Raw genomic sequence first — 57671 nt, 5'->3', positions numbered from 1 at the left:
CCTTAGGTGAGGCAGCTAGCATTTGTGGTGGTTTGGCTTTAAGGGTGATTTCACGGACTTCAACATTGCATTGGGCTAATAAGAGTCCCAAACGTGCTCGCATAGCATAGGGGCAACGGCGGAAGGTGTATAAGACGGCTAGCGTCATTCGGATTTCCTCTACTGTGCGGCGCCATGCGTGGAAGTTGATGCGACTAAAGCTGACGTCAGCATGTTTATGCATGCTTATTGACGACGCGAGTATGCCAATGCAAATGTTGTGTGCCAATCATGCAATATTCAAAGGGCGCAGATGGTAACGCTTTCATACTGGGATTTCTGTTTAATTTGCCATCATAGAATGATTTTTCTCACCACTGTGCGTAAAGAATTAAAGACCCTGTATTTTATCTGTGTTTATCTTGCTGTGACTCAGGTAGAATTCCGCGCTATTTTTGGGATCTGCAGCCAGTCTACAGATGATTGATTTGTTTATGCACTGGAAATTAAGTTCCAGCCAGCAAAGAGGGTGTTATGGCTAAAGTTGTCGTATGTGCGTTATATAAATTCGTGTCGTTACCGCATTTTGAATCTATCCGAGCGCCATTGCTCGCTATGATGGAACAGGCCGAGATCAAAGGCACTCTGCTCCTCGCAAGTGAAGGGATCAATGGCACAGTTGCGGGCACTCAAGAAGCGATTGAAGCGTTATTAGTGTGGCTTAATAGCCAAAATGGCCTAGATAATATCGTTCACAAGTTATCATTTGACGATGAAATGCCGTTCTACCGCACTAAAGTCAAACTGAAAAACGAAATCGTGACTATGGGCGTTGAAGGTATTGACCCACTTAAAGTGGTTGGCACCTATGTGAAGCCTCAAGATTGGAATGCGCTGATTTCTGATCCGGACGTGATTTTAGTCGACACCCGTAACGACTATGAAGTGCAAATCGGCACTTTCAAAAATGCTATTAATCCTGTGACTGAAACCTTCAGAGAATTCCCTGAATATGTGAAGCAGAATCTTGATCCTGCTAAACATAAGAAGGTCGCCATGTTCTGTACTGGCGGTATTCGCTGTGAGAAATCAACTGCTTATTTAAAAGAGCAAGGCTTTGACGAGGTCTATCATCTCGAAGGTGGTATTCTTAAATATCTCGAAGAAGTGAAAGAGGAAGAAAGCCTGTGGGAAGGCGAGTGCTTTGTATTTGATAACCGCGTTGCAGTGAACCATGACTTGAAGAAAGGCCAATACGATCAATGTAATGCTTGTCGTATGCCAATCACCGAAGCTGAAAAACAGAGCCCTGCCTATGTGCAAGGTGTCAGTTGCCCACATTGTATCGATAAAATTTCTGACGAGCAGCGTAAACGTTTCGTTGAGCGTGAGCGCCAAGTTAATCTGGCAAAAGCCCGTAACGAAGCGCATATCGGTAGCGATGTAAATCAAGTGATTGAAGCGCGCCGTGAGAAAAAAGAAGCGCAGCGTCGACTCGCCGCCGAGAAAAATAACGCGAAAAAATCGCAAGCGCTTTAACTTTATATGCCATTAGATGAGTAGTGAGTTAGTCATGAGTTCGCACTGAGCTCATTTCGTACTTAGGCAGCTCGCACTCTGGCCCGACTCGTTCGGGCCATTTTTTTATGCCGATTTTAGTTTTAGCGTGAATGTGCTTTTAGGCCATTATTTAACTCATTATTTATCATAGCGCTATGCCGAAAACCTTAAATTTATGATAACTTTCAGTCGCTAGTATTAAAAACGTTAGTATTAACAACGCTAGCATTTCAAAAAAGTCGAGTGCTATATACGAAGGGAGCGATTCAGTGCAAGGTAGGCAAAGCGCATGAGCATTTGGAAAGAGCTATACGATATTTTCGATAAGGAACGCAGTCGCTGGCAGCAATCGAGCGCCAGTAAGCAGGCGATTGCCTTTGAGTTAAAAGCCAATTTGGGTTTTCTGGCCGATGCCTTAAGCAGCGGTTTATCGCAAAGCGCGATCGCCAGCGGTTTAGAATGCAGTATTTTTGAGGCAAAACTGAAAGAGGGCGCAGCACTCACTGCGTTAAATCGCCGTAAAGTGACACTGAAATTTATTGGTGAATTTGCCGAGTTTAATAAATATGTCGGTAAAGAGAACGACGCTTTAGTCGAGAATGCTTACGCTAGAATCAAATCGCTGCAGAAGTTAGTCGCGGCTGAGCCCAATAAAAATCATGATCTTAAGATTAAATCCCTGTTTCGCTTTTTAGTCTTTTTAGTGGCGCACCTTGAGGAGCAGCCATTGAGTCGCACATCAGCGAAAAAAGCCTAAGGCTGATGAGTGGCATTGGCTAGCTTGTTATTTGAGAGACAAAAAAGGCGCCTGTGGCGCCTTTTCTATGTTTGCGAACGTCATTGCTCAGTGTTTATAGCGCAGTCTTTAAAAGACGTGTTCAAGAGCCATCTTTAGACTCACTCTTTAAAAGCCGCCATTGAATTTAGCGCTTAGGTGGTTCAGTTTTGCTTTGATCTGCTTTATTGGGTTCTGAGTCCGCTGAACTTGGTTTGCTTGAAGCCGCATGGTCATCATTGTCTGCTGCCGAAGGCTTGGCAGTATCTGACTTTATCTGCTTATCTTTACCATGTTGACCGAACTGCGGCAGTTTGAACTTAGCACTGTACTTCAACGCAGCAAGATTGCTGGCGATGACACCGACGATCAAAATAATAATGATCCAGACTTCTAAGGTCGACATACTCAGCTCCTGTTTCGAATTGACTCGCGCACACCTAACGGGCGATTAATCAACCGCTAAACGTTGCTCACATTTACGAATGTCTTCTGGCGTATCAACTTCAATAGAATCAAAGGCGCTAATGGCGATTTTGATCTTATGGCCGTACTCTAATGCACGTAATTGCTCGAGTTTTTCCAGATCTTCTAGACGACCTAATGGTAGGGCGGCGAAGGCCTGTACGAATTTGCGTGTATAAGCATACACACCTAAGTGTTTATAAACGGGGTAATCTTGAGTATCGCGGCCAAAAGGAATACGCGAACGAGAGAAATACAAGGCGTAGTTGTTGTTATCGAACACCATCTTCACATGCATAGGATCGTCAAGCTCGGCTTTATTGACGATTTCAAAGCCTAAGGTGGCCATTTCAAACTCACCAGGGTGACGCTCGAAGAGGCTGATGACTTGCTCGATAGAGGTTGGGTCAATAAGAGGTTGATCGCCCTGTAGGTTGATCACTAAGTCGTCATCTTTTAGTCCCAGTTGGTTTATTGCATCATTGATACGATCTGTACCCGAGGCTGCATCTGGGCTGGTCATGACTACTTTGCCGCCAAAACTTTCAACGGCCGCTTTAATGCGATCATCATCGGTAGCGACGTAAATATTGGTGAGGCCTTTGGCTAACGACGCGCGTTCATACACGTGTTGGATCATTGGCTTGCCGTTAATCGGGGCTAAGGGTTTGCCCGGGAAGCGGCTTGAACCGTAACGAGCCGGGATTAACAGAGTCACATTCATCAAATTATCCTACTTTTATCAAAGATATACAGTGTAGATATACAATGCATATAGACAAAAGGGCTCACAATTGAGCCCTTTTAACATGTGTTAGAGCTTAGATACGACGGAACAGGGCAGTCAACATTTCATCTGTGACTTTCTCTTCCCAACCCGCGCCGTAAACGTTAGCCCATAGTGGACCCATGCTCTTAGTCACGGCAACCATTTTCGCTATGGTTTCGTCTGGCAGATCTTTACAGATGTTCTTCGGCAGCGTGATGTTATGTTTCTTCATCATCAGACGGAACTCTTCAACGCCTTCTGGATAGAATTCTTCTAACACATCAAAGGCGATACAGTTGCCGATACCGTGATGGTAACCCAGGATATAGGACAGACCGTAAGAAACCGCATGACAGGCACCCACTTGGCTATACGCTATGCTCATTCCGCCCATGAAAGACGCCATCATTAGCTTGTCGTCTTTTTCTACGTGGTCGTCTAAGTACACTTGGCGACATAAATCCATGGCTTTTTCAGCGTAGGATTTAGAGAACTCGTTTAAGAAGGTACCTTGTAAAGATTCAACACAGTGGATATAGCAATCCATACCTGTATAGAACCATTGGTCCGTTTCCACGCCTTCGATTAACTCAGAATCCATGATGATTTGATCGAATACTGTGTAATCTGAGTTCAGGCCTAGCTTACGCACTGGACCACATAATACGGCGGTGCGTGACGCTTCTGCACCAGTACCAGAAATCGTTGGGATACCAATGTGGTGTACCGCGGGGTTCTTGATCAAGTCCCAACCTTGGTACATGGCAGAGCCACCTGGGTTTGTCAGCATCAGCGATACCGCTTTAGCCACGTCCATGGTTGAACCGCCACCTAAACCGACGACGCTCACTGGCAGTTTGCTATTGAAAGCTTGAACTTGTTCAGTCAGGGCATCGATTTGAATTGTGCTTGGCTCTTCATCAACGTTAACCCAAATTACCATGTCTTGTGCTTTAGCTGGAATGCGGCCCTCAAGGGCTTTGCCTTGATGCACGTCATCGACTAAAAACACCACGAAGTCGTCGGCGGTTTTACGTTCAGCAGCTAACACTTCATCCAATTGGACGAATGAGCCACGGCCGAAGATCATTTTTTCAACTACTTTAAAATTCTTAAAACTCATTGCAACAAACTCCCGTAGAATTATTGGGCAAATGCTTTCTTGATGTTTTCGATACGCTCGGCGATCTGAGCATCGGTCCAAGACAACTTGATGAGCATAGAAATCGTGCGGCTCATAATGGCATCGGATTTAGGCACAGAAACTTGAGTATAGTCAGGTCTGTCGGCGATTAATGTGATTGGCAACGCAGCAGATGCCTTAAGCTCCTGAATGTGTTTCCAGTTTTTCAAATAATGCCAGTTGTTTACATACCAGTAGAAGCAGCCATCAACGCCGTTTTCAGCCAGTTTTTTGCTGATTTCTTGCGTGCGCGCTTCGGTTGGCAACATAAAGGTTAAGAAGCCAGCCGAGTCGCCTTCGGGATCAGGGATTTGGCGGAAGGTGACTTCTGGGATAGCGGCCATTGCATCTTTAATGGTCTTTTTGTTTTTACGTTGAATATCGATAATGGTATCGAGTTTACGTAACTGCGCTAACCCTAAGGCGGCATTCATTTCCGAAATACGGAAGTTCAAGCCAATGATAGGGTGTGACTCTGCGCCGCGGTCTTTACCAATATGGTCATGGCCGTGATCTGAGAACATGTGCGCATTGTTGTAGATTTCTGTGTTGTTAGTGATCACAGCGCCACCTTCACCACAGGTGATGGTTTTGACTGAATCGAATGAGTAACAACCCACATCACCGATAGTACCTAGGGCTTGGCCCTTGTAGCTGCCACCGATGGCTTGGCAAGCATCTTCTAAAATCAGTAAGTTATGTTTTTTACAGACGGCTTTGATCTCGTCCATCTTCGCCATAGAACCGCACATGTGCACTAAGTTGATGGCTTTAGTGCGTGGGGTAATCGCGGCTTCGATACCTTCTGGAGATAAACACAATGTCTCATCGATTTCGGCAAAAATCGGAATAGCGCCTGCCATAAAAATCGCTTCAACTGAGGCTACAAAGGTAAAAGGTGGCACGATAACTTCATCGCCAGCACCAATGCCTGCAGCCATCATGGCCGTTTGCAGCGCAGCAGTACCGCTTGATAAAAGGTGAGCATGCTTCACGTTCATCTTCTCGCACAGTAGTTGCTCCATATCGCGCGTCTTCCAGCGATCATTACGCATATGGTCGAAGTTGTAACGGAAGGTAAAACCGTTTTCCATAACGTCAGCGACTTCCTGCTTCTCTTCAGGACCAAATAATTCAAAACCGGGCATGGAAGGTATCTCCTTAGAATTTGTGGCGCATAGGTCGCCTGCAATTAACTGGCGGATTATAACTGGCGTAATAGACCCTTGCGATGTTTTATTGCTGAAAATTGTCATGGAAAAAGAAAAACCTGCACAGGGGCAGGTTTTATCTGAGCATAGATGACACTCAGCTAAGGGTTAAAAGCCTACATTCAGGCCGTTAGCGTGGATTGGCTAAGCCATGTTCACGGTCAACTGTGACATCTAAATCTGTCAGTAAACCGTTATCAATGCCGTAAATCCAGCCGTGTACCGCCACTTCTTGGCCGCGATCCCAAGCTTCTTGCACTATGGTTGAACTGGTCACATTAGCAACCTGCTCAATCACGTTTAGCTCGCACAGGCGATCAAAACGTTTGGCTTCGTCCATCTGTTGTAATTCTTCCTGATAAATACGATAGATATCACGTAAATGCCCGAGCCAGTTATCGATGAGTCCTAAGCGTTGCTGACCCATGGCCGCGCGCACACCACCACAGCCGTAGTGACCCACCACCATAATATGCTTCACCTTGAGCACATCGACGGCGTATTGCAGTACAGATAAGCAGTTAAGATCGGTATGGATCACCATGTTGGCGATATTACGGTGAACAAAGACTTCACCGGGCATAAGATCAATGATTTGGTTTGAGGGTACGCGACTATCTGAGCAGCCAATCCACAGGTATTCAGGATGTTGCTGTTTCGCTAATTGTTCAAAAAAATCAGGATTTTCTTGGCGTATACGTCCGGCCCAGCGGCGGTTATTGTCGAATAAAGGTTTGAGTAGTTTCATTTTAACCTATTGTTTTATTGACATATAAAATGTCTTCTCATGCTCTAATTCATGCAAGCAGCACATTTTTAGCAAGAGTATACCAGCAAATTTTGATCTGCTGGTCTATCCAATTAAGGTTTGAATCAGGATATTGAAAAATCGAGATTATTTTTTCTTAATAGTACTGCAAATGGATAAGCCCTCTCTGAGGGGGCAAGCACTATTTGATAGTGTGTTTGTTGCTTATATCGCGTTAATGCTGAGTGGAAACCTTGTCCGCCACAGGTTAAGGCGGACAAGGATGATGCTGTATGGGTTAGAACTTACTGATCACTTTCACGCTGTCGTTTACTTCGCTGACGTCAACAAATCCGATCATATTGGGATTGGCGGCAATCAATGCGAGCATTTCAGCGCTGGAGTCGACGACTTTGGGCGGTTGACCTTGGCCTGAAAAGACCAGTTTTGACCAATAGGCTTTTAACTGACTCTCGGTTTTATTAAGGATCTGTTTAACAAAGGCATCACGTGCGGGCGTGCCTTCAGGTTGATCGAGTGCGACGACAGTGCCACCACTGGGGAAAGACTTGAGTTTGCCTAAATAGATCCGTGAAATATCCGCAGCGCTAATTTCTGACGTATTAGAAGGGTGCACCACGACGGCAATTTCGGCTTGAACACAGGCACTGCCAAGTAGAAGCGCACTGGCGACTAAGGTTTTTATCATCAACCGAGAACTTATTAATAGTTTCATGCTTAACTCCTTAAAAAACTAAGTCTATTGCCATACTCAGCAACTGTTCATCGGAGGACGGTTTGTCGTTACTGTAGTTGGTGTACTCTAGTTTCAGTGCGGCAGAAGGATGGAAATCCCAGCGGGTGCCTATGATGTAGTAGGCGCTGTCTTCCTGTTGTGCTTCAAGCGCCGCTTGTGTTCCAAAAACAAGCGGTGCGAGTGCAGCTTGGTTTGCCGGTGGCAGACCATTGTAAACAGGTAACATAGCGTCATAGGCATCGTATTGGGGCTCACCTTTATCAATACCGTAGGTTAAGTGGAAGGTGAAATCGTGATAGCGGATCCCGCCGGAAACAAAGGCTGAATCTTGAATATTAAAGCTACTGGGATCGACATCAATTCGTGTATATTCGGCCAAAATAAACCATTTTTCAGCATCATATTTAATGTTAGCGCCAATGAGTAACGCGCTGTCATTAATCGGTAAAAGATCATCAACTACTTGCTGAGTAAAGAGTCCGGTTTGAGAAATTGCATTACCTAAGCCAAGCAGTGCGGGTAATTCGTAGGAGAAATCGGTAACTATGCCAATATTTAAACCGTACTCAAACCCTGAGGTTACAAAGTTAAAGTTCATTATGTGGCCCTCGGCGGAGAAGGGCGCAGGAGGCGTTGATGAACCGGTAGGTGAGTAGTCAGAAACTGAAGTGGTAATGTATTTATAGGTCAAACCTACTTCGGTATCGCCCCATAAATCGGCATAAACTAAGCCTACACCTTCACCTGAATTAAATGGCAGTGAGTAAACTCCGCGGGGCGGAGTGATCCAATGATAGGCATAGCCTACATCAATATAATCGGAGTATTTATAGAGATTAAAACGTTGGCGACCCGCCATAAGCATAAGTTTGTCGCTGATGTCATAGGAGATATAAGCCCATTCGAATTCAGCGCTATAATCGTTACTGCCTCTGGATAGCACTTGTGCAGTAGCTCTTAAGCCACTACCAAGATCGGCGGTAAATTGTAAGGCAACTTTGGAATCATTATTAAAATCGAGTTCTTTATCGTAACCATAATAGCTTTTATCGTCACTTAGACTTGAGCCCGCGACAATAGAGGCAAATCCATTTATTTGAACATCGGCATAAAGAGACGGTATATAAAGTGTGCTGAATACGCAGAGGGCAACTGTACTTTTTCTCATGGCAGAATACCTTGTTGAGGGAATACAGTATAAAGGTAGTTGATAATTAGTAGATTTCACCTTTGTGCAACATTTTTAAGCCGCTTGGAACAAAAACAAGGTCTTTACTTGTTAATAGAGGTTTCACAGGTGAGTTTAATGAAACGAGGCGTGCTCAATAACTGACTTTAATAAAGTAAAGCCTAATGTATTTATCTATAAAATAGGAATTAAGTATGGGTGAGCAATATTGATATAAGCACATCTTAGTAACATGTGCTAAGTAGAAATACTCATCTTCAAGATGCGAGTTTTCGCACCTTGAAGCGTAGATTTAGCGATTGATTAATAATGTTTAGCCAGAAAATCGGCTAAATGTTGGTTAATAAATTCCGCTTGTTCGAGAGTTGATATGTGTCCTGCCGCAGGAATATGCACAAGTTGGCTGCCGTCAATGGCATCACTCATCAGGTAACTTTCCAATACGCTGCGGGCCTTATCTTCCACGCCAGCCATGATGAGGCAGGGCAGCGTCAATTGCTCGGCGTATTCCATGGTATCGCGACGACCAAAAATCATTCGTCCAAGTTTAACTATCGTGGGGATTTGCTCCGCTGTGATACTGGCAAGGGACTGTTCAAAGCCCGTAACCAGTTCGGGAGTGTTATTCGCGGCATCATTGGCGAAGAATAAAGGTGAAATTGCACCGATCAGCGGCGCAGGGATCGCCTTAGCGGCGGTAATCATATCCAGCATGCCATCATATTTCGCACGGGTGACTTCGGGTTCGAAACCGATAAAACTGTTGAGCATAACGAGGGTTTTAACTCTTGTTGGTGCTTTCAGTACCAATTCTGCGCCCCACATAGCACCGACAGATTGTCCGACAACACTAAAGTGAGTTATCTCAAGAGCATCCATTAGCTCAAGCATTTGATCGGCAATATCGAATAGCGTTTTGCAGTTATTGGGCAGTAAATCTGACTGACCATGGCCCCAAAGTTCAGGCACTATGCAGCGATACTGGGCGCTTAAGGTGGCAATTTGAGGCGCCCACATAGCGCTATCCCATAAATAACTGTGCCCAAACAACAATACAGGGCCTGAGCCGACATCAAGGTAACTTAATTTTCGATCGGCAATAACAAGCTGCTGACGGTGTAAAGAAAAATCCATAAAACCTACTTAATCAAATATATCATTGTGTTAAACCGCATTTTGGCGCCCATTTTGACGATATAGCGCTATGCTTAACCTGTCTTGACTGATCTTTGCGAGTATTTCGTTATTAGGGCTGAGCGATACGCAGCACGTATTCATCTATTAGACTGTCTAATCGGGCGAGTACTGCATCTTTTAGCAACATATCACTGTTTTCTAACAGGATTGCCAGCTCGGCACGATCGAATTGTGGCAACAATAACTGTGCTACAGGGAAATAGCTGATGTGCCAAGGCTCAGGACTTACCGCACTTTGTCTCAGCTGAAACGGGAAGTAAAAGCCAAAATCATGGGCATTTTCTACCAGCCAAGCATGTAATTTAGCGCAGGGACCACCCTGAACATATTCAGCTTCAACAAGGCGCAGGGCTTTAACATCAATTTGAGCCGCATCGAACACATCGAGATCGGTACCCCAATGGTGACGTGAAGCGCCGGGCAACGCCGACCAGAGCAAAATCAAGTCAACTATGGCATCGTCACTTAAGCCCTGAATATTGACCGGTAACTCATTGGCATCCAATACCGCGCGTTTACCGCTAGCCTTGGCATTCCAAATTGCCAGTTGCCGTTCAAAGGGACGATGAGCCGAGCAAATAGCGAGTTTTATGCCCGCATCTTCAGCTTTTGCCGCCATAGACTTAAAGGCGATAGCTGTGTTCTCCTCTAACCCAAAGCTATGATAACCAAGGTGATACGGGCTTAAATAATCCACCAATTCAGGGGCGCTTAAGCCGTAAAGCTTTGCGGTTTCGGGACGGATCTTCAGATGTGCTAACACAGTAATTGTTCCAAAATGACTTCATAACACAGGGCTAACTGCTCAAGGTCGTCCACTTTAACGCATTCATTCACTTTATGAATGGTGGCGTTGACAGGGCCAAGCTCTAACACTTTGGCGCCCGTTGGCGCGATAAAGCGACCGTCTGATGTGCCGCCTGTGGTTTGCGGATCGGTTTCATAACCTGTGACTTGGCGGATCGCGATACGGGTTGCATCTAATAATGGGCCATCACCGGTTAAAAATGGTAGGCCATTGAAAATCCAGCTGATATCGCAATCTAGCTCATAGGCTTTCAATAGAGTTTCAACTCGCTCAATCAAGATTTCGGCGGTCACTTCGGTGGAGTAACGGAAGTTAAACATCACTTCCAGTGCGCCAGGGATCACATTTGATGCACCTGTGCCGCCATTAATATTGGCGATTTGGAAGCTGGTGGGTGGGAAAAACTCATTGCCATTATCCCAGTGCATTTGACTTAGCTCGGCCAAGAAAGGCGCGGCTTTGTGGATTGGATTATCGGCAAGGTGTGGATAGGCCACGTGGCCTTGAATGCCTTTCACGGTTAAGTTGCCAGTTAAGCTGCCGCGGCGACCATTTTTGACCACATCGCCCAGCTTTAGGGTCGATGAAGGCTCGCCGACTAATGCCCAGGTGATCTTCTCATTGCGTGCTTCTAAGGTATCAATGACTCGCGTCGTGCCGTTGATGAATGGACCTTCTTCATCGCTGGTGACCAAAAAGGCGATAGAGCCATGATGATCGGGGTGTTTAGCCACATACCGTTCGGTGGCAATGATCATAGCCGCCAGTGAGCCTTTCATGTCCGCTGCGCCTCGGCCATATAAGTAGCCATCAATGATGGTGGGCACAAAAGGTGGCGTGTGCCAGCGGCTCACATCGCCCGTTGGTACAACGTCTGTGTGACCCGCAAAACAAAAAACGGGGCCTTCATTACCACGGCGAGCCCACATATTGGTGGTGTCTTCAAATACCATAGGTTCGATATTAAAGCCGATGGCGCTGAGTCTTTCTGCCATTAAGGTTTGGCAGCCTTCATCAAGCGGTGTCACCGAAGGGCGGGCGATCAGCGCTTTTGTCAGTTCCGTAACGGGATAATCGTCGGCTGGCATCATAGTGAAAATACTCTTTTATAGGCGGTTTCATCAAAGCCAATCAGCACTTGTTCACCGACGACTAAGACGGGGCGTTTGATCAGTGTCGGTTGCGCCAGCATAAGTTGAATGGCTTTGGCTTGATCGATATCGGTTTTATCTGCGTCACTGAGCGCACGAAAGCTCGTGCTGCGCTTATTGAATACGGTTTCCCAGCCTGAGGTGTTACACCATAATTCGAGGTCTTCTTGACGTAGGCCGTCATCTCTAAAATCATGGAAATGAACTGGAAGTTGATGATTTTCAATCCATTTACGTGCTTTACGCACTGTATCGCAATTCTTAATACCGTAGAGGGTCAAAATGATGCTCCAGTGTGGATGGACGCTTGGCTTGCAAGCATTGATTTTACTGGCATTGTGGCATTGTGCGCGGCATGTCACAAGTGGGATGTGTTGCCGATATCTGGTGATTAATAAAACGTTAATTTTCTAGAGATAATAATCGCTGGTGACTTGCTTTGGTTTAATTTTCTAACACTTGTTTAACTTAAGTGCCTTGTATATATTGTTTTTTCATTAAAATCAGTTTGATTTAAGCATTGAGGTCAATGCGCTTTTAAAGGATTAAGATGCACAGCGATGTTTCATTGCAGCGATTTAAGCAATTTCCACGCTTGATGTGGATATTTTTGTTTGGGTCTTTTATCACCCGTGGCAGTTATTACATGGTGTGGCCATTCTTAGCCGTTATTTTATATGAGAAATTTGCGCTAAGTGCCACTGAGGTCGGCATGGTCTTGTCCAGCGCCGCGATTATTTCGGTATTTACGAGCTTTGTTGGTAGCTCATTGTCCGACAGAATCGGTCGTCATAAGCTGATGTACCTGACGGGCATCCTCTATATCATCTCGTTTTCGTTATTGGCTGAAGCCAATTCTGTCGAGGGGTATGTGGTCGTGATGACCCTGTGCTCTATGGCCACTTCACTGTGGCGACCGCTGACATCCGCCGCTATTGGCGACATTATTGCCGATCCTAAGACACGCGAATTGGCGATGCAGTCGCTGTATTTTATCGTCAACGTTGGCTGCGCCGTTGGCCCTATGCTGGGGGTATGGCTTGGTCTTACGGGCAAGCAATCCAGTTTCTACCTTACTGCAGTGGCCTTTGCCGTATTGTTGGCCTTGTTATATTGGGGATTTAACCATCAAACCCGTCAGGAACTTGCTATGGCGGCTGGCGCCTCATCGAGTGACAATTTAAGTGGCGATACGAGTGGCAGTGAAAGTGACTTTGTAAATGACATGACAAGTGATGGTGTTAATCGTGGTGTGAATAGCTTATCGACTGATGTAGAGGCAAGCACGAAAAAAGCGGCAGTCGTGAGCCGTAAGCAAATTATCGCCATTCTATTGCAAGATAAACTGCTGCAATGTTTAATTTTTGCCAATATTTTGTGTATGTTCATTTATGCCCAAATGGACAGTTCGTTGATCCAATATCTTACTCGCGCAGGTGCGCCTGATTTGCTGACGTTAATTTCTGGCATGATTTTCACCAATGCAATGGTGATTATCTCCACCCAATTTTTGCTATTGAAACTCATGGCCCGTTTTCCGCTCGTCAAACGGATTCAAATCGGATTGCTATTACTGATCAGCTCACAAATCTGGCTGGCGTTTAATCCACTGGATCTATTTTGGGGCTGGATTGGTGCGATTGTGGTGATGAGTGTCGCCGAGACTATTTTGTTCCCCACTATGAATGTGCATATCGACCGCTTAGCCCCTGATCATCTTCGCGGCGCCTACTTTGGGGCTGCTTCATTCTATGACTTAGGATTTGCGCTCGCGCCCCTTGGAGGTGGCATCATATTGGATCATTTTGGCGGTCAGTGGCTGTTTTTGACAGGCGCTTTACTCTCGGTATTGGTGATTTATCTGTACAGTATTTTAGATAAATTGCCGCGCCCCGATTTTGCCATGTTCAAAGTAGATTAGTTTACTAGAGTCATGTAGCCGTTATTCGCAGGGAACGTGATGCTTAGCGTGAGAATGGTCGAAATAGATTCTCTCAAGCCTGTGTATCGGTGCAGCTTGGCGAATTCAAATACCGTGTATAGGCTTGGTTTTCAAAACTTAAAAGGCTGGCTCATGATGGTGAGTCAGCCTTTTATTATTCAGAAAACAACCGATAAACGATTTATTCGAAATGGCTAAATTAGAGCTGTACCGTAAAGATCACGTCTTTGCCTGCGGTGACACTGCCTTGGGCTTTGTCGAGGTATTTGACATCTTCCATGTTCGCCAAAACGACAGGAGTGAGTAGGCTGTCGACTTGGTCTTTTAGATAATCAATATCGAATGACAGGATCGGATCGCCGACTTTCACTTCTTGACCTTCCTGGGCTAAACGTTTAAACCCTTTGCCTCTCAGCTCGACTGTACCTACACCAAAGTGAACAAATAGCTCTAAACCTTGGGGAGACTCAATGCTGAATGCATGATTTGTCTCAAAAATTTTACCTATGGTGCCGTCGATAGGCGCCAGAATTAATTCGCCTTTGGGAGCGATAGCGATGCCATCACCGACAATCTTTTCAGCAAAAACCACGTCGGGGACTTTTTCAATGGCGACGATATCGCCGGAAACGGGGGCATACACCATGATACCGCCAGCTAATTGAGTCTGGCCCGATACCAAGCGCCTTATTCGGCTTAAAAATCCCATAATCTAGAGCCTCTTTTGCTTGTTTTTGTCATTGTTTTTGTTCTGTAATGCAGCATAACGAATAAATGTCTCTATTTATAGCTTGTTATACACTGCTGTAAGCTTGCAATTCTATCTTGTTGTAATGCCGTGTGAGCTAATGCCGAAAATTGTGTGATGCTGCCTTGGCAAATGGCCGCTTTCACTTCTAATAGTGAGCTTAAGTTAACACTGAGTTCGTCCAACCCCATGCCGATTAACAGTGGCGCAATTTGCGGTGAACTGGCGAGTTCACCGCACAGAGAAACTTTAACATTAGCGGCCTTAGCTTGGGTTATTGTCATGTTAATTAAGGCTAAAATGGCAGGCGAAAGGGATGGATAGTCACGGGTAAGCTGCGGGTTTGTCCTATCGGCTGCCATTGCATATTGGGTTAAATCGTTGGTGCCAATGCTGACAAAATCAAGTCTTGGCAGCATAGCGTTGAGGTTGAATACCGCAGCAGGGGTTTCGACAACGATACCGTAGCTAAGTTCGCCATAGCCTTTCTCTTCTTCTTCCAAGGCATCTTGGCACTGGGCAATGAGTGCAAACACCTCGTCCAATTCTTCGACTTGATTGACCATAGGGAACATCAAACGGATCGGGCCATGGTTAGCGGCACGCAGAATGGCCCTCAATTGGGTTTTAAATAATTCTGGGTGCGCCAATGTGTAGCGAATGCCGCGAAGACCCAAGGCGGGATTATCTTCAATTTCTTGGCATAAACAGGGTAGTTCTTTGTCTGCACCGATATCTAAGGTACGTATGGTAAAGGTTTTACCGCCTAGGGCGTGCAATGCATCGCAATATAAGCTGTATTGGGCTTTTTCATCGGGCAGGGTGGCGACGTTCATCAACATAAATTCGGTGCGAAACAAACCTATTCCATCGGCGCCGACATCGCTGACATGGGTGATGTCGTTGAGATTACCCACGTTTGCCATGAGTCCCACGGTATGACCGTCTTGGGTTTGCGCTGGGACATCCTTGTAAGTTTGAAGTGCTGCGCGCCTTGCTTGTTCATGGTGAAAGGTGACTGTGAGTCTTGCCTGTTGGTCTGGATTGGGATTGACACAAAGTTCACCCGCGAGTGCATCGAGCACTAAGGGCGTACCGTTAGGAATAGAGTCTGCGTCGAACTGACAACTTAAGATGGCAGGAATGCCGGCTGCTCTGGCTAAAATGGCTGTATGGCTCGTTAAACCGCCCGTTTTCAGTACAATACCGCAGAGGTTTTCCCGCGGCAGTAAGGCAAATTCGGCGGGGGTCAAATCCTGCGCTAATAAGATAGTGGGCCTATCGAGTTTTTCGAGTCCTTGAGCTAAATGGCCGTTTATTGCCGCGACGACTCTTTGGCCTAAACAGCGCACATCTAGGGCTCTATTGGCTAAATAGGGATCATCTAAGGATTGTAATTCATTGGCCTGATGGGCAAAAATACGTTCAACCGCCACACTTGCCGACAATTGTAAGGTGCGAATGGCATCGTTCACTTGCTCGATTAATTCATCGTCTTCTAATAACAATAAATCGGCTTCGATTAACTGATAATTTTCGGAGTCGCTGTCGAGTGCAGCTTGGCTGTGGGTCAGTTGTACCTGTAGTTCTTGCAAGGCTTTGGCAAATTTACCCTGTTGTTGAGGGATTTTAGACAGGGGAATAGGGCGATAATCGAGGTGGTGTTCGGTGTGGAGTAGGTGAAGTGCCTGTCCAAAGGCAATTCCCGATGACACTATAATCCCCGTTATTGACATATCCCTTCCTAAATTAACCACTGAACTGAGTGTCCGTTAGCGATAGCGAGTCTAGTTGAGTGACGCTAAGCTTGTAAAGCGTTTGTATGTAAAGCATTGGCATGTCAAGACGGTCGAGACGAGTTTTTTGCGTGTCGGTTAAACCTGCAGATAAACGCATTTTAGCGTAAGAAAAGGCCTAGCTTAGGGTTATGAGCAGCTCAGAGACTTTCTCAACCGCGGCCTGTGCCTGTTCACCTTCGGCAAACACTCTTACCGTGACGCCAGAATATAACCCTAAGGTTTGTAGCTTAAACAGACTCTTAGCACTGGCTTGCTTACCATTACACTCGACCATGACATCACAGTCAAAGGTTTTGGCTTCTTTAACAAGTAAGGCTGCTGGACGGGTGTGAATGCCATGTTTGGCGGTAATGGTGACTGTTTTTTCGTACATAGTAGATGAGCTCATATTTAAAGGGGTATTACACTTCGTCTTTCGATTCTATGATGTGATAGCCCTGTTTTTTCAAGGCGGCGATCGCACTTTTGAGGCGATTATTTTTTACTAAAATGTAATCGGTATCAAAGGTCGAAATCGCAAAAATACTGATTTGTTCGTCCGCTAAGGTGCCAGACACTTTAGATAAAATGCCTGTCATCGAAAATCCCAGTGGCCCGAGTACTTCAAAGCAACACCAACCCGGTTCTTGCTCTAGGCTGTCGAGTTCCATTTCACTGGAAACGACTAAAGATAAACCTTCTTGGGTCTTACCAATGAAATACATGTCCTGTGCAAAAACCTCACTGGGCAATACGGCATTCGGGCTAAAGCTATGAATTGTGTACTGTTCAGGGTGAACGGCTAAGGTCATTCGCATGGCAGTGTCTCGGTTGGATTTTTAAGGCTAAAGCATACCGCATATCAAACGTTAGCGTGACAGAGAATTTGTGGTTAATGGGATTTTTTCGTTGAAATTCATTGTTGGTGAGATAGCGGTTCACAAGCGTTACCAGAAGGTTTACCCAAAGAAAAGGGCGCCCTATGGCGCCCCAATCGACAAGTCATGCCGTTCTCATACACTTTAGTTAGATTTTAAACTGGCCTAAGGTGCGGGACATGTCTTGGCTAATGTCTTGCAGTGACTGAGCTGCATGGCTATTACTTTCGTTAGCTTTTACTGAGACTTCGGTTAATTCCGAAATATTACAAATATTTCGATTAATTTCTTCGGTCACCAGTGATTGCTCTTCAGTGGCGCTGGCTAATTGTGTGTTCATGTCACTGATATGGGCAATCAATTGCAGAATCGCCGCCATGGCTTTACCCGCTTCGTGGGCTTGGGCCTGCAGCTCATCGGATTGCAGTTGAGTTTGATTGTTGCTCTTCATCACTGAGCCAACACCGGATTGGATCTCGCTAATGATTTTTTGGATCTCATTGGTCGAGTCTTGGGTGCGAGTAGCAAGGGCGCGGACTTCATCGGCAACCACGGCAAAACCACGGCCGTGGGTCCCTGCTCGAGCAGCTTCAATGGCGGCATTGAGGGCGAGCAAGTTGGTCTGCTCGGCAATGCTGCGGATCACATCGAGAATGCTACCGATTTGCTGTGAGGCGACGCCCAGCTTTTGGGTGATGACTTCAGAGGCTTTTAATTCTGCCACCAGTTTTTCTGTGTTGCTGACTGTGTTGTCGATCACGACTTGGCTTTGCTGCGCTTGTTCTTTTACGCTGTTCGCCGCATCGGCCGCTTGTTGGGTGTTGCTCGCCATTTCATGGGTAGTCGACAGCATTTGATTGACGGCTGTGGCGACGCTGCCTGTTTCTCTGTGGATATGTTCAGCACTCTGATTGGACTCTTCAACTGCAATCAAAAGCTGTTTTGCATCTTTATCTAATGCTTGGCCTAAAGGTTGTAAATGGCCGACCATGTCGCCAATTTTTTGGGCGAACATGTTGAAGGCGCGGGCGAGATGGGCAATCTCATCTTTACCTTGAGCATTAATGCGCTGACTTAAGTCGCCTTCGCCTTGGGCAATATCTTCAAGGGCATCAATAGCATCATTTAATGGTGAGGTGATGGAATGGTTAAGCACAAGGAAGAAGGCAAAAATCGGCACTGAAATCAAAAACATGATAATCAGATAGTCGATAATGACTGACTTTAAGCTTGCTTTGACATCGCTAAGATAGGCGCCTGTGATGACTGTCCAACCCCATTGTGGGTAGTAACGGGCTTCTGCGAGCTTATCTTCGATGGCACGTGTCATAGGATCGGCGATAGGGTATTCGAGGGTTGTTTTCGATTTAGCACGCGCTAATGGCAGCATAGTGGCTAAGGGATTTGTGCCATTAGGTAACTTGAAGGTTAATGCTGAGGTGCCAATAAGATTTGCGCTATCCCCGTGGGCGAGGATTTGATTATTATCATCAATAACAATGAAGTAGCCTGAACCTGAATAGCGAGTTTGATTGATTAAATCCGCGGCGATTTGTTTAGCTTCTGCTTCGCTAAACTTACCTTTGAGCGCATCCTGACGGTGCACATCTATCACACTTAACATGCTGGCGAGCTGACCGTCTATCTGCAACCATTTCTGCTCAATTAAATTGCTGTACTGCTCTTTAATTGAAAAACTGGCAAAACACACAGTTCCTATCGCGGCCATAAGGAGCATCATCATTAAGCGTTGCAAAATGGTAAACCGGCGCAAAAACGTGATCATTTGGATTCCTTAAGGACTTATTATTGTGCATCAATATACCTGCGAATCAATCTCAATTGAATCGTCTGTGACATAAATTAAGTAAAAGCCGTTATAAAATATGAGTTTCTTTGATCTAAAGCAGGGAATAGTGATAGGGAACTTTAATCTGTTGCATTATGGGGCATGTTCTTATTAAGTTATGCCGTTTTATAAGTCGTTTCATGTTGAAGGTTTTATCTGATCTATTAAATATCAATAAGTTAGCATTATGTTAATTTTGCCATCTTGCTATATTAGGCTAATCAATTGTTTTAATTTTGATTTTTTACGCTTTTACGCGCAAGATTAATTCATTATTCAGTTTGAGAATCGATTATGACCACAAATACTATCGTAACGTCGGATGATATTTTACTGAAGTTATGCCACTCAGTCGCCCACGTCCTTTCTAGCACCAGTGCCAGCAATGTTACCCATGCGGGTATGGTACAAAGTATTGCGCGTACTCGTCTTAAACCTGATCTCGGTTGTTTCTCGATTTTTGATGGTGGTTTTTCAGGCCTAGTGGTGATCAACTTTTCAGCCTCTGCAGCGATTGAAATCTACCGTCGCTACATGCTGAACATGGGCATGCCTGAGTCTGAGCTCGCGTTTTCACATACTTCAGATGAAGTGAGTAATGTGATGGGCGAACTGATGAACCAAATTCTAGGGGATTTTATTAATAAAATTTCTAAAGAATTGCAAACATCCATCAGCCAAAGCCAACCAAAAATGTTAACGATTAATAAAGAGTTAACTATATCAATCGACGCTAACTTAGACGATGCAGTTGCCCGTAGAGTGTCGTTTAGGACAGAGAATAACCATATTTTCTACCTCGAGTTTGCCATGGACAAAACCGAATTCATTCGCTTAGATGAATTTGTCTACGATGAAGAATTCGATCCCGATAGTCTGTTAGAGCAGCACAGTTCGATTGGGGGAAATAACGACTCAAATTCGAATGTTTCGCCTTGGGTTAAGATGGCCGATAAACCCGCCATTGCGACTCGTGCCATTGATAATGAAGCCGATGATTTGCTCGATCAGCTCGGCATTTAACCAGAGTCTCTAATGTAAGACGGATGTTAACGCATTCGTCTATACAAGTGGGTGGAACTGTTTTAGTATCGACGCAAAATAATAACTAAGGTTAAATCCTCTTTATGGCATCGAAAGCGACCTCGATTGATATTGCTTATCGTGCTGGCGTATCCCAGTCAACGGTTTCCCGTGCCCTTAGAAACAGCCCGTTAGTCAATTTAGAAACTCGCCAACGTATTCAAACCATTGCCAAAGAGCTGAATTATAAGGTCGATAAAAATGCCAGCAATCTTCGCACCCAAAATAGCCATACCTTAGCGCTGTTATTGTGTGAAGACCCCACCAACGATGACTCGTTAATCAATCCTTTTTTCCTGTCTATGCTTGGCTCCATTACTCGAGCAACGGCGCAGCAAGGTTATGATTTATTGGTTTCTTTTCAGCAATTGTCCAGCGACTGGCACGCCGATTATGAAGACAGTAATAAAGCTGACGGCATTATTCTGCTCGGTTACGGTGACTACATGGACTACGAGCAAAAGTTGGAGCGATTGCTCGCGCAGAATACTCATTTTGTGATCTGGGGTGCTGAGCATAACAATAAGTCAGTGCTATCGATTGGTTGTGATAATCATCAAGGCGGCTTGATTGCAACAGAGCACTTGATTTCCCTTGGTCGTAAAGCTTTTGCCTTTTTAGGCGATGCCTCAAGCCACAGCCCTGAGTTTAGGGACAGATATTTAGGCCATGTGAAGGCGCTGCAAATGGCGAATATTGCTGTCGATCGCACTAAGCAAGTGTCGGCAATTAGCACTGAAAGTGCTGGCTACGATGCGGCTATGGCATTGATGGCCAAAGGCGCACAGTTTGATGCTATTTTTGCGGCTAGCGATCTGATTGCCATTGGTGCTATTCGTGCGTTGAAAGAGAAGGGCATTTCAGTCCCAGAACAAGTTGCAGTGGTGGGATATGATGATATTCCGGTGGCGAGTTTTGCCAATCCGCCATTAACGACCATTAAGCAGAATACCCAATTAGCTGGTGAAATTTTAGTCGACAGTGTACTCAAACTTATCCGCGGACAAGAGGTGAGTGCGCAGCTTATTCCGACGACCTTAGTGGTTCGCAGTTCCTGCGGCATTGATAGCGCGCCGCTTAAGCCGTTATAGATGGGCCGTTATTGCTAGGAGCTTGCTGTTTTTTGCTGGCAAGTCGTTGAGCACTTAATTTGCTTATTGAAAAATCGCCGATAATCCTTGGATTTATCGGATTTATCGGATTTTTGCTTTTTGGGATCACTTAACCGCATATTGACGTAAAAACTTCGGCACATCTGCTTTGGTTTTCTTGGCGATTTTTTGCAGTAACTCGAAGGTGGGAGCATTGAGACCGAACTCTTGCTGAAGGTCTGCCAGCATTGCCAGCCACAAATGGCCAGTCATCTCAGCATCGGCTAAGGCGCGGTGAAAGGTGCCATCGCTTGGTAACTGTTTATAGCGCACTAAAGTACCTAACTGATGATTCGGTGCCGCTGGATATAACCGTCTCGCCACCAGCAAGGAACAGCCAAATTGTCCAAGATAACGATGGCGAATTTGAGCAAATTCCGCGTCTAAAAAGCGCTGATCAAATGCCGCATTGTGGGCGACTAAGTTATGATCGGCGATAAAGTCGGCAAAACGCGCCATCACTTCATTGCAGGGCGCTGCATCCCTGAGCATTTGATTGCTGATCCCTGTGTAGTCCTCAATAAAACGACTTATTCTAAATCCTGGGTTCATCAACTCTGAAAATCTTTGGGTGATCACGCCGTTTTCAATCAGCACAGCTCCGATTTCAATCGCGCGGTCCCCTTGATTAGGCGATAGCCCCGTGGTTTCAAAGTCGAGCACGACCAAAGTGTTAGCTGCAGATGTAGGCATAGATCTTACGTGGACTCTATAAATGATGTATCAGTATTGCCGTCTTTGACAGCGCAACGCTTTTAGATAAGCCGATTGTAATTCAATACGTTAGTAAATTCACTATCACATTAACGCTGATAAAAGACTTAATGCTTTGTTGATCCGGTCGAGCTTTCTTGGTTTCGCTTCCTGTTAGCATTTACCTCTATGAATAACAGTTTGGTTTGTGAGCGACCCATGCAACTCGATATTAATGGCTTAACACCCGCGCAATTTTTAGCAGAATATTGGCAGAAAAAACCTTTGGTTATCCGCCAAGGATTCAAACACTTTCAAGATTTAATCTCGCCCGAAGAGTTAGCTGGGTTAGCCATGGATGAGCTGGTGGAATCTCGGCGAGTGTACCAACAGGCAGGGCAATGGCAGGCTGAATTTGGCCCTTTTGATTCCTACGATCATCTCGGTGAACGGGATTGGACTTTGATCGTGCAAGCCTTGAACAACTGGGTGCCCGATGCAGAAGCCCTGATCCAATGTTTTGATTTTATTCCGCGCTGGCGTTTAGATGATGTGATGGTGAGTTTTGCCACTCCTGGCGGTGGTGTGGGGCCGCATATCGATCTGTATGATGTGTTTATTTGCCAAGGTTCGGGACGTCGCCGCTGGCGCGTAGGCGATCTGGGGCCGCACAAAGAGTTTGCCGCCCATCCCGCTTTGCTGCACACAGAAGCTTTTGAACCGATTATCGATACTGAGTTATTGCCCGGCGACATCCTTTATATTCCACCAGGATTCCCCCATGATGGCATAACCTTAGAACAGTCTTTAAGTTTTTCAGTAGGTTATCGTACAGCTTCCGCCAAAGATATGGTAAGTGCTTTGGCCGATCATCTGTCTGAGCAAGATTTAGGCACACAGCAGATTGAAGATCCAGACCGCGAGCTGACAACGCGCAGTGGTTGTGTTGATAATCGCGATTTAGCGAGGTTACGCACGCAACTGACTAATATGTTAACCGATGAACTGGTGAGCGAGTTTTCGGGCCGCTATTTAACTCAATCTAAATGCGCCCTCGATTTACCCGATGAGCCGTTGGACATCACGCAAGACGAAGTGCTCGCATGGCTCGATGAGCAGCCGCTTATTCGCCTCGGCGGACTGCGTTGTTTGTATTTTGATATCAATGTGGGACAAGGCGTTGTCTATATTAATGGTGATAAGTATCAGCTTTCAGCCGAATTGGCCGCGGTGATCCCACTACTATGTGATAGTAATCAGTTAGATAAAGCCGCCTTAGCCCCCTGGTTAGCCGATGCCGATTTGCTTACGCAGCTTACTGAGTGGGTGAACCTCGGTTACTGGTACTTTGAAGACCTGAGTGATGAAGAGTGTTAAGGCTGAATTAGATCTAAAGCCTTACAGGTTTAAAAACTGAACAGTTTTTAAAGTGGCATGTCAGCGACTTACTGACATGGTATTCTTTTATCAATGGATTGATAGTAATGTCATTTGCATAGTACTGTTCAGTCATACTGAGCAATGAAAGCATTGGTCAAAGTCGAGGTCGTAACTCAACCAAATTCACTTAGCACGCCCTGCCATCGGAATAAAAAAGGAGGCTAATTAGCCTCCTTTTTGTGGTTTAAATCTTACTGAGTGGATTACGCAGCACGTTCCTGTGAAGTGGTTGAAACCACTTCTGGACGCAGTTCTGCTGGGTCAAAGTCATCAACGTTGATTGATTTCATTCGACCAATTTCCGCTCTTTCCAGTAATTGCACTTCGGCATCGCTTAACACACCTAAGGCTTTACCTTCGGCGGCAACTTTATCTAACCACATAAATGGTAGACGTTTACCGCTCGCTTTACAGACTTTGTCATGCAGCGGTTCAGACGCGATGATGTCAAGTAGTGTTTGTTCTTGGATACCCACAGCATTGTGCTCAGAGTTAGTCCAGAACTGGCCTTTACCTAAACGGTTACGGCTTTCACACGGTGTTTGCATGATCTTCGCGACTTTATGATCTAACACATCGCTTGGGCGTTTCAGTGGACGACCGAATGGGAACATCACCACACGTAATGCGCCGCCAAGGCCCATAGGGAAGTTATCCAGTAAATCGTCTAAAGAAGCTTGCAGCTTGTACAGCGCATCTTCAACTGCCCATTGTACTAATGGCAAGTCGTCGGTTTGACGGCCTTCATCTTCATAGCGTTTCAGTGTGGCTGATGCCAGATACAGTTGGCTCAGTAAGTCACCTAAACGGGCAGAGATACGTTCTTTACGTTTAAGGTTGCCGCCCAAGGTTGCCATGGCTAAGTCAGAGAGCAAGGCAAGGTTGGCACTGAAACGGTTCATCTGTTGATAATAACGTTTGGTTTTATCTGAATAAGGCGCGTTAGAGAAACGGCTTGATGTCAGACCTAACCAGAAGCTACGGATAAAGTTACTGGTCGCAAAACCAATGTGACCAAAGATGGCCGCATCGAAGTTAGCTAAACCTTGACCCGATTCAGTATCAAACGCTGACTCCATTTCTGCGAGTACATACGGATGGCAACGAATTGCGCCTTGGCCGTAGATGATCATAGAACGGGTGAGAATGTTTGCACCTTCAACAGTAATTGCGATAGGCGCAGCTTGGTAGCCACGGCCTAAATAGTTATTGGGGCCAAGACACACGCCTTTACCGCCGTGAATATCCATGGCATCGATAACGCATTTCTGCATTCTATCGGTCAGGTGATATTTCACAATCGCAGAGATAACCGACGGTTTTTCACCTAGGTCGATACCTGTAGTGGTCAAAGTAGTGACCGCATCCATCAGATAAGCGTTACCGCCGATGCGTGCCATTGGCTCTTCGATACCTTCAAGCTTGCCGATAGGCAATTTGAACTGACGACGAATGCGAGCATAGGCCCCTGTTGCCAGCGCTGCGGTTTTCACGCCGCCCGCTGAGTTTGATGGCAGTGTGATACCACGGCCCACAGATAAACATTCCACCAGCATGCGCCAGCCTTGACCAGCCATTTTCGGGCCGCCAATGATGAAGCTTAATGGTACGAATACTTCGTTGCCGCGAGTCGGACCGTTTTGGAACATGCAGTTGAGCGGGAAGTGACGACGACCCGTTTCTACTCCTTCCACATCGGTAGGGATCAAAGCACAAGTAATGCCGAGTTCTTCTTTATCGCCAAGTAGATGCTCTGGATCGCGCAGTTTAAAGGCTAAGCCTAATACTGTCGCGACAGGCGCTAAGGTGATGTAACGCTTGTTCCAGGTCAGCTTCATCCCCAGAACTTCTTCACCTTCCCATTGGCCTTTACACACAATACCAAAGTCAGGAATCGAGCCTGCATCGCTACCGGCTTCTGGGCTGGTCAGAGCGAAACAAGGGACTTCTAAGCCTTTGGCTAAACGCGGTAAATAATGGTTTTGCTGCTCTGGCGTGCCGTAATGTTGCAGCAGCTCTCCAGGGCCTAAAGAGTTTGGTACGCCAACAGTTGAAGCCAACTCACTGCTTAACCCCGCCAGTTTTTGTAACACACGAGATTGAGCATAAGCTGAATATTCTAAACCGCCGTATTTTTTCTTAATGATCATGGCGAAGAAACCGTGATCTTTCAGATATTGCCATACGTCAGCAGGCAGATCGGCAAGTTGATGTGACACTTGGTGTTGATTCACCATGCGGCACACTTCTTCAACAGGGCCATCGAGGAAGGCCTGTTCGTCTGCACTTAAACGCGCAACTGGGTAGTTATGGAGTTTTTTCCAGTTCGGGTTACCCGCAAACAGATCGGCTTCCCACCAAGTGGTGCCGGCTTCAATCGCTTCTTTCTCTGTTGAAGACATTTCCGGCATGATGCCGCGATATACCTTCATCAGTGGACGACTGATCACATTTTGTCTAAATGCACTGATATTTAACGGCAGCGCGATCACGAGGAAAACGATCCAAGAGATAGGGCCGACAACATCGAGTGTCCATCCAGCTGTCATCACAACAGCGGCTGTAATAGTGGCAGTGAGCAAAGATACCCGAAGGTAAGCTAGGGCTCCTAGCACTAAGATCATGGCGATGATCCAAAGTAGGGTAGTCACTGTAATTCTCCTTAAATATGACCGAGTGCCAACCACAGGTCATAGAGTGTTTTATTGATTGCGATCACAATTATAGTTTGTGGTCAGACCTGTGTCGCATAAAAGTTAAACCTAAGAGAATTTTAATACAAGTATTTTTCAAACAATTGTTTAAATTATTTGTCAGCTTTGATCATTCCACAAATGTCATCAACTAGTTACAATGCCAATAAGTAGTTTTTTGATTGATGATAGGCGAGAAATATGTGCGAGTTACTGGCGATGAGCGCCAATGTGCCGACCGATATTGTGTTTAGTTTTACGGGATTAGCACAACGTGGTGGTGTAACCGGTCCCCACGTGGACGGCTGGGGTATTACGTTTTACGAGGGCAAAGGCAGCCGTACTTTTAAAGATGCTTGCCCGAGTAGCGAATCGCATATTGCAAAATTGATCAAATCCTACCCGATTAAAAGTGAAGTGGTGATAAGCCATATTCGGCAGGCTAATCGCGGCTGTGTGTCTTTAGAGAATACTCATCCTTTTACCCGCGAATTATGGGGACGTTATTGGACCTATGCCCATAATGGGCAATTGACGGACTATCTGCCCAAGTTTCATGTCTCGCGCTATCAACCCGTAGGCGATACCGATAGCGAACTTGCTTTCTGCTGGATTTTGGAACAAGTCGCCCAGAAGTTTGGCGGTACTAAACCTGAAGATATGTTGGCTGTGTTCCATTTTGTCGCGACGTTGGCCGAGCAAATCCGTGCCTTAGGTGTGTTCAACATGATATTGAGCGATGGCGAGCATTTAATGAGCTATTGCAGTAATAACTTATGTTACATCACTCGCCGCGCGCCGTTTGGTAAAGCGAAACTTATTGATACCGATGTGGTGATTGATTTTGATAAGGAAACTACCGCCCATGATGTGGTGACTGTGATTGCGACTCGCCCATTGACCGAGAATGAACAGTGGCGCGTTATGCAGCCGGGTAACTGGAAGCTGTTCAGATTGGGTGAGCTGTTAATCGATCTCTGATGTGATACCACTGAGCTAAATAATGAGGGCAAGCGGATTTACGGTTGACTTTGTTTTGTTCAGGTCACTTTATTAAAAAGTTCGAGTCAGTATCTAACATACCTTCTAGCAATCAGTGATGAACCATTAGCGATGAACATTAACTGAACTTAGAGGTAGGCCCTAAGTTCAGTTAGATATAGTTCAGTTAGATATAGTTCAGTTAAATATAGTTCGGTTAGATATTAGTTCGGTTGGGCTTTATTCGATATGAGTTTGGCTTTAGTTCAGTATTGTGAAGCTAAGGCTTTGTATCATTGGGTTAAGTTTATACATCTTAACTCAATGCCTTACCGATTAACCTTCAGTCGTGCCGAGCAGTTTAGGCACTAGCGGTTTCTCTGCAATGTCTGCAGGTATGGTTTCTTGGTGCGGCACTTCATCGAAGTGATATTTAAGTAACTTAATATCGAGCTGCTTACTGCCTTTTTCAAAGTGAGTTAGACGCACGGGCAAATACGCTAAGTCAGGCGCCATCCAGAAGAAGGTTTGACGTTTTTTATTGTCACGCACGACTTCAATTTTGACTGTGTCGTAACTGCCGCTGTCGATGTTCATTCGTTCTTTACCGATCACATGAAATTTGTATTCATCGACTTCGTTGTCCTTGACCATCTTATAGTCGAGCACTTCTTTGCCCGCCATCATATCTAGCCTAAATTGCAACTGCACCATAAGAGGATCAAAGATTTTATCATCATAGGGAAACTTGCCTTTTTCATCTTTGTAACGGGTATGAATAAAGCCTTGAGCTTTGGCGAATGCGGTTTGCTCCGTGTAATTAGGCCCGACACCTTGGCGTTGTTGTAAGTAACGCAAAGGACTGAGCTGCGAATCATTTTGAGTAAATTCACTCAAGATGTGACGCACATCGGATAACAATAATAGGCTGAGATCGCTATCAAAACGATACTTAAACACGCCATCTTCGGCATTGGGTAGCGTGTATTTGGCTTTTCCTAATTCAATGTCTCCATAGTTGACTTGGTATTCGGCCGTCTGCGGTGTTAGCGGCGTTGGCGCTGCCATGGCAAACATACTTTGAGTGAGGACGGTTAAACTAACTAATAATGTGGGAATGGTACGCAAAGAATGCTCCTTGGGTCGCAGGTTTTCACCTTGTATCACTACACAATAGTCGGTAGTGGTTGATAAAAAAGTGTCGAGTAGCATGCTTACTTACACAGTTCTGGGTCAATCAGTTGAGCATAAATCAATTATCGGATCGACTGTAAGCAGGTTATAGCCGAGGACGACGTTTCTGTAAATAGAGATGTAAATAGTTTATGGATCAATATATTAAACTAAAATGGCATTGCCATGACTAAAGTCACCAGATCCGGGCGCCACTCGTATTCAGACAAACTAATTTTGCCGCAGTTCACTGTTATCCCTTCAATTCTTAATAATTCCATCTGTTCTTGAAAGAAGGTTGAATTTTTCTCGAAGGATATTTTGCCTTGACTATTGAGTACCCTATGCCAAGGGAGTGACAAATGTTCGGGAGCTGCTTTCAGCGCTTTTGACACATAACGCGCTCGTCCCGGTAATCCTGCATAATCGGCTATTTTGCCATAGCTGCTGACTTTACCCTGCGGGATCATGGCGACGATATGCCAGATTTTCGCCATAGGAGACAAATCCACTGCTTGGGGCTGTTTTCTCGCTACACTCTGTTTATCTTGTTCAAGGTATTGATACAGTGGTGATTTTTCTTTAGGAAACGATGCCATTGAATTGTTAACCCTCAGCTTAATGGTATTGATACCAATCACATTAAATATCTAATCAGTTCAAAGCCTCACAGGTATTTAAATCTCAGGCGCATTGACGCAGAAATCGTTATTCTCTTTTAAGTCAATGCAACACCGGAGTGGGATACCTGTGAGGCTCCCAAAGGGCGGGTTTCAAAACGCTTTATACTGCGTTTAAGGCTTTCGACAGAGCACCACTATGCCTTCATGCCTTCGCCTTGTCTAAAGCGCGTTGAATTCTCGCTGAATGAACAGATATTTAATACGATTGGTATGACTCACAAAGAATCACTCTCAAAAACTTTTGCTTGATGAGTTCACGCTAGTGTAACGGTAAAGCCTGGCTTAGCGGTAGATGTGAGGGTATTTGGCATTTAAAGGATTAAGCACTTCTCGATATTTTTATCGGCTAGCTCGATTACTAACAAAATATTTAAACTGTTTTTAGCTTAAATGTTGTGTAAATGGTCAAATAGTCCATAATAGCGCCAATTTTTTTGACTCGATGAGAGAAGATAACTGGCATGGCTGTACTCGATATTCTAACTATTCCCGATGAGCGCCTTAAACGTAAAGCGCAACCTGTAAAAAATATTGAAGCTGTTCAGGGATTTATCGATGATTTAATCGAAACCATGTATCACACGGACGATGGTATCGGTTTAGCGGCAACGCAAGTCGGCAGTACAGATGCCATTATCGTGATCGATTTATCTGACGGTCGCGACCAGCCTTTAGTGCTGATTAACCCTGAGATTGTTGAGAAGTCAGGTGAGTTCGTCGGTGAAGAAGGTTGTCTGTCTATCCCAGGTTATCGCGCTAAAGTGTCACGTTTTGAAAAGGTTAAAGTGACCGCCTTAGACAGAACGGGCAAAGCTATCGAAATCGAGACCGATGAGTTTTTAGCCATAGTGTTGCAGCACGAAATCGACCATTTGCATGGCAAAGTATTTATCGAACATTTATCCATGCTAAAACAACAAATCGCCCTTAAAAAAGTGCGTAAATACGCTTAATTTTTGACTTAAGTTGTATTTTAGAAGGTGGTTTTACCTATTCACTAGCCGCATTTATAGTGCGGCTTTTTTGTATTTAAAATCTAATCAAAGAAGATTAATGCTGTGATATGTGAACATAACAGCTTGTTTTTACTCTGATGAGTGGATAAGGTAATCCAAAATCTGCATTAGTTGTGGGTTCAGTTTTCATCATTAACAGCAAGTGTATGTATACGGTAGGGAAACAAATGAAACTTAAGGTAATAGCCTGTGGTATAGCCTCATTCGCAATGCTTTCACTGGGTGGTTGTAGTGCATTTTTTAACGGTAATACTACTGAGAAAAATGCGGTATCAAGTAGCTTAGTTGAATATTTATACCCTGATGAGAAGAGTCGCCAAGCCCAGCAGCCATCCTTACCTGTGCTGCGTTTACCTATTACCGTCGGCATCGCTTTCTTGCCTTCGTCCCATTGGCAAGCCGATGCAATTGATAGCCGAACTCAGATGGCCTTACTTGATAAGGTTAAAAAATCCTTTGTCAAATATGACTATATTGATCGTATCGAAGTGATCCCAAGTACCTATCTTAAAAATGGTAAAGGTTTTGAAACCTTGCAGCAGGTTGCTCGCCTGCATGATGTTGATGTTATGGCATTGGTTTCTTACGATCAATTGATGCAAAGCCACGAGAACAAATCCGCCATCCTTTATTGGACTATCGTGGGCATGTATTTAATCCCCGGTAATGAAAATGCGATTCAAACCTTTGTTGATACAGCCGTTTTCGATATGCGTAGCCAGAAGATGTTATTTAGGGCGCCAGGTATTAATCAGTTAACTGAAAGTTCAACCGCTGTTGGCGTGACGACAACACTAAGAGAGAAATCCTACGAGGGCTTTGAGCTTGCGGTGAACGACATGATAGTCAATTTAGATGACGAGCTTGCCCGCTTTAAAACTCGGGTTAAGGAAGAGCACGTCGCCACCATAGAACATAAACAAGGTTACAGCGGCGGTGGCTTATCTTTATTAATACTTTCACTATTGGGCATTTTTGCGGTGCGCCGTTTTACCATCTGCCGAGAATAGTTGAACCCATTTATCAGGGATGAGGTGAATGAAAAGGAGTTTCAATGTTTTGGCCATTTCTATTTCGAGCTTTGTATTAAGTTCTTATCACTCCTTTACCCTATGTTAAATGGGCTGATTGAAACATTAAGGACTTAAATATAATGACAGACATTATGATTTCGCGGTCATGCTGACTAAGCGAATTTTAAGCGGTTATTATCAGGTGAAAACAGTCTCTCATACTGAAAAAATAACAAAGACGGCGCAATATTTTCTTAAGAAGCGTGGAGTGCCTGAGATTTTGTATCAACCTATTGTGGTATGAGTGTAGAGGTATACAAGTTGTATTAGCCTCATCATTTATTTTGTAGCTTCTGTCCGTACACATTTCTATAAACCCCAAATCATATCCTTACAAAATACGGCAGTGCGATCAGGGCGATGCCGATGGCGATAAGTAACGCGAGATTGGTGACAAAATAGGGATAAATCATCAGGGTGAGGCCAACGGCTAAAGGGATGGGGGCCGCTTGGCGTTTGCCATAGGTGAAAAAGCCAAGACCAAAGAGGCTAAAGACTAAACTCCATAGTAATAATGCTGGATTATCAAACATCTTGAGTTCCTCAATGGTTAGCCTAGGTAGGCTTTGACCTTATCACAGCGTCAAACTGGTCAATCGATTACTTAAACTATTGGTTAAACGGCTGCGTCGTTTTATTGAGTCTAATGCTGACTATCCCGTAGCGTAATTAAGCTTTATTCATCTTATTGCTGCGATGTTGCCTTATTTCACTCGTGCTATAGCTCATATAACTCTAAGGGTAAGCCGTCGGGATCGCTAAAGAAGGTGAATTTTCTGCCTGTGTATTCGTCAATGCGGACGGGTTCAACGGTAATGTGATGGCTATGAAGATGTTCGATGACGGTTTCAATCGATGTTACGCGAAAGGCGAGATGCCTAAGTCCACAGGCTTCGGGATAGCTTGGTCGTTTGGGTGGATTATCGAATGAAAATAACTCAATTTGACTCTTATCGGCCAGTTGTAAATCAAGTTTATAGGACTTACGTGCCTCACGGAAATGCTCTGCAAGCACGGTAAGGCCAAGAATGTTTACATAAAAGTGTTTGGACTTTTGATAGTCGCTGCAAATAATCGCTGCATGGTGAATGCCGAGTAACATTGCTTTCCTTTGTGATTTTTAAAGGGTGATCAAATAAGATAGAAAGGTTTGAGAGTATAACGGTTAAAAAAAGATAGCGTCACAGTTTAGCGTGACGCTATCGGTCGATTTCACTTTTTAGCTCACCTAGGCCTTTTGCTCGTTTAATCTTCCAGCTCGAATATGGCTGAAGACAGCGGTGCAAGTTGCATCTGAACTTGTCCTTCACCTTGTTTGACAACCAACTGCGCTTTATTGTCTTCCAGCAAATCCTTAAGTGGATAGGTCCCATCCGTTAACTGCCATTGGTCGATAAGTGGCTTTGGTAGCTTAAGGGATAATGGCTTTGCTTGAGTTTGATTAAAGTTATTCACAATAATCAGTTTTTGGTCCTTTTTATTGGTCGTATTTTCCTCAAAGCGCACAAAGGCAAAAGTGCTGTCATCATAACCCGTTGCACTGCCATGAGTATCCATTGTGGCGGTTTGTGCGCTGCGGTTGGCGGCATCGAGCGAGTAATATTCTCCTAAGAGCGCAGGTACATTTTTACCTGTGTTTAGGTTCAGTAATTTTTGATAATAAGCCCGCAAAGTGGCTTCCTTTACGGTTGATTGTCCACCATCAAACTTGCCATTGTTCATCCAGCGCTGATGGGCAGGGACGCCAACATAGTCAAAAATACTGGTGCGTGATGCATGACCAAATCCTGGGTTGTCGATGGCGGCTTCTCCCACTTCTTGGCCAAAATACACTAACGTCGGTGAAGTGCCTATCGTTGCCGACACTACCATAGCGGGTAGGGCATAGTGTGGATTCACGGCTTGGGTTGCCGTGGGCTTATTTGTGTGTAGCGATGCTAAAAATGCCGCATTACCAATACGTTGCTCGTCGTGGTTTTCTAAAAAGTGCAGCATGTGAGATTCAATATCCTGCACTTTTTCCTGATCTGCCGCGATATTAGCTGTGCTGGTTTTACCCGCCATCACGGCTTTTAGGGTGTCGTAAAGATCGACCTTATCGTACAGATAATCCATTTTGCCAAGTTGGATATAATCTCGGTACAAGTTAGGGTTATAGACCTCGGCTAAGATAAAGGCATCGGGATTTGTGTGTTTTATCTGGCTGTTGAGATAGCTCCAAAACTCCACTGGCACCATTTCGGCCATATCATAGCGAAAGCCATCGACCCCTTTCGCTAGCCAGTACTGCGCAATCTGATTGAATTTAATCCAAGAGCTCGGGAGCTCGGCTAAGTGTTGTTGCCAAAAAGCGTAATGCTGCGCCTGCGTTAAAGTGGCGAAATTGGCTGGCAGGCGAGGGAAGTCATAGGTGCCATCGGGGCGTACGCCGTAATTGATTTTAACGGTCTCGTACCAATCATTGGCATCGGGCTTGGCTAAGCGTGAGCCATTGCCAGTCCATTTTGCGGGAAATTCGTTGAATTTGCCGTCACTTAAGGGGTGAGCTTCTCCGCCCAGCGGTTTAAGTCCTGCGGGTAAGCTTGGCACTTCAAAGGCATGCACTTTTCCCTTTGCCCCCTCCGAGCCATTATTAACATCAACTTTATCAACAACGTAATAGAAGTTGTTGTTTTTGGCGTACTCCAGACTGGTATCATCATCTTCGCCAAAATCACGCACGCCTTGGGGTTTACTAACGGATTGATAATGGCGCGCCACATGGTTTGGCACGATATCGATAATCACCTTTAAGCCGTGGTGATGGGTACGGGCAATGAGCGCTTCGAACTCGGCTAAACGGTTGGCGGGATTGACCGCCAGATCTGGGTTGACGTTGTAGTAATCTTTGACTGCGTAGGGTGAGCCCGCGCGTCCTTTGACCACATCGGGATCATCAGTACTCACGCCAATCGCGCTGTAATCACCAATCAATGCATGGTGGGGAACGCCCGTGTACCACACATGGGTAACGCCTAGGTCCTTGATGCTATTGAGTGCAACATTGTCGATATCATTAAACTTACCGACGCCATTGTCGGCAATCGTGCCCCAAGGTTTGTTGGTTGGATTTTTATTGCCATAAAGGCGAGTAAAGATTTGATACACCACAGGTTTAAGCGTCATAACCTCACTCTCAGACTTTGGTAGTAACTCATTATCAAACATCAGCGCTGATGCATTCACATCAGCCGATAAGCTAAAAAGCGAGGCAGTTAATAAAGAGGCACTGAATAGAGCGTTTAAACATAAGCTGAGTGATGACTGTCGGCGCTGCTGGGTTTTTGCTGCTTTGGTTATAAGTAAAGCCACTATGGGAAATTTAGCCTCTTCGGGGCACTGAATCACTCGGGAATAGATAGGCGATAAAAAGCTCAAGACTGAATTCCTTTTAGGGTTGAGTTTTTGATTGGGTGAGTTGTTTGAGCCTGAGTTAAATCGCTAGCTGAGTAACTCATATGATTAGAGGTTTGACGGCTAGGTAAGCCAGTATTTAGCTGCGGTCTGGCTTTAAGCTCAAGGATAGTGACCCCTGCGTGGGGCAATGCTAGCGCTTGATTGAGTGAAACTGTGTTGCCACTGATGATATCTGTAGCGGCGCGGTTATCGCCAAGTACACTGGCAAAGCGGTTTACATCTAGCGTGACTGCTTTTTCATTTTTATTGTAAATCACCATGACTTTATCGGCTAAGGGCTGAGTACAGGCATTGTGTTGGGTTTGAGAATTGTGTTGAGTTAGTGACTTAAGTGCTTCGGCTTTCTGTTCAGCTGATAATGGGTCATTTAATAAGCAGCGAAATTGCACATAGATGCCATCCTGCGGCACAAAGTGCAGTAAATCGCCCGATTGCAGCGCAGGGGATTGTTTACGGTAATTCAGTAGGGTACGGATAAATTGCTGCGCTTGTTGTTGAGGTTCACTCAGTCCTTGGCCGGTAAAGGCATTCGTGGCATTGTTGGCAAACCCGCCGGGAAAATCACTGCGTACAACGCCATCGTGACGGCCCTCGGTTGGGCTTGTCATCAACACTTCTGTACCGTAGAACAGCTGCGGAATGCGTTTGGCGGTCAGCACATAGGTGAGGGCCATCTTGTATAAGTCTATATTTTCTTTCACTAAACTGAAGATACGATTGGTGTCGTGATTGCCTTCAAATAGCACTAGCTTACTAGGTTCTGCATACACAACATCGTTGGCTAACATCTCGTAAAGCTTGATAAAACCCGTATCCCAGCTTTCTGGCTCATTAAGGCTGGCAATCAATTTTTCATATAGCGGGAAGTCCATCAAACTGGGTAAATCTGAGGTATAGCCATCGGCATTGATTTTGCCCTTTTGCCAATAGGACACTGTGATGGGGTTTGCGGTCCATTCTTCGCCAACAATATTAAAATTTGGGTACTCAGCCATTACGGCCTTAGACCATTTAGCGAGAAACCCTTTGTCAGCGTAGGAATAAGTATCTTCACGTATCCCCGAAAGTCCTGCGTACTCGACCCACCAAATACTGTTTTGGATAAGATAGGTTGCCAGTTTTGGATTGCTTTGATTTAGATCTGGCATAGTGTCGGTAAACCAGCCGTCGACAAAATCAATATGATCTTGCGCTGCCGCGTAGGGATCTTGCACTGTCGTGCGCCTATGGCTGGTGAAACGGGGGCTGGTAACGCTGGATTTAATAGCACTGGATTTAGTATCGGCAGACTGCATCAAGTCAGGCTTGGATTTGCGATTATGTAGCTGCGTTTTTGTGGCATCGTTCAGCCAGTCTTGGCTAGGTAAATCGTTGAGCCACCAATGGTTAGAGCCGATATGATTCACCACAACATCTTTAATCACCCCTAGGCCAAGCTTGTTAGCCTTAGCGACTAAGGCTTTATAATCTTCGTTGCTGCCAAAGCGGGGATCGACGCGGTATAAATTGGTAATTGAGTAACCGTGGTATGAATACTGGGCTTGATTATTCTCAAGCAGCGGATTGATCCATAACTGAGTCACGCCAAGTTTTGCCAGATATGCTAAGTGCTGGCGGATCCCTGCTATATCGCCGCCATGGCGAGCATCGGGATAGTTGAGATTACTGGGAGAGTTAGCTGCGACTTGCTCTAACATATCGGCTTGATTGTCATTACTCGTGTCGCCATTGGCGAATCGGTCCGGCGTGATAAGGTAAATCACATCCTTATTGCTAAATCCTTGGCGCTCACGGCTGCCCTTAGCACGCCCTTGCAACGTATAGGGCAGGCGATAAAGAGGCGTGTTGGTTTGTGAAGCCGAGTCAGTGTTGGAAATTATTAGCTCAAAGGTTTGCGGCGCAGCTTGGCTCAGATCTAAATTGATAAACAGATAGTGAGGGTTATCAGTGTGCTCAAGGCTTTTAAGTGTGATGCCTTTTCCTTGTATATCAAGCTTAATCTGCTGCGGTAAGCTTGGAAGTTCGCGGCTATACAGCATCAGCTGTAACTCAGGATTCTGCATTCCCGCCCACCAAAAAGCGGGTTCAAGCTTAACGTCCGTCGATATATCTGGCTCAAAGGTGTTTGCATAGGCCGTATTAAATGAAGAGCAAACCAAGCATAAATAAAGCGCAATCATTAGGTTTTGACGGATCATAATGTAAGCCTTTTAAAGAGAAATAAGTAAAACGTGCTGGCATGATGAATGTTAGAAATGCTGAAATCTACATAAGCAAAAGCCTGCTTCTTAATTGAAGCAGGCTTTATTTGGGGTAGTTTATAAAGAGTAACTTAACCCTAGGAAGTACTGTCTACCGAAGTATTGGATTGTTCCTGTCTGATGTTCTTCACCAAAATAGGTTTTGTTCGGTTCATCAGTTAAGTTATTAATTTGGAATAAGAACTTAAGTCCATTTTCCAGAGCGTATGAAGCTTGATAATCCACAATCGTTTCGGCATCGAAGAAAGCAAGTTGTGATTCAACTGCCACTTGTTCTGAAACATAGCTGCTACGATATCTCATGCTGACGCGAGTATCGAAACCGTCCAGAGTATAGAACAAGGTGGTGTTGAGTACGCTTTCTGATAAACCTGGTAATGGAATGGTTAAGTTTGAACCACTTAAATCTGTGGTAAATTCCACTTCACTGTCTGAATACGAGTAGCTGCCAGTGAAGCCAAGACCGCTGAGTGGCGATGGTAGGAAATCAAAGACTTGGGTATAACCTAACTCAACACCACGAATGTAGCCGCCATTGTCGTTGTTGATCGCAGTTTGATATTGACCTTCATCTTTTACTACTGGGAATTCAACACCATTATCGATAATAGTATCGGGGACGATAAATCCATTACCTTCAAAATCAAATGGTTGGATTGTAAAGTTGTTGATAAAGGATTTAATATCTTTGTAGAACAAGGCTACGACAACCGCACCTTCAGAATCTTCAAAATAGTGCTCGTAAGATAAGTCGTATTGATCTGCATAGAACGGATCGAGTAGAGGACTGGTGTTACCCCAAGCATTGTACTTTTTGTATCCCGGTGTAGCAGAATCGTCATACCAAGATCCCATGCCTGACTTTAGCTTGTCGATTGGAGGACGTGACATCACAGAGGCTGCAGCAAAGCGCAGTTGATCATTTTCAGTGAGGTGGAAAGTTAAGTTGAGTGACGGTAAATAATCGGTATAGGTTTTACCTATCTCGTTACGGATATAATCGGTACTGATCACGCCAAGTTCATCAGTAATCGCTTCACCTAGGCCATAGCCAACTTGTTGTAGACCTTTACTGCTTTGATCTGTTTGAACAACACGCACGCCCACGTTACCCGTGACTTTCATATCGCCTAAGTCAAACTCGAGATTACCTTGGACATAGCCAGCTAATACATCTTCATTGACCGAACCGCTTTGGATCATGGTCCAGTTATTAGACCAATTTGCTGTCGGGGTGAAAGGGGATTGTCCTGTTGCCGCTAACTGCGCGTTAACCAGCTCAATGGCTTTGTTGAAATCAACGGAAAGGAAGTTAGGGTAGCCTGATAATTCACCGCCAAAGTTGACGACATTTGTCATGTCAGTGTTCATTTGAAGCACCGGCTGGTTAGTTGGGTTTTTACCAAATTCAAAACCATAACCGGCTTGTGAACGTTGCGCATTAAACTCACGTTCTGAGTAGCGCAGACCAAAATCAACTGAAGTTAAGAAACCAGAATCTAATGCATAGTTAAAGTCTAACTTGTAGGCGACAAGATCATTTTGTTGATCGTATGGCCACATACCCACTTCTTTTAAACCCAAGGTCGCGGTGTTGGTATAGTCGTTTGAAAAACTGACATCGGCTGGGCTTAAACCATGTAGTTGGTAATTAATTGATTCGGCTGAGCGTACTTCATTACCTATATCATCATATAAAACGGCACGAGTGCCGCCGTTGACGAACTCACCATCGGCTTTTGAATAGCTCACATCACCTGCGACAGTTAATGCGCCGCCATTATTCCACTCAATATTGACTGAGCCTGATGTCAGTTCTGAATATTTTGAGTCGTTATCATTGATAACAAAAACGGCAAAGTTATCAGTACCATCAGTTGATACCGTTCCGCCTGTCATAGAACCATTTTCGACAACCGCATCACTAATAGTACCGTTTTTTAATGACTTAACGCGAAAGCCTCGGGCAAAGTTTTCGGAAGTGAATTTTGAATGGAATAAATCACTTTTTACACTGAAATTGTCTGTTGGTTGCCAGTGGATAGCAGCCATATAACCATCACGTGTATCATCACCGCCTTTTTGCTGTAACTCAAAACCTTCACTGATTGATTCGGCAACACCGTCACCATTGACATCTTTTTTATCGTCGTTGAAACGTAAACCAATGAATTGACTGGCAACATAAGGTTGGTACAAATGAGCATAGCCTAGCGCCACACCGAGTGTATCTTCAAGGAATTTGCCTTGATAGGCAAAGCTAAGACGGTTGCCATATTGATCGGCATCGGAAATCTCATCCGCTCTGTCATTAAAACTGCCGCGAGCATTGATATTAAATGATTGGTCTTTGTCGCTTTTTAAGGGATCTGCGGTTTTTAATTCTACCGTACCGGCGACGCCACCTTCAATCAGCGAGGCTTTTGGTGTTTTATAGACGGCGGCTTGACTAATTAATTCGGATGGATATTGGTCAAACTCAATCGCGCGTTTACCGCCCGTTGTCACTTGTTCGTGTCCATTAAGCGTTGCAAAGACGAAATCACCATCAAGACCTCGAATATTGAGGCCGCTTGCTTGTCCACCAGTGCGCACTGCGGTCACGCCTGGTAAGCGAGTCAGTGCATCAGCGATTGACTGATCGGGAAGGGCGCCAAGATCATCTGCTGAAATCGATTCAGAGACGGTATCTCCAAAGCGTTTATCATTTAGTGATTTGATGACACTGGTTCTAAAGCCTTTAACTTCAATAACCTCAATAGCAGCTTCTTTTGCTTTTGCTTCCTTATCTGTGGTCACTTCATCTGCCGCATAGGAGTGCATACTGGCACCTGCGGCGATGAGCGCTAAGGTTAGCAAACTGGGTTTAAATCGCATCATATCTCTCTTCCCCTTGGAGTCGCTTTATCGCTTTGTAGAGCGTTTTATCGTTATCACCGCGTTATGTTTGCGGCCTTTTTTTGGTATATGGGCGCTTAATTGACTGCATAAGTGCTGCGTTTATGACCAAATTGTTATGCAACGGTGAAGATACTACTCCCGAGTTTCTTAGCTGAACAACAGAGTGCATACGTATTCAATGCCTAGCAGAGTTAAGAATAGACTGTGATAGGGGGTGAACTCAGGGAATAAAATGATTTTATTTTGTAATCAAGTGACTGTTACTAAAAAGTAAATTTCATTGTGATGCCATGTGACTATTGGCTGTATTTTCTGCATACGTATGCAGGTGTATTGAACCTTATTTCCCTCTTCACGTATGCTCGGTAACACAAAATAAGCCGCGATGACTTTACTCTGCAGTAACAAAACGATAACTGTTTGCTTGAGTGTGTTAGGGAAAGTTCGCTGTAGAATAATGATAAAGGGGCAACAATGAGTGAGTTAACGTGGTGGCGTGGTGCAGTGATTTACCAAATTTATCCGCGTAGCCTTTTAGATACCAATGGTGACGGCGTCGGGGATTTACGCGGCATTATCATAAAGCTGGATTACATTGCGAGTCTTAATGTCGATGCCATCTGGATTTCACCTTTCTTTAAATCTCCTATGGCAGATTTTGGCTACGACATTAGTGATTACCGCGAAGTAGACCCTCTTTTTGGCACTATGCATGATTTCGATGAATTGATTGAAAAAGCCCACGGTTTAGGTATTAAGGTCATTATTGATCAAGTATTAAGTCATACCTCGGACCAACATGCGTGGTTTATTGAGAGCCGCGAAAACCGTTCGAATCCCAAGGCGGATTGGTATGTGTGGGCAGATCCTAAGGAAGACGGTACAGCGCCTAACAACTGGCTCGCGATTTTCGGCGGTTGTGCTTGGGAGTGGGAACCGCGCAGACAGCAATACTATTTACATAACTTCCTGCGTAGTCAGCCCGATATTAATTTCCATCATCCCGAAGTGCGCCAAGCTGTGCTGGATAACGTTGAATTTTGGCTTAAAAAGGGGGTAGATGGCTTCCGCTTAGATGCCATTACCTTCTGTTATCACGATGAACTGCTCAGGGATAATCCGGCAAAGCCTAAGGATAAACGTCAGGGCCGTGGTTTCAGTGAAGATAACCCTTACGCTTATCAATACCATTACTACAATAATGACCGTCCGCAAACCATCGCTTTTATTGAAGATTTACGAAAGCTCATCAATCGCTATCCAGGAGCGGTGACCTTAGGCGAAGTCTCTGCCGAAGATTCTTTGGCTGTAATGGCTGCCTACACTAAGGGCGAAGATCGCCTGCATATGGCATACAGTTTTGAGCTGCTGACTGATGATTACAGCGCAAGTTATATTCGCCAAACCGTAGAGGCTTTGGAAGCGAGCATAGGTGATGGCTGGCCATGTTGGGCTATCGGCAATCATGATGTGCAGCGCGTAGCGAGTCGTTGGGGGCAAGGTAAGCAGAATTCAGACATGGTCAAAATGCTCAATGCCATGCTAAGTTCGCTGCGCGGCAGTATATGTAGTTATCAAGGTGAAGAACTCGGTCTAACCGAGGCGCCAATTGAATACCATGAGCTGCAAGATCCCTTTGGCAAAACATTTTGGCCTATGTTTAAGGGGCGTGATGGTTGCCGTACGCCAATGCCGTGGCAGCAAGGCGCTGACTTTAGTGGCTTTAGTGATGTTTCTCCTTGGCTGCCAATTCCACCTGCGCACCAAGCGTTAGCTGTGGATGTACAAGAATCTGATGCTGATTCTATGCTCAATGGTTATCGACGTTTTCTGGCTTGGCGTAAGTTACACCCAGTGTTAGTTGAAGGTGATATTAAATTTGTTGATACAAAGGAGCCCATTTTGGCCTTTGTTCGCACCTTAGGTGATATAAAAGTGCTCGTGGGATTCAATTTAGGTGATACCGAGGTCGAGTTTGATTTCTCTGCATTTGAAATCAGTGAGTCGCTGACGGGACACGGCCTTAAAACCGCACAAATAGAACACAATCAGCTGAAGTTTTCGGCATTTACCAGCTTTTATGCAGTGTTAAAGTGAAAATGATTCATTTTTATTCGGTTGAAGTGTTATAGATACGGGATCCCAAGCCCACAGTTTGATATAAACCCGCCCACGGGCACCATGGGGAATGTAACCTTAATTAGTTCCTGATAATAAAAACATACAGAGAGAATAACTATGGCGTCATCAATTAATACCGGTAGCTACACGAGCAGCACTGGCGAAAATGGGTCGGGCAGTTATCGTTTTGCCTTGATCTCATTGACTTCACTGTTTTTTATGTGGGGTTTTATCACCTGCTTGAACGATATTCTGATCCCGCATCTTAAAGCGGTGTTTTCACTGAATTATACTCAAGCCATGTTGATCCAGTTTTGTTTCTTCGGTGCTTATTTTCTAGTCTCAATCCCAGCGGGTAACTTAGTGAAAAAGCTGGGTTATCAAAAGGGAATTGTTACAGGTCTCGTGATTGCAAGTATTGGTTGTGCGCTGTTTTATCCTGCGGCGGCCCTCGCTACTTACAACTTGTTCCTCGGTGCATTATTTGTTTTGGCATCAGGCATCACAATCCTGCAAGTGGCAGCCAATCCTTATGTCAATGCCTTAGGCAGTCGCGAAACTGCGTCGAGTCGTTTGAATTTAACGCAAGCGTTCAACGCCTTAGGCACAACGGTCGCGCCGTTTTTTGGTGCTATGTTAATTCTTTCTGTTGCCAGTTCAGTATCAGGCGATTTAGCCCAAGCGAGTGCTGAAGCGGAAGTGGTTAAACTGCCATACCTGTTACTTTCTGGCGCCTTGGCAATTTTAGCGCTGATTTTTGCGAAGTTAGATTTACCTGTGATCCGTGAGCATGATGAAAGTGTTCAAGGTGAAGTTCAGACCCATCTAGGTAAAACCAGTGCCTTACAAAGCAAGCACTTAGTGCTCGGCGCTGTGGGTATTTTCGTGTATGTCGGCGCAGAAGTGTCTATCGGTAGCTTCTTAGTCAGCTTCTTAGGTGAAAGCCATATAGCGGATATGCCAGAAGCCGAAGCCGCCCATTACATCGCCTATTATTGGGGCGGTGCTATGGTGGGACGTTTCATTGGCTCTGTGGTGATGCAAAAAGTACCAGCAGGCTCAGTGCTTGCATTTAATGCTTTTATGGCGGCGCTACTTGTGGTTGCAGCGATGACAACCAGTGGCAGCATTGCCATGTGGGCAATCCTTGGGGTGGGATTATTTAACTCGATTATGTTCCCAACGATCTTCAGCTTAGCGCTTCGTGATTTAGGTCCACACACTTCACAGGGCAGTGGCATTCTGTGTTTGGCGATTGTGGGCGGCGCGATTTTGCCTTTATTCCAAGGCATGTTAGCGGATAATCTTGGCGTTCAGCTCGCCTTTATTCTGCCCGTGATTTGTTATGGTTTTATCCTGTTCTACGGGGCTAAAGGCTCAAAAATGTAATGGGTTAAACTGACAGTGGCAAAAAAGCGATCTTAGGATCGCTTTTTTTATGGCTTTAACCTTAACTCGGCGCCAGCACGCTTGCGTATTAGGGCCTGACCTCCTATGATCCTCCGGTTTTATCATTCATGGTGACCTTTTAAATGTTGAATTCTCCGCTTTCTGCCAGCTCGAACGAATTAGTGATCAGTATCTTAACTATGGTGCTGAGCCAAGGAAAACCCTTAGATCGGGCCTATTCTCAGCATTTTTCTGGGTTGCAATTAGTACCCGCCGAGCAGGCGCGTATCGCATTAACGACGGGTGATATCCTACGTCGTTTAAATCTATATTGTTATCTGGCGGAAATCAGCCCAGATGAGATGGAGCGTTTTGGCTCTAAATTGCTTAATGCCTGGCATTTATTCCATGGGCTTGAATTGCCTAAAATGCAATATTCGTTGCAAGTTGATGAGGCGCGTTTAGCTGAGCGCACCGAGCAAGCGAAAACTAAGCCTGTGTTGTGGGACGGTTGCCCTGAGTGGCTCGATGTTATGGGCCGTGAGCAACTAGGTGAGTCTTGGGAAAAAGAGCGCGCCGCGTTAAGTACAGTGCCGAAACGTTTTTTACGCGCTAATAGCCTTAAGGTGACTCGTGATGAACTGGCCGCTAAGCTTGCTGCCGAGTTTGTGAGCACGCTCTGTGTTGATGGGGTTGATTCCGCCCTTGAAGTGACCTCCGATTCTGCCTTGTTCCGTACACAAAGCTTTAAAGATGGCTTATTCGAGCAGCAGGATGCGGGCTCTCAGCGCGTAGCTGCGGCGCTTGATGCCAAGCCAGGCATGAAAGTGATTGATGCTTGCGCAGGCGCGGGCGGTAAAACCTTACACATAGCTGCGCAAATGCAGGGTAAAGGACGCTTGTTGGCCATGGATGTGGAGCAATGGAAACTCGACAAACTCAAAGAGCGTGCCCGTCGTAATGGGGCACACAATGTCGAAACCCGTGTTATCGCCAGCAGTAAAACCATTAAACGCTTAAAGCTCAGTGCCGATAGGGTATTGCTTGATGTGCCTTGCTCTGGTTTGGGTGTATTAAAGCGTAATCCCGATGCAAAATGGCGTGATACCGTAGAGCGTTTACCCGTGTTAATGGAACTGCAAAAACACATTTTGAACAGTTACAGCCGCATGGTCAAAGTCGGTGGCATAGTCGTCTATGCGACTTGTTCTATCTTCCCTTGCGAGAACCGCGGTCAAGTGGATGCGTTTTTAGCCGAGAACCCCAACTTTCGCCTGATTGAGGATGAAAGCATCAGCCCAGCCGATAGCGGCTTTGATGGCTTTTACCTTGCTAAACTTGAACGTATTCAAGAATAAAGCATTGCTTTTTAGACTAAAGTAAACCTTTTACCGCGCAGGTAAAGGGTTTACTTAATTAACATTAATGCCTAGAATTTCTTATAAGTTATAAATATTTAACATTGTTAATCAGTATTTATATTGCAACTTTGCTCTTAAGGAAATTATGGCGTACGGCGTTAACCTTCCAGATCTGCTCGATCATGCAGACGTTAAACTCGCCCACAATGTCAGCATAGCTTGTTATAGCAGTATTCTTTCTATGCTGCTCAATGGCGCACCGCTACATGAAATCTTGCACGCCTTAGTCTTAAAAATCGAAGCTCAAAAAGTAGGAACCAGAGGGTCTGTGTTACTGCTCAGTGCTGACGGTAAACGTCTGTTATTAGGTGCTGCCCCCAATTTACCCGAAAGTTACAATCAAGCCATTAATGGTGTCGAAATTGGCCCCAATGTGGGTTCTTGTGGCACGGCTGCCTATTATGCGCAGCGTGTTATCGTTGAAGATATCGCTCAACATCCTTACTGGGTTAATTATAAAGAACTGCCATTACGTGCAGGTCTTAAATCTTGCTGGTCAGAACCTATCAAAGATACTCATGGTAAAGTGCTAGGCACATTTGCCATGTATTATGATACGATAAAGTCCCCAACAGAGCAGGATTTAGAACTCATTTCTGAGGCGGCAAGACTGGCGAGTTTAGCCATTGAACGCAGCCGTGCAATGGAATTTCAGCATTTAGCTGTGAAAATTTTTGACCGGTTACCCCTTGCTCTGGTTATTTCCAATTCTGACGATGCAGTTCTCTATGCTAATCCCGCTTTCAGACATATAGTTATTCCTCAAGATACTGATATCGCTAACTTTCACCCTAAGATTTTTTTAGCATCATCCCAATCTAATGAATTAGTGGGGTTATTTGAGCATTTAGCTCAGGACAGAATGTGGCAGGGTGAGTTGGTGGGTCTTAGGGGAAATGGCGAGGAGTTTTATCTTGACCTTATCGTCACGACCTTCCGAGAGTCCAATGGTCAGCAACCCTGTTTTGCATGGCTATTTTCAGACATTAGTGAACGTAAGAAAGCGGCGCAGCTGATTAAGTATCAGGCCAATAATGACTCTCTTACGGGACTTGCTAACCGCAATGCGTTATTCAAGCAGATCCAAGCGTTAATTACCTCCGACAGTTTGACACCCGGCTTTAGTTTTATGTTGATGGATTTAGATAACTTTAAGCAAGTCAACGACACCCATGGCCATGACAAAGGTGATGCACTGTTAGTGCAAGTGGTTAAACAGATCAGCGAGTGTGTCGATGACACTATGGTGTTTGCACGCTTAGGAGGGGATGAGTTTGCCTTGCTATTACCTGGGGTTGTTAACCAGAAAGAATTGGCACAAATTGCAGATACAATTAACAAAAATGTGGCAAAACATTATGTGCTAGCCGATGGAAAAGGCGTTTATAGCTCGGTAAGTATAGGGATTGCACGTTTTCCTGAAGATGCCCTCGATCTTGAACAGTTGTTAAATTGTGCCGATCAGGCCATGTATATTTCTAAGGCAAATGGCCGCAATCGATATCATTTTTTTACTGAACAAATGCAGCTAAATGCCGAGCGTGTTGCTAGCCTTCATAATCAGCTTAAGCAGGCATTAGATCAGCATACCTTCGAGCTTTATTACCAACCCATAGTCAATGCGACCACAGGCTTGATTGTCCGTGCTGAAGTGCTGCTGCGCTGGCAGCATGAAGGAACGTTTATTCCACCCGATGAATTTATTCCCATCGCTGAGAACAGTGGTTTAATCGTTGATATTGGTCGAGATGTTCGCCTTGGTGCTATGCAGACTATTTTAGAGATGCAGGAGCGAAATTGGCCCATTAATTTATCGGTGAATGTCTCGACTTTTGAGTTTTGGTCCCATGAACTACAAGATGCCTTTGTGGAATCCTTTGCTGCGATTATCGAGCAACTTGAGGTGACAGATTTCCCCTATGACAGATTAACCCTTGAGATCACTGAATCTTTGCTGATGAAGCAGCATACGTATCTTATTGATGTACTTAATGGTTTGCGAGTTAAAGGGATTAAAATTTCCTTAGATGACTTTGGGACGGGTTACTCATCTCTATCTTATTTAGCTAATTTTCCTATCGATCAAATTAAAATCGATAAGAGCTTTATCGACAGATTAGATGAAGGCAAACGTCCCGAAGCGTTGGTGGAGGCCATAGTGCGTTTAAGCCATGCGTTAGATTTAACTGTGACGGCAGAAGGGGTAGAAACTGAGTCCCAGCTAAAATTTGTAATGGCGAATCATATTCAAGAAATTCAAGGCTATTTATTTTATAAGCCTATGCCCAAAGCTGCATTCTTTGCCCTGTTGGCAAAGCAAGCTGAGCTGCATAAGGGGTTTGACGTTTAACCTGACCTAGATGTGAGGGCGGCTTAATCAGTGACAGTCTGATTTTAATATAGGGTTTAGATGTAAGGTAAGAATTCAAGTTTTAGATATAATGCATTGAAATGTAATAAAAAGAGCGCCGAGGCGCTCTTTTTATTACTGGAAACAGGTGCTGCACAGAGTCTCTGCGTTCACATTGAGTCAGGTGGCAAGCGCTAAGATTTAGCGGCTATCTGGCTGTTAATCACTAGACTCAAGTATTCAGTAAAGTCATGACCGTGATTCTGCAGCATTTTGGGGAACATAGAAATCGGCGTGGAACCTGGGAAGGTATTGATTTCATTTAGTAAAATCTCATTATCCGCGGTTAAGAAAAAGTCGATGCGCGACAGGTGACGCAATTTCATACCTTTAAATGCCTTGATTGCATAGGCGCGGATTTGTTCACTGATCTCAGCTGACACATGCTGTGCCACCACATCGGTGCGTGCTTTACTATTTTTGGCGTATTTCTCATCGAAGGTGTAGAAGGTGTTGGTATCACAGATGATTTCACCTGGTACTGTCGCCACCACTTCACCGTTGTACTCGTATACTGCGACTTCTAACTCACGGGCTTTAATGGTTTTTTCAACGATAACATAGGGCGCATAGCCGAAAGCATCTTTAAGCACGCCAGCGACTTTATCGCTGTCATCGACTTTATAACAACCAACAGAGGAACCCTGTGAGGCCGCTTTGACGAAGATGGATCCCCATAGTGCTAATGCGGCTTGGGTTTGCTCTATTGCTGCATCATCGAATTGGTTTAGGAAAATATACGGGGTATTCGGAATACCTAAGGCAGAGAACCACATTTTAGCGGTGATCTTATTAAAGCAGTTACTGCTAGCCTCGGATTCACAGCCAAAATAGGGCAGTTGGATCAAATTAAAATAGGATTGAATGTCACCTGTTTCGCCGGGATAGCCATGAATGCAGGGAATGACGTAATCGACCGGCCATGGGGCTTTGCTCTCATCGCGGAAGCGAATTTCGCGGCTATTGGTCAGTTCACAATCATCACCCGCAGCGGTGCGGTATTGACCAAATTTATCCAGTTCGACACGCAATACACAAAACTGCTCGGATTTTGCCAGTGAGGTTTCAAAATAATTGGCCGACATGAGTGAAATATCGTGTTCGGCACTTCCGCCGCCGCACAGCAAAAGCAGGTTGATCTTAGACATTGTGAGTGATTCCTCAAAGTGAGCAAAATCGGATGACATCGGCCTGTGGCAATACGAATATCATCCTATAGTACAGCCGCTGTCATCTTAGTTTTCTTGCCCCTATGAGTGCAAGGTTTTGCTGACTGATGGCTATTAAGTGGTGAATTTTAACGCATTACATCGCATTGCAAATATGGGCTTGTGCCTTTGTCGGGTTTATTTTGATTTTTGTGGCGTGAGATGGCAATGTCGTTGGACTATTGCTTCGTCACTGTCATCTAAACTGTGCAACCCAGTACGAGTGACACTTACCTTTAGGCAGATTACAGCATGGTATCTCATGGTGAATAAAAACATTCGGTTAGCCCGCTTACAGGATACAGATAGTGTGCAGGTATTACTTGAGCAACTCGGTTATTCTTTGCCCCGTGCCGCTTTAGCCCAGACGTTAAGCCAATATCAGCATGATTCTTTGCGCCGCAGTGATGAATTACTGGTGTATGAGCAACATAATGTGCAGGGTGACCTGCAAGTTGTCGCTGTGATGGCCTTAATGTTCTTTGATTATTTCCCCGCCTTGAGTCGTATCTGTCGTATAACCGCAATTGTGGTGGATGCCGACATGCGGGGTCAGGGCGTTGGCTCTCAGTTGATTGCCTTTGCGAAAGAGAGGGGAAAGCAAGAGAATTGCCAGTTACTCGAACTCACTACATCGATGCAGCGCATTGCCACACAGCAATACTATGAAAGTATAGGGTTTACCAAAACATCTTTTCGCTACAGCTTAGTTTTGAGCGAACCAAACGGCTAATTCTTGGCTCGAGCGAGCATAAACAGATCCGTTGTCCTTGTGCCTTCGGGTACCGGAAAAACGTTGCGGGTGACATTGATAATTTCAAATTGATTTTAGCAACTGATATTGCCTGGCCCACAGCCGATATTTAGTCATGCGAATTTGTACATTAATACCAAAGCTCAGAGTAAATAGTTCAGATCAAAACAGATGTTTAGCCCTAAGTTATAGGCATGATTTTTATGTAAATTCACCATTAACTCGACATCCATCAGTTGCGCTAAGGTCACTGGTCTCGCTTCCCAGCGCGGTGCGTGGCCAGCATCATTACTGTGTGCTAGGTATAAACGTCGCGTACTTTGATGTATGCCAAAATACGTCATATTACAACGCTGGCTAATTGTTAAATAGGGCTCAAAGTCGAGTGCATATACCTGCATGTCTTTAAATTCTGACCACTGGATATAGCGGGTTTTTTCATAATAACGCTTAGGTAAAGCGGCATCTGGTGCTATGGCGTCAAACAAGGCAATAACGGCTTGTAGATCCTTAAGTGTAATAATGTCCTTTTTAATCAATGTTTAAATCCTTAGTTTCATGGTTAGAGTAAATCTAAAAGCCATATCTTAAAATGTAGTTCCTAAAGTGTTCCCCATTGACCACAAAGCTTCATTTATCCCCAAAGGCGGTCAGCTAGGCCCGATGCGCGTTGGGTTGCTTGGCTACTGGCCCGCTCGAATACGTGCTGGGTGCCTAAGCAGGTAAAGTGGACTTTAGCGCGGGTGATGGCGGTGTAGACCAACTCTTTGGTCAGCAGTTGCCATTGGGCTAGGCTGGGGCTCGGCGGCAATACTAAGGCCACACGGCTAAATTCGCTGCCTTGGCTTTTGTGTACTGTCATGGCATAACAGGTTTCATGGCTGGGCAAACGGGCTGGCAAGACTTTTAACAGGCTGCCATCGGCCTTGATAAAGTGCGCCATTAAACGTTCGGGTTTATCTTCATCCTGCAAAATCAATCCGATATCACCGTTAAACAGGCCTAAGTTGTAGTCATTGCTTTGGATGATAATCGGCCGACCCAGATAAAACTCCTGTAGCGGTTTAATCAGCTTGGCATTTGCCAGTGCTTGAGTCACATACTGATTGATGCCTTCAACCCCATAATCGCCCGAGCGCATAGCACATAGAATACGGTACTGGTTAAAGCGTTCAATGATGTCTGCTGTGCTTGGACGTGTGCCTACATCACTATTACTTGCATCATTGTTACTTGCATGGCTATTCAAGGCACCGAGATAAGCGCCATATTGCTGGCAGGCTTGCTCCAGAAGTGAACTGAGTCCCACATTATTAGCAGGCTCGCTCACTTTGGCTTGGGTTTGGCTTACAACCATACTGTGTTCTAACCAGCTCAATTCTGCAGGTCCCTGTTGCCATACCTGCAAAATGCCTTGAAGATCTGCGCGATTGACGGCACTGGCGAGCAGTCCAATCCCCGCATCGCCTTTAAATCTGTGGCTGTGCATTAGCATACATAAGCTATCGCCAAGTTTAGGGGCGTCGCTGATATAGGGCGTTAACTCAAAACCCGTTAACGCACTCAGACGCTGGGCTTGTTCCTTGGAATAGCGCATTTGCCACAGAGCAGGGCTGTTTGACGCTATGTTATTTTGCGCAAGGTTATTGGGAACAACTGGTATTTTAAGGCCCGCACAAATATCGGCGAGCACAGCGCCCGCCTCAACCGAGGCGAGTTGGTCTTGATCGCCGAGTAAAATCAAACTGGCGTGCTCAGGCAGTGCGCTCAGCAGCTTATACATCATGGGCAAATCGACCATAGAGGCTTCGTCGACGATTAATAAGTCGAGCCTAAGCGGATTACCTTGATGGTGGCGAAAGTGCGGCGAATTGGGGATCACCCCAAGCAGTCTGTGTAAGGTTGATGCTTCCTCTGGAATGCGCCCCAGTGCCGTTAAAAAATCTTGGCTATGTCTATTGCGAGCTTCATCAACAACATCAGTATGGGCGCTGAGTTCCTTCGCTAGACGCGCTTTTGAAGCTTTGATCGATTCGCTTAATCGAGCCGCCGCTTTTCCCGTTGGCGCGACTAAACGGATTTCCTGTTGTGATTCCATTTGTAGCAATAACAAAAGTTTAGTTACAGTGGTGGTTTTGCCCGTACCTGGGCCGCCAGTGATCACCGACAGTTTTTTACCCAGCGCTGTGGCGGTGGCGACCTTTTGCCAATCAATGGGTGCTGTGTCTTCACTTTTAGTGAGTACATTGTTAGTGAGTGAATGGGGATCGCTCACATTGGCAGGGAACAGTTGATCTAGCAGTGACCTCAACTTAGCTATTTGCGGTTGCTTTTGGTGGCTTGTTTCTTCAGATAATTGCCTAGATACACTTCCGGACAAGCGGATTAATGAGGCGGCCACTGAGGTTTCAAATTGATGATAACGTTGTAAATAGAGTCTGCCATTATCAAAAATAAGTGGTTTATTGCTGCCCGCTTGGCCGACGGCATCAAAGGTTTGCAAGGTCTCTGTGAGTGCTTCGAGGCTTAAGGTGATTTTACAATGGCTATTTTGTTCGGCCATGGGATTGAGTGGCACGATATGGGCGAGCACTAGACAACTGTGCTGTGAAGATAATTGCTGGCTTAATAGCGCACACAGCAAAATAAATAAGGGATGTTGGCTGTCGCTTGGATGTAAGAGACTCATTTCGAGTGCGAAATGCCGATCGAGCGGTGTGAGCAGTCGTTCTTGCTCCCACTGTTTTAACAGCTCTGGCAGCGGCGCTGTAAGCTGAATTGCGCCATGATCTATCCATTTCGCCGCAGTGAGTGAATGTGCATTTAGCCCTTGGGTTGAGCGCATCATGCCGTGACTCCTGTATCTATTGCACCAGCCAATCTGCTATGAAATAAATTGTCATTAAAAAGTGAATCTAGCGCGAGAATAAGTGCCTTCGGCGGCTTGTCGTAATAAATACCATAGCCGGGATATTGAGCCGACATTCCCCGTAAGAACAAGTAATAACAACCGCCGATGTGGCTGTCGTAGTCATAACTTGGCAGGCGTAAACTCAAATACCTGTGTAGCGCCAATGAATAGAGAATGTACTGCAAATCGTACCTGTGATCGGTTATTGCGCTTTGCAGCGCGCTCTGATGGTAGGCATTGATGTTGTCGCCTAAATGATTCGACTTATAGTCGGCGATATAATATTGACCTTGGTATTCAAAGGTTAAATCGATAAAGCCTTTGAGCATGCCCTTGAGATCATCAAACTTAAGTGTCGACTCATAGCCAAACTGCTGCAGTAGCGCATTGAGCTCAATATCTTTAAGTTCGCTTAAGGGTAAATAAAACTCCATTTCGACTAAGGTATTCTGCGGCGATAACTTGGCTAAGCACAAATCAGGATGTTCAGGTTTGACGGCGCTTACATGCCCCGTGACTTGCGACTCTAAGGCGTGCGGCATAGCGCCGAGCGGTGCATGCAGCACATCCAAATACCAAGTATGTAATACTGTTTGCCATTCGGGCGCGATACCGTATTGCAGCATGGCTTTAGGCAATTGCAGCGGTAAGTCGATTTCTGCCTGCGTAAAATCAATCTCTTCTAGCACTAAATGCATAAAGCTACCGGCATTGGCGCCGCGTTCAAAGTTAAAGCGATTGAGCATGTCATCCTGCAGATCATGACTTGCCTCATCAGGAATAGAGAGTGTTTGCACAGCCGTATATTCAAGCGTACCTAATATTTCATCATCGGCGCCCGGCGCGGCTTTACCATGGCTGGTATTTTTAACGAGACCTGAATAACTGCCGACTCGCCACGGCGTGCTGTATTGGCGGGTTAAGGTTTTCGCGCTCAGTATTTGCGCTATGTCTTGGCTTGAGGGCAATGGGCGCTCGTCTATGTCATCGGGCACCTTATCAATACTTATGGCTTCCACATCTTGAGCGAGCTGCTGCGCAGCATTGCAGATACGGGCAAAGTCACATTCTGAGTCGCCTATGCCGAGCAGATAGCCGATAGCGGTTTCATGCAGCTGACTTTTAAGGCCATTTTTAAGTTGACGACTGTGGTTGGCGATATACAAGTAACACAAATACACAGGGCGAGTGAGCGCCACATACAAAAGGCGCAAGTCTTCGGCTAAGGTTTCTTGTTTTGCGCGCTCCCAACCGTCATCCGTGCCTTCGATATCCCACACGAGCTCTTGCTCACCTGCATCGTTGGTTCTGTGGTACAGCATAGGCGTAGGGCGGCGGCGATTGTCGCGGGCTAGGCTGACAAAGGGCACAAAACATACGGGATACTCAAGACCCTTACTCTTATGGATAGTGACGATCTGCACTAGATTCTGCTCGCTCTCAAGGCGCAGCTGCTGTTCATCTGTGCCTGTGTTATCAATCAGTTGCTGTTCATACCAATTGAGTAGGGCACTCATACCATCAAGTTCGGTGGCCTTTTGCTGTAAGAGCTCAGCAAGGTGGCGAAAATCTGTCAAACGGCGCTCGCCATTCGTGGCATCTTGTTCCTGTGCATCGGTTTGCGTACTGGCGGTGTGCAGTAAACGGTCAATTAGTTTAGTGCTATTGGCAAGGCTGAGTAGCGCGGGCATGATGCCGCGTTTCTGCCACACTTGGTGCAAGTTAAAAAATTGCTCTAATAACAGCTGTCTGTGCTCTTCATCTTGGTTAAAGGCATGGATTTGCTCGGCGCTATAGCCCAATAATGCCGTGGCTAGGGCGCTGCGCAGTGCCCGTTCATCTTTAGGGTTCGCTAGAGATCGCAAAATTAACGCCATTTCCCGCGCTTCAAGGGTATCGAACACACTGTCGCGACTTAAAAACACCGCGCCTATGTGGCGTTTACTTAATGCGGTTTTCATCACTGCCGCTTCGTTGCGATCCCGCACTAAGATGGCGATGTCTTTGGCGATCAAAGGCCTTTTAGGGCTGTGGCATTCGCCATTGGCCGCATCTGTCAGTAAACGGGTAATTTGTGCCGCCGCGTCTTCGGCGAGCAAGTGTCTTGCCGTGGTTTTATTGAGGCCGTTTTCTGCACTTTCGCTTAAGAGTCTTAATCTTAAGGCGGCTGGATTGGCGGTTTTTTCAGTGAGGATTTTCCCTTTAGCACTGCTGGGCGTTTTCACGCTATCAAAGGGGATCGACTGACTGATAAACGGATCGTGATGCTGGCTAAACAGATGGTTAACCCCAGCGACCATGTTTGCGCTTGAGCGGTAGTTGGTATCCAGATGATAGTGGGCCTGCGTATGATGACGGGCCTCAATATAGGTATGGATATCGGCGCCGCGAAAGGCATAAATGGCTTGCTTAGGATCGCCAATCATCAACAGGCTGAGCTTATTTTTTGTATCGTTTTTGCCTTGCTGTTCAAACGAGTAGCGGTCTTGGTAGATGCCAGAGAAGATCGCAAATTGCAGCGGATCGGTATCTTGGAATTCATCAATAAGCGCGACGGGGAAACGTGTTGCCACGGCTTTGGGCAAGGTTTCATTATTGGCATGTAGTGCGCTCGCTAATGTCGTGAGCAAATCATCGGGGGTCAGCACATTTTTTTGTTGTTTTTGCTGGGTAAATCGCTCGCTTATGCCAAGTTTCGCACTATACAAAAATGCCGGTTTAATGGCGGCAATCAATATGGCGAGTTGCTCCATATGATCCATTAGCGGTGCTTCGCTCACACTTGGGATGACGCCCCCCTTGTTGAGTTTTAACTCAGACAGCGATAAGGCTTCTAACTCTTTCAGTGGCGGCAACCCATGACCGAAGGCGAGCCAGTTATCCAGTGCATCGAACATGGCGGCGAGCTTGGGGTACTTATCCGTTGCTTTGCCAAAGCGGGTGCCGTTGAGTGGCAAACTGTGTAGCAATGCCAATAAGCCATCGCGTCCCCTTGGCCAAGCTAATTTAAAGCGATCTAAACTTTGGCGCAGTAATAGGGCCAAGGCATCAAACTTAAGCGCGGGTTTCAAAGGTTTTGCTTGACTGGCGCCAAGGAGCGGTCGCAACTGTTTGACTAAACCATCGGGCTCGCCAAATTCCTTGGCAATGATTTGCGCTAAGTAATCGGGCAGCGGATAACAGGCCTCACGCCAAAAATCCCGCACGGCATGGTGCAAAAATTCGCTGTCGTCCAAGGTAAAGTCCGATTCGAACAGCAAGGAAGACTCAAAGGCGAGATCCGATAAAATTCGCTGACAGAAACCGTGGATGGTAAAAATCGCCGCTTCGTCGAGTGATTTAAGGGCGAGATCGAACCGCCGCAGGGCAATGGCGCGTTCACTCTCTGGGGTGTTGTCATACAACGCCTGCACAAAGGGATCGGCAATCGTTAGTCCTAAGAAACACTTAAAGGCAACTTGAATACGGCGACGAATACGATCCCTTAACTCTTCGGTGGCCGCATTGGTGAAGGTAACCACGAGAATTTGTTCGCAGGTGAGCGGCGCAGGAATGCCATCACCAAGCAATAAGCGTAAATAAAGACCTGAAATCGTGTAGGTTTTACCTGTGCCTGCGCTGGCCTCAATAAGACGACTACCGCCAAAGGGCAGAGTGAGAGGATCAAGCGCTTGTGGTGCTGAATGTAAGGCTTGCGTGTTCAACGGCATCTGTTCACTCATGCTTGCTCTCCCTGTGCACTATTGCGGTTCAAATGTGGTGCGAGAGCTTGTGTGTCAGTCGCGTGTTCATTAGCAGGGCCTTGGCTCATGCCATCGTTGAGCGCAAATTCCTCAAGCTGAGCCAGCGTGTCTTTGAGATATAAACTCACCATAGGGCGATAGATACGCTCGGCTAATGCGCCAAAGCTATCCTCAGAGAAATCCCGCGGGAAACTGAATAATCGCTGGTAATGGGGTTCGTTCCCTTCACCCAATTGACTCTGCTCATCTAACCATTCGGGTAACGCTTGCTGCAAACGCTCATCGTGCTCACCCTCGCAGCTGACGTAGGCCAGTGACGTGCGCGGCATAAAACACAGTGGGTGTTGCTGGCCTTGATAAAACAACACTAACAAATCAGCCAGTAACGCATGGGCGCGCTCTGCTGTGATTGGCGCTAAGGCGTGGAAGTGCCCCATGTCGAGTAGATAGCTTGCATGTGTGTGGCCCATTGCCATTAAACACAGGTGGCGAAGGTACAACCTCAGCACATCGCGACCGTGTGCGCTACCAGGGCGATAATTGACTAACCCCTTAGGGCTGATGTCATCGATACGACCTTGCAGTAACACTTGCTGGGATTTACCCGCCGTAATGGGCAAGTCAAACACGAGTTTAATATCGGCGTGACTGCTGGCTTGTTCTCCCTTGAGGAACAAGGTTCTGCCAATCAAAGGTTTAATATCATGCTGATATTGGCGCAGTAGCAAATCATCGAAGGGCTGCATGGGCAAAGTGCCACTGGCTTTGAGGCGTTTAATCAGTTCAATATCGGGCTCAGTTAGGCCTTGGCCTATGGCATCGTCGAGTAACTGGGCCTGCAACATATAGCGCTCTAGGGCATTCAAGCTAAAGGGCTCGTCATTATCATCGGCCTGAATATTAAGGCTGAGATCGACTTTTAACGTACGGTTGAAGAAGTACTGCGCTGGATTTCGAAAGAAACGGATCAGGGCTGACACATCCACTTGTTTGCTTTGCTGTTGTTCGTGCACAGAAGCGGGCTGTGCCTCTGTTTCTGGCACTGAGTCTTGTTCATCCGCGTCGAGCAGAATGCGAGTTTGCGCGCTGATAAAGCGGCCCGCATTTGTGCCCGCAGCGTCCGCATTGGGCGGACACCATTGCAGGCTGTAGCTTTGGCCTATGCCCGAGTTATTTTGGGTTCTGCCTGATCCATCTATGTTTGAGCCATCTTTGTCATCATTTTTTACTGTGGCTTGATACAACTTGGGATCAAAGGGTTGCAGCGGCTGGTGGCTGACAATTGCGTTATAGAGGGCTTTTTCGGCATCCTCTGGGTCTATGGGGCTTGCAGCGTTTTGCGATTGAGCCAATAGCGTTTCAGGTAGATAGCACAGCTGACAATATTCAATCAGTTCAGAGACGAGCATAGAGGCGATACGCTCAGAGTTATCCCGTTCGCTGCGGCCAATATAGCTGATATACAGTTGTTCCCGCGCCGACAATAAGGCTTCTAAAAACAAATATCTGTCATCGAGGCGGCGGGAGCGATCGCCTTTACGGGCACCGAAATGCGCCATTAAATCAAAGCCGACGGGATGTTGAACCCTAGGATAAACCCCATCGTTCATGCCGAGTAAACACACGACCTTAAAAGGAATCGAGCGCATCGGCATCAAGGTGCAAAAGTTCACGCTTCCCGCAAGATAACGCTGGCCGACCCGAGATTCGGTTAAGCGTTGATTAAACCACTGTTGCAGCACTTCAATACTGAGGCTAAGCCCGCTTATGCGCTCTTGGGCTAGCGGCGCTAACGGGCTTATATCTAAAGAAAAAGCTAACGGTGAGGTATCAAAGGGCCTGCCCGCCGATAGTAACTCTTGCTCTAGGGCGGCAATGGCATCGCGGATTTCCTGTAATTGTTCGCGCTCGTCTTCATCGGTGTCGTAGAAGGCATCTAGTAGCTCAGTTAATTCCGCTAAACGCAGGGCGCCCACTTGTGGCTGGGCGAGTATTTGCGCCGTTTCATCGAGCACTTCAATAAAATTGAGTAGCTTACCTAACGCCTGCGCCGATTGACCTTCGATGCCAGTCACGATCAAATGGTCTTGGTAAAGCGGCGCATCGTCACTCAAGGCGTAACC

At 45.6% G+C, this 57671-nt stretch carries 45 protein-coding genes (2 of these 45 cut by a window edge); 14 read left to right on the top strand and 31 right to left on the bottom strand.

Annotated features, from left to right (window positions below):
• Positions 1 to 148 carry the 5' portion of a glutathione S-transferase gene (locus tag KO533_RS14530; protein ID WP_219233653.1) on the bottom strand. 509 nt of this gene lie to the left of the window's left edge, so only the first 148 of its 657 coding nucleotides appear in the window; the start codon lies at positions 146 to 148; the stop codon falls past the left edge of the window.
• Positions 149 to 513: 365 nt separating this feature from the next.
• On the opposite strand from KO533_RS14530, the gene KO533_RS14525 reads away from it, so the two are divergent.
• Together KO533_RS14525 and KO533_RS14520 are read left to right on the top strand one after the other, a co-directional pair.
• On the top strand, positions 514 to 1518 hold the full coding sequence (locus KO533_RS14525; protein ID WP_219233652.1) for a rhodanese-related sulfurtransferase: 1005 nt from the start codon (positions 514 to 516) through the stop codon (positions 1516 to 1518).
• 310 nt (positions 1519 to 1828) lie between these two features.
• Positions 1829 to 2296: a hypothetical protein gene (locus KO533_RS14520; RefSeq protein WP_105252609.1), complete on the top strand. Its 468-nt coding sequence runs from the start codon at positions 1829 to 1831 to the stop codon at positions 2294 to 2296.
• 166 nt (positions 2297 to 2462) lie between these two features.
• Here KO533_RS14520 and KO533_RS14515 read toward each other — a convergent pair whose 3' ends face one another.
• The 11 genes from KO533_RS14515 to KO533_RS14465 all read right to left on the bottom strand — a co-directional run bounded on the left by KO533_RS14515 (position 2463) and on the right by KO533_RS14465 (position 12073).
• Complete coding sequence (locus KO533_RS14515) at positions 2463 to 2720, bottom strand: DUF2897 family protein (RefSeq protein WP_219254822.1); 258 nt, start codon at positions 2718 to 2720, stop codon at positions 2463 to 2465.
• A gap of 45 nt (positions 2721 to 2765) precedes the next feature.
• Entirely contained in the window at positions 2766 to 3503 is a 738-nt protein-coding gene (kdsB, locus tag KO533_RS14510) for an 8-amino-3,8-dideoxy-manno-octulosonate cytidylyltransferase KdsB (RefSeq protein WP_028760067.1), read from the bottom strand.
• A gap of 97 nt (positions 3504 to 3600) precedes the next feature.
• Positions 3601 to 4671, bottom strand: coding sequence for a 3-deoxy-alpha-D-manno-octulosonate 8-oxidase KdnB (gene kdnB, locus KO533_RS14505; RefSeq protein WP_113939602.1), 1071 nt, complete (start codon positions 4669 to 4671; stop codon positions 3601 to 3603).
• 20 nt (positions 4672 to 4691) lie between these two features.
• Positions 4692 to 5879 carry an 8-amino-3,8-dideoxy-alpha-D-manno-octulosonate transaminase KdnA gene (gene kdnA / locus KO533_RS14500; RefSeq protein ID WP_028760065.1) on the bottom strand — a complete coding sequence of 396 codons (1188 nt, stop codon included), beginning with the start codon at positions 5877 to 5879 and terminating at the stop codon, positions 4692 to 4694.
• A 193-nt stretch (positions 5880 to 6072) separates the two neighbouring features.
• Complete coding sequence (gene can / locus KO533_RS14495; RefSeq protein ID WP_028760064.1) at positions 6073 to 6690, bottom strand: carbonate dehydratase; 618 nt, start codon at positions 6688 to 6690, stop codon at positions 6073 to 6075.
• Positions 6691 to 6988: 298 nt separating this feature from the next.
• Complete coding sequence (locus KO533_RS14490; protein ID WP_028760063.1) at positions 6989 to 7426, bottom strand: phosphate ABC transporter substrate-binding protein; 438 nt, start codon at positions 7424 to 7426, stop codon at positions 6989 to 6991.
• 10 nt (positions 7427 to 7436) lie between these two features.
• Positions 7437 to 8615 carry a porin gene (locus KO533_RS14485; RefSeq protein WP_219254820.1) on the bottom strand — a complete coding sequence of 393 codons (1179 nt, stop codon included), beginning with the start codon at positions 8613 to 8615 and terminating at the stop codon, positions 7437 to 7439.
• A 324-nt stretch (positions 8616 to 8939) separates the two neighbouring features.
• Positions 8940 to 9770, bottom strand: a complete 831-nt coding sequence (locus KO533_RS14480) for an alpha/beta hydrolase (RefSeq protein ID WP_219254818.1) — start codon at positions 9768 to 9770, stop codon at positions 8940 to 8942.
• A 112-nt stretch (positions 9771 to 9882) separates the two neighbouring features.
• Positions 9883 to 10596: a M15 family metallopeptidase gene (locus KO533_RS14475; RefSeq protein WP_219254816.1), complete on the bottom strand. Its 714-nt coding sequence runs from the start codon at positions 10594 to 10596 to the stop codon at positions 9883 to 9885.
• Positions 10590 to 11729 carry a succinyl-diaminopimelate desuccinylase gene (gene dapE, locus KO533_RS14470; protein WP_219254854.1) on the bottom strand — a complete coding sequence of 380 codons (1140 nt, stop codon included), beginning with the start codon at positions 11727 to 11729 and terminating at the stop codon, positions 10590 to 10592. Before dapE ends, KO533_RS14475 begins: the two co-directional genes overlap by 7 nt.
• Positions 11729 to 12073, bottom strand: coding sequence for an ArsC family reductase (locus KO533_RS14465; protein WP_219254814.1), 345 nt, complete (start codon positions 12071 to 12073; stop codon positions 11729 to 11731). Before KO533_RS14465 ends, dapE begins: the two co-directional genes overlap by 1 nt.
• Positions 12074 to 12342: 269 nt before the next feature.
• On the opposite strand from KO533_RS14465, the gene KO533_RS14460 reads away from it, so the two are divergent.
• A complete protein-coding gene (locus KO533_RS14460; RefSeq protein WP_219254812.1) occupies positions 12343 to 13713 on the top strand; it encodes an MFS transporter in 1371 nt (456 codons plus the stop codon).
• A 220-nt stretch (positions 13714 to 13933) separates the two neighbouring features.
• On the opposite strand, the gene crr is transcribed toward KO533_RS14460, so the two are convergent.
• From crr to KO533_RS14435, 5 genes are all read right to left on the bottom strand, one after another.
• The gene (crr, locus tag KO533_RS14455) at positions 13934 to 14443 is read right to left on the bottom strand and encodes a PTS glucose transporter subunit IIA (protein ID WP_006081821.1); all 510 of its coding nucleotides are present in this window, start codon (positions 14441 to 14443) and stop codon (positions 13934 to 13936) included.
• Between the two features lie 71 nt (positions 14444 to 14514).
• A complete protein-coding gene (ptsP, locus tag KO533_RS14450; RefSeq protein ID WP_219254810.1) occupies positions 14515 to 16218 on the bottom strand; it encodes a phosphoenolpyruvate--protein phosphotransferase in 1704 nt (567 codons plus the stop codon).
• A 178-nt stretch (positions 16219 to 16396) separates the two neighbouring features.
• Positions 16397 to 16654: an HPr family phosphocarrier protein gene (locus KO533_RS14445; protein ID WP_028760055.1), complete on the bottom strand. Its 258-nt coding sequence runs from the start codon at positions 16652 to 16654 to the stop codon at positions 16397 to 16399.
• A gap of 28 nt (positions 16655 to 16682) precedes the next feature.
• Positions 16683 to 17078, bottom strand: a complete 396-nt coding sequence (locus tag KO533_RS14440) for an ACT domain-containing protein (RefSeq protein WP_028760054.1) — start codon at positions 17076 to 17078, stop codon at positions 16683 to 16685.
• 208 nt (positions 17079 to 17286) lie between these two features.
• Complete coding sequence (locus KO533_RS14435) at positions 17287 to 18924, bottom strand: methyl-accepting chemotaxis protein (protein WP_028760053.1); 1638 nt, start codon at positions 18922 to 18924, stop codon at positions 17287 to 17289.
• A 357-nt stretch (positions 18925 to 19281) separates the two neighbouring features.
• Between KO533_RS14435 and KO533_RS14430 the strand changes: the two genes are divergently transcribed.
• Positions 19282 to 20010, top strand: coding sequence for a DUF3334 family protein (locus KO533_RS14430; RefSeq protein WP_028760052.1), 729 nt, complete (start codon positions 19282 to 19284; stop codon positions 20008 to 20010).
• 104 nt (positions 20011 to 20114) lie between these two features.
• A complete protein-coding gene (locus KO533_RS14425) occupies positions 20115 to 21161 on the top strand; it encodes a LacI family DNA-binding transcriptional regulator (RefSeq protein ID WP_113939612.1) in 1047 nt (348 codons plus the stop codon).
• 126 nt (positions 21162 to 21287) lie between these two features.
• Here KO533_RS14425 and KO533_RS14420 read toward each other — a convergent pair whose 3' ends face one another.
• Positions 21288 to 21914, bottom strand: coding sequence for a 3'-5' exonuclease (locus tag KO533_RS14420; RefSeq protein ID WP_219254808.1), 627 nt, complete (start codon positions 21912 to 21914; stop codon positions 21288 to 21290).
• Between the two features lie 219 nt (positions 21915 to 22133).
• On the opposite strand from KO533_RS14420, the gene KO533_RS14415 reads away from it, so the two are divergent.
• Entirely contained in the window at positions 22134 to 23291 is a 1158-nt protein-coding gene (locus KO533_RS14415) for a cupin domain-containing protein (RefSeq protein ID WP_219254807.1), read from the top strand.
• 266 nt (positions 23292 to 23557) lie between these two features.
• On the opposite strand, the gene fadE is transcribed toward KO533_RS14415, so the two are convergent.
• Entirely contained in the window at positions 23558 to 26005 is a 2448-nt protein-coding gene (gene fadE / locus KO533_RS14410) for an acyl-CoA dehydrogenase FadE (RefSeq protein WP_028760048.1), read from the bottom strand.
• 243 nt (positions 26006 to 26248) lie between these two features.
• On the opposite strand from fadE, the gene KO533_RS14405 reads away from it, so the two are divergent.
• Positions 26249 to 27028 carry a class II glutamine amidotransferase gene (locus KO533_RS14405; protein ID WP_212600585.1) on the top strand — a complete coding sequence of 260 codons (780 nt, stop codon included), beginning with the start codon at positions 26249 to 26251 and terminating at the stop codon, positions 27026 to 27028.
• 336 nt (positions 27029 to 27364) lie between these two features.
• Here KO533_RS14405 and KO533_RS14400 read toward each other — a convergent pair whose 3' ends face one another.
• Positions 27365 to 28156 (bottom strand): DUF3108 domain-containing protein, encoded by a 792-nt coding sequence (locus KO533_RS14400; RefSeq protein ID WP_219254805.1) that lies wholly within the window; start codon positions 28154 to 28156, stop codon positions 27365 to 27367.
• 215 nt (positions 28157 to 28371) lie between these two features.
• Positions 28372 to 28800 (bottom strand): MGMT family protein, encoded by a 429-nt coding sequence (locus tag KO533_RS14395; RefSeq protein ID WP_173496665.1) that lies wholly within the window; start codon positions 28798 to 28800, stop codon positions 28372 to 28374.
• Between the two features lie 545 nt (positions 28801 to 29345).
• On the opposite strand from KO533_RS14395, the gene def reads away from it, so the two are divergent.
• Both def and rhlP read left to right on the top strand, forming a co-directional pair.
• Entirely contained in the window at positions 29346 to 29837 is a 492-nt protein-coding gene (gene def, locus KO533_RS14390; protein ID WP_173496666.1) for a peptide deformylase, read from the top strand.
• Between the two features lie 230 nt (positions 29838 to 30067).
• Complete coding sequence (rhlP, locus tag KO533_RS14385) at positions 30068 to 30910, top strand: rhombotarget lipoprotein (protein ID WP_219254803.1); 843 nt, start codon at positions 30068 to 30070, stop codon at positions 30908 to 30910.
• A gap of 386 nt (positions 30911 to 31296) precedes the next feature.
• Here the strand turns inward: rhlP and KO533_RS14380 are convergent, their stop codons facing one another.
• The 5 genes from KO533_RS14380 to KO533_RS14360 form a co-directional block, all read right to left on the bottom strand.
• The gene (locus KO533_RS14380; protein ID WP_105252424.1) at positions 31297 to 31506 is read right to left on the bottom strand and encodes a hypothetical protein; all 210 of its coding nucleotides are present in this window, start codon (positions 31504 to 31506) and stop codon (positions 31297 to 31299) included.
• 185 nt (positions 31507 to 31691) lie between these two features.
• Complete coding sequence (locus KO533_RS14375) at positions 31692 to 32075, bottom strand: VOC family protein (protein ID WP_219254801.1); 384 nt, start codon at positions 32073 to 32075, stop codon at positions 31692 to 31694.
• Between the two features lie 143 nt (positions 32076 to 32218).
• Positions 32219 to 34390 carry an alpha-amylase family protein gene (locus KO533_RS14370; RefSeq protein WP_219254799.1) on the bottom strand — a complete coding sequence of 724 codons (2172 nt, stop codon included), beginning with the start codon at positions 34388 to 34390 and terminating at the stop codon, positions 32219 to 32221.
• On the bottom strand, positions 34387 to 36627 hold the full coding sequence (locus KO533_RS14365; protein ID WP_251073450.1) for a glycoside hydrolase family 13 protein: 2241 nt from the start codon (positions 36625 to 36627) through the stop codon (positions 34387 to 34389). The genes KO533_RS14370 and KO533_RS14365 overlap by 4 nt, the downstream gene beginning before the upstream one ends.
• Positions 36628 to 36747: 120 nt before the next feature.
• Positions 36748 to 39570: a TonB-dependent receptor gene (locus KO533_RS14360; RefSeq protein ID WP_219254797.1), complete on the bottom strand. Its 2823-nt coding sequence runs from the start codon at positions 39568 to 39570 to the stop codon at positions 36748 to 36750.
• Between the two features lie 495 nt (positions 39571 to 40065).
• Between KO533_RS14360 and KO533_RS14355 the strand changes: the two genes are divergently transcribed.
• The 4 genes from KO533_RS14355 (at position 40066) to KO533_RS14340 (ending at position 46872) form a co-directional block, all read left to right on the top strand.
• Positions 40066 to 41688 carry an alpha-glucosidase family protein gene (locus KO533_RS14355; RefSeq protein ID WP_219254795.1) on the top strand — a complete coding sequence of 541 codons (1623 nt, stop codon included), beginning with the start codon at positions 40066 to 40068 and terminating at the stop codon, positions 41686 to 41688.
• A 141-nt stretch (positions 41689 to 41829) separates the two neighbouring features.
• A complete protein-coding gene (locus tag KO533_RS14350; protein ID WP_219254793.1) occupies positions 41830 to 43101 on the top strand; it encodes a sugar MFS transporter in 1272 nt (423 codons plus the stop codon).
• A gap of 143 nt (positions 43102 to 43244) precedes the next feature.
• Complete coding sequence (locus KO533_RS14345) at positions 43245 to 44459, top strand: RsmB/NOP family class I SAM-dependent RNA methyltransferase (protein ID WP_028760036.1); 1215 nt, start codon at positions 43245 to 43247, stop codon at positions 44457 to 44459.
• Positions 44460 to 44607: 148 nt separating this feature from the next.
• The gene (locus KO533_RS14340) at positions 44608 to 46872 is read left to right on the top strand and encodes an EAL domain-containing protein (protein WP_219254791.1); all 2265 of its coding nucleotides are present in this window, start codon (positions 44608 to 44610) and stop codon (positions 46870 to 46872) included.
• Between the two features lie 194 nt (positions 46873 to 47066).
• Here the strand turns inward: KO533_RS14340 and KO533_RS14335 are convergent, their stop codons facing one another.
• Positions 47067 to 48080 carry a D-alanine--D-alanine ligase gene (locus KO533_RS14335; protein ID WP_219254790.1) on the bottom strand — a complete coding sequence of 338 codons (1014 nt, stop codon included), beginning with the start codon at positions 48078 to 48080 and terminating at the stop codon, positions 47067 to 47069.
• A 322-nt stretch (positions 48081 to 48402) separates the two neighbouring features.
• On the opposite strand from KO533_RS14335, the gene KO533_RS14330 reads away from it, so the two are divergent.
• Complete coding sequence (locus KO533_RS14330; protein ID WP_219250469.1) at positions 48403 to 48873, top strand: GNAT family N-acetyltransferase; 471 nt, start codon at positions 48403 to 48405, stop codon at positions 48871 to 48873.
• Positions 48874 to 49037: 164 nt separating this feature from the next.
• Here KO533_RS14330 and KO533_RS14325 read toward each other — a convergent pair whose 3' ends face one another.
• The 4 genes from KO533_RS14325 to recC form a co-directional block, all read right to left on the bottom strand.
• A complete protein-coding gene (locus KO533_RS14325) occupies positions 49038 to 49433 on the bottom strand; it encodes a hypothetical protein (protein WP_251073449.1) in 396 nt (131 codons plus the stop codon).
• A 95-nt stretch (positions 49434 to 49528) separates the two neighbouring features.
• Positions 49529 to 51742 carry an exodeoxyribonuclease V subunit alpha gene (gene recD, locus KO533_RS14320; protein WP_219254788.1) on the bottom strand — a complete coding sequence of 738 codons (2214 nt, stop codon included), beginning with the start codon at positions 51740 to 51742 and terminating at the stop codon, positions 49529 to 49531.
• Positions 51739 to 55527, bottom strand: a complete 3789-nt coding sequence (gene recB / locus KO533_RS14315; RefSeq protein WP_219254786.1) for an exodeoxyribonuclease V subunit beta — start codon at positions 55525 to 55527, stop codon at positions 51739 to 51741. Before recB ends, recD begins: the two co-directional genes overlap by 4 nt.
• Positions 55524 to 57671: the 3' portion of an exodeoxyribonuclease V subunit gamma gene (gene recC, locus KO533_RS14310; protein WP_219254784.1), read on the bottom strand. Its footprint extends 1665 nt past the window's final position; the window shows 2148 of its 3813 coding nt (coding positions 1666–3813); its start codon lies off the right edge, out of view; the stop codon is at positions 55524 to 55526. Before recC ends, recB begins: the two co-directional genes overlap by 4 nt.

The sequence above is a fragment of the Shewanella sp. NKUCC05_KAH genome (genome assembly GCF_019345585.1).
Lineage (GTDB): Bacteria > Pseudomonadota > Gammaproteobacteria > Enterobacterales > Shewanellaceae > Shewanella > Shewanella oncorhynchi.
The sequence above is the reverse complement of the archived record's forward strand: the minus strand, read 5'-3'. Positions and strand labels throughout refer to the sequence as shown.

Excerpts from the sequence above, each read along its gene's own strand:
- KO533_RS14415 (WP_219254807.1), top strand. The coding sequence starts at position 22,134 with ATGCAACTCGATATTAATGGCTTAACACCCGCGCAATTTTTAGCAGAA.
- KO533_RS14380 (WP_105252424.1), bottom strand. The coding sequence starts at position 31,506 with ATGTTTGATAATCCAGCATTATTACTATGGAGTTTAGTCTTTAGCCTC.
- KO533_RS14405 (WP_212600585.1), top strand. The coding sequence starts at position 26,249 with ATGTGCGAGTTACTGGCGATGAGCGCCAATGTGCCGACCGATATTGTG.
- KO533_RS14340 (WP_219254791.1), top strand. The coding sequence starts at position 44,608 with ATGGCGTACGGCGTTAACCTTCCAGATCTGCTCGATCATGCAGACGTT.
- kdsB (WP_028760067.1), bottom strand. The coding sequence starts at position 3,503 with ATGAATGTGACTCTGTTAATCCCGGCTCGTTACGGTTCAAGCCGCTTC.
- KO533_RS14515 (WP_219254822.1), bottom strand. The coding sequence starts at position 2,720 with ATGTCGACCTTAGAAGTCTGGATCATTATTATTTTGATCGTCGGTGTC.
- kdnA (WP_028760065.1), bottom strand. The coding sequence starts at position 5,879 with ATGCCCGGTTTTGAATTATTTGGTCCTGAAGAGAAGCAGGAAGTCGCT.
- KO533_RS14460 (WP_219254812.1), top strand. The coding sequence starts at position 12,343 with ATGCACAGCGATGTTTCATTGCAGCGATTTAAGCAATTTCCACGCTTG.
- KO533_RS14485 (WP_219254820.1), bottom strand. The coding sequence starts at position 8,615 with ATGAGAAAAAGTACAGTTGCCCTCTGCGTATTCAGCACACTTTATATA.
- KO533_RS14480 (WP_219254818.1), bottom strand. The coding sequence starts at position 9,770 with ATGGATTTTTCTTTACACCGTCAGCAGCTTGTTATTGCCGATCGAAAA.
- recD (WP_219254788.1), bottom strand. The coding sequence starts at position 51,742 with ATGATGCGCTCAACCCAAGGGCTAAATGCACATTCACTCACTGCGGCG.
- KO533_RS14360 (WP_219254797.1), bottom strand. The coding sequence starts at position 39,570 with ATGATGCGATTTAAACCCAGTTTGCTAACCTTAGCGCTCATCGCCGCA.
- KO533_RS14520 (WP_105252609.1), top strand. The coding sequence starts at position 1,829 with ATGAGCATTTGGAAAGAGCTATACGATATTTTCGATAAGGAACGCAGT.
- crr (WP_006081821.1), bottom strand. The coding sequence starts at position 14,443 with ATGGGATTTTTAAGCCGAATAAGGCGCTTGGTATCGGGCCAGACTCAA.
- ptsP (WP_219254810.1), bottom strand. The coding sequence starts at position 16,218 with ATGTCAATAACGGGGATTATAGTGTCATCGGGAATTGCCTTTGGACAG.
- KO533_RS14435 (WP_028760053.1), bottom strand. The coding sequence starts at position 18,924 with ATGATCACGTTTTTGCGCCGGTTTACCATTTTGCAACGCTTAATGATG.
- KO533_RS14490 (WP_028760063.1), bottom strand. The coding sequence starts at position 7,426 with ATGAAACTATTAATAAGTTCTCGGTTGATGATAAAAACCTTAGTCGCC.
- recB (WP_219254786.1), bottom strand. The coding sequence starts at position 55,527 with ATGAGTGAACAGATGCCGTTGAACACGCAAGCCTTACATTCAGCACCA.
- KO533_RS14375 (WP_219254801.1), bottom strand. The coding sequence starts at position 32,075 with ATGTTACTCGGCATTCACCATGCAGCGATTATTTGCAGCGACTATCAA.
- kdnB (WP_113939602.1), bottom strand. The coding sequence starts at position 4,671 with ATGAGTTTTAAGAATTTTAAAGTAGTTGAAAAAATGATCTTCGGCCGT.
- KO533_RS14355 (WP_219254795.1), top strand. The coding sequence starts at position 40,066 with ATGAGTGAGTTAACGTGGTGGCGTGGTGCAGTGATTTACCAAATTTAT.
- KO533_RS14420 (WP_219254808.1), bottom strand. The coding sequence starts at position 21,914 with ATGCCTACATCTGCAGCTAACACTTTGGTCGTGCTCGACTTTGAAACC.
- dapE (WP_219254854.1), bottom strand. The coding sequence starts at position 11,729 with ATGCCAGCCGACGATTATCCCGTTACGGAACTGACAAAAGCGCTGATC.
- KO533_RS14335 (WP_219254790.1), bottom strand. The coding sequence starts at position 48,080 with ATGTCTAAGATCAACCTGCTTTTGCTGTGCGGCGGCGGAAGTGCCGAA.
- KO533_RS14350 (WP_219254793.1), top strand. The coding sequence starts at position 41,830 with ATGGCGTCATCAATTAATACCGGTAGCTACACGAGCAGCACTGGCGAA.
- KO533_RS14365 (WP_251073450.1), bottom strand. The coding sequence starts at position 36,627 with ATGATCCGTCAAAACCTAATGATTGCGCTTTATTTATGCTTGGTTTGC.
- rhlP (WP_219254803.1), top strand. The coding sequence starts at position 30,068 with ATGAAACTTAAGGTAATAGCCTGTGGTATAGCCTCATTCGCAATGCTT.
- KO533_RS14425 (WP_113939612.1), top strand. The coding sequence starts at position 20,115 with ATGGCATCGAAAGCGACCTCGATTGATATTGCTTATCGTGCTGGCGTA.
- KO533_RS14430 (WP_028760052.1), top strand. The coding sequence starts at position 19,282 with ATGACCACAAATACTATCGTAACGTCGGATGATATTTTACTGAAGTTA.
- KO533_RS14330 (WP_219250469.1), top strand. The coding sequence starts at position 48,403 with ATGGTGAATAAAAACATTCGGTTAGCCCGCTTACAGGATACAGATAGT.
- KO533_RS14525 (WP_219233652.1), top strand. The coding sequence starts at position 514 with ATGGCTAAAGTTGTCGTATGTGCGTTATATAAATTCGTGTCGTTACCG.
- KO533_RS14395 (WP_173496665.1), bottom strand. The coding sequence starts at position 28,800 with ATGGCATCGTTTCCTAAAGAAAAATCACCACTGTATCAATACCTTGAA.
- KO533_RS14345 (WP_028760036.1), top strand. The coding sequence starts at position 43,245 with ATGTTGAATTCTCCGCTTTCTGCCAGCTCGAACGAATTAGTGATCAGT.
- KO533_RS14440 (WP_028760054.1), bottom strand. The coding sequence starts at position 17,078 with ATGCGAATGACCTTAGCCGTTCACCCTGAACAGTACACAATTCATAGC.
- can (WP_028760064.1), bottom strand. The coding sequence starts at position 6,690 with ATGAAACTACTCAAACCTTTATTCGACAATAACCGCCGCTGGGCCGGA.
- KO533_RS14445 (WP_028760055.1), bottom strand. The coding sequence starts at position 16,654 with ATGTACGAAAAAACAGTCACCATTACCGCCAAACATGGCATTCACACC.
- def (WP_173496666.1), top strand. The coding sequence starts at position 29,346 with ATGGCTGTACTCGATATTCTAACTATTCCCGATGAGCGCCTTAAACGT.